54 protein-coding genes (1 of these 54 running past the window's edge) are annotated in these 57,671 nt (G+C 43.3%); 40 read left to right on the top strand and 14 right to left on the bottom strand.

Features of this window, described 5'->3' with window-relative positions:
• The 6 genes in view from folK to FFM74_RS09860 are tightly spaced (at most 12 nt apart) and all read left to right on the top strand, a layout consistent with a single transcriptional unit that may run on beyond the window.
• Positions 1-303 carry the 3' portion of a 2-amino-4-hydroxy-6-hydroxymethyldihydropteridine diphosphokinase gene (folK, locus tag FFM74_RS09885; RefSeq protein ID WP_137626471.1) on the top strand. Its footprint begins 198 nt before the window's first position, so the window shows 303 of its 501 coding nt (coding positions 199-501); its start codon lies off the left edge, out of view; the stop codon is at positions 301-303.
• 1 nt (position 304) lies between these two features.
• Entirely contained in the window at positions 305-874 is a 570-nt protein-coding gene (gene folE, locus FFM74_RS09880) for a GTP cyclohydrolase I FolE (protein ID WP_137626477.1), read from the top strand.
• A gap of 12 nt (positions 875-886) precedes the next feature.
• Entirely contained in the window at positions 887-2,230 is a 1,344-nt protein-coding gene (locus FFM74_RS09875; protein ID WP_137626470.1) for a bifunctional folylpolyglutamate synthase/dihydrofolate synthase, read from the top strand.
• Positions 2,220-2,822 carry a non-canonical purine NTP pyrophosphatase gene (locus tag FFM74_RS09870; protein WP_137626469.1) on the top strand — a complete coding sequence of 201 codons (603 nt, stop codon included), beginning with the start codon at positions 2,220-2,222 and terminating at the stop codon, positions 2,820-2,822. The genes FFM74_RS09875 and FFM74_RS09870 overlap by 11 nt, the downstream gene beginning before the upstream one ends.
• A 9-nt stretch (positions 2,823-2,831) precedes the next feature.
• Entirely contained in the window at positions 2,832-3,980 is a 1,149-nt protein-coding gene (gene folP, locus FFM74_RS09865; protein WP_137626468.1) for a dihydropteroate synthase, read from the top strand.
• A complete protein-coding gene (locus tag FFM74_RS09860; RefSeq protein ID WP_137626467.1) occupies positions 3,977-4,504 on the top strand; it encodes a DNA-3-methyladenine glycosylase I in 528 nt (175 codons plus the stop codon). Before folP ends, FFM74_RS09860 begins: the two co-directional genes overlap by 4 nt.
• A 191-nt stretch (positions 4,505-4,695) precedes the next feature.
• Here FFM74_RS09860 and FFM74_RS09855 read toward each other — a convergent pair whose 3' ends face one another.
• Both FFM74_RS09855 and FFM74_RS09850 read right to left on the bottom strand, forming a co-directional pair.
• Positions 4,696-5,730 carry a WxLIP family cell surface protein gene (locus FFM74_RS09855; protein WP_137626466.1) on the bottom strand — a complete coding sequence of 345 codons (1,035 nt, stop codon included), beginning with the start codon at positions 5,728-5,730 and terminating at the stop codon, positions 4,696-4,698.
• Positions 5,731-5,762: 32 nt separating this feature from the next.
• Entirely contained in the window at positions 5,763-6,488 is a 726-nt protein-coding gene (locus tag FFM74_RS09850; RefSeq protein WP_137626465.1) for a WxL domain-containing protein, read from the bottom strand.
• 698 nt (positions 6,489-7,186) lie between these two features.
• Between FFM74_RS09850 and FFM74_RS09845 the strand changes: the two genes are divergently transcribed.
• Complete coding sequence (locus FFM74_RS09845; protein ID WP_171000712.1) at positions 7,187-7,936, top strand: CPBP family intramembrane glutamic endopeptidase; 750 nt, start codon at positions 7,187-7,189, stop codon at positions 7,934-7,936.
• Positions 7,937-8,007: 71 nt separating this feature from the next.
• Here FFM74_RS09845 and FFM74_RS09840 read toward each other — a convergent pair whose 3' ends face one another.
• Positions 8,008-8,895 (bottom strand): cation diffusion facilitator family transporter, encoded by an 888-nt coding sequence (locus tag FFM74_RS09840; protein WP_137626463.1) that lies wholly within the window; start codon positions 8,893-8,895, stop codon positions 8,008-8,010.
• A 139-nt stretch (positions 8,896-9,034) separates the two neighbouring features.
• On the opposite strand from FFM74_RS09840, the gene FFM74_RS09835 reads away from it, so the two are divergent.
• The 10 genes from FFM74_RS09835 to FFM74_RS09790 all read left to right on the top strand — a co-directional run bounded on the left by FFM74_RS09835 (position 9,035) and on the right by FFM74_RS09790 (position 15,384).
• A complete protein-coding gene (locus FFM74_RS09835) occupies positions 9,035-9,379 on the top strand; it encodes an ArsR/SmtB family transcription factor (protein WP_137626462.1) in 345 nt (114 codons plus the stop codon).
• A 137-nt stretch (positions 9,380-9,516) separates the two neighbouring features.
• Positions 9,517-10,149: a PAQR family membrane homeostasis protein TrhA gene (gene trhA, locus FFM74_RS09830; RefSeq protein WP_137626461.1), complete on the top strand. Its 633-nt coding sequence runs from the start codon at positions 9,517-9,519 to the stop codon at positions 10,147-10,149.
• Positions 10,150-10,302: 153 nt separating this feature from the next.
• On the top strand, positions 10,303-10,611 hold the full coding sequence (locus FFM74_RS09825; protein WP_137626460.1) for a DMT family transporter: 309 nt from the start codon (positions 10,303-10,305) through the stop codon (positions 10,609-10,611).
• Between the two features lie 16 nt (positions 10,612-10,627).
• Positions 10,628-11,008 (top strand): DMT family transporter, encoded by a 381-nt coding sequence (locus FFM74_RS09820; RefSeq protein WP_137626459.1) that lies wholly within the window; start codon positions 10,628-10,630, stop codon positions 11,006-11,008.
• A 534-nt stretch (positions 11,009-11,542) separates the two neighbouring features.
• Entirely contained in the window at positions 11,543-11,977 is a 435-nt protein-coding gene (locus tag FFM74_RS09815; protein ID WP_223877213.1) for a hypothetical protein, read from the top strand.
• A gap of 62 nt (positions 11,978-12,039) precedes the next feature.
• Complete coding sequence (locus FFM74_RS09810) at positions 12,040-12,834, top strand: hypothetical protein (RefSeq protein WP_137626457.1); 795 nt, start codon at positions 12,040-12,042, stop codon at positions 12,832-12,834.
• Complete coding sequence (locus FFM74_RS09805; RefSeq protein WP_137626456.1) at positions 12,821-13,501, top strand: hypothetical protein; 681 nt, start codon at positions 12,821-12,823, stop codon at positions 13,499-13,501. Before FFM74_RS09810 ends, FFM74_RS09805 begins: the two co-directional genes overlap by 14 nt.
• 1 nt (position 13,502) lies before the next feature.
• Positions 13,503-14,222 (top strand): hypothetical protein, encoded by a 720-nt coding sequence (locus FFM74_RS09800; RefSeq protein ID WP_137626455.1) that lies wholly within the window; start codon positions 13,503-13,505, stop codon positions 14,220-14,222.
• Positions 14,223-14,231: 9 nt separating this feature from the next.
• Positions 14,232-14,867: an ATP-binding cassette domain-containing protein gene (locus FFM74_RS09795; protein WP_137626454.1), complete on the top strand. Its 636-nt coding sequence runs from the start codon at positions 14,232-14,234 to the stop codon at positions 14,865-14,867.
• Positions 14,854-15,384, top strand: a complete 531-nt coding sequence (locus FFM74_RS09790) for a hypothetical protein (RefSeq protein ID WP_137626453.1) — start codon at positions 14,854-14,856, stop codon at positions 15,382-15,384. Before FFM74_RS09795 ends, FFM74_RS09790 begins: the two co-directional genes overlap by 14 nt.
• Positions 15,385-15,487: 103 nt before the next feature.
• Here FFM74_RS09790 and FFM74_RS09785 read toward each other — a convergent pair whose 3' ends face one another.
• Positions 15,488-16,615 carry a vitamin B12 independent methionine synthase gene (locus FFM74_RS09785; RefSeq protein WP_137626452.1) on the bottom strand — a complete coding sequence of 376 codons (1,128 nt, stop codon included), beginning with the start codon at positions 16,613-16,615 and terminating at the stop codon, positions 15,488-15,490.
• 455 nt (positions 16,616-17,070) lie between these two features.
• Here FFM74_RS09785 and FFM74_RS09780 point away from each other — a divergent pair, with 455 nt between their 5' ends.
• Positions 17,071-18,135, top strand: a complete 1,065-nt coding sequence (locus FFM74_RS09780; protein WP_137626451.1) for an AI-2E family transporter — start codon at positions 17,071-17,073, stop codon at positions 18,133-18,135.
• Between the two features lie 54 nt (positions 18,136-18,189).
• On the opposite strand, the gene FFM74_RS09775 is transcribed toward FFM74_RS09780, so the two are convergent.
• The 3 genes from FFM74_RS09775 to FFM74_RS13675 all read right to left on the bottom strand — a co-directional run bounded on the left by FFM74_RS09775 (position 18,190) and on the right by FFM74_RS13675 (position 22,379).
• Complete coding sequence (locus tag FFM74_RS09775; RefSeq protein ID WP_137626450.1) at positions 18,190-20,223, bottom strand: KUP/HAK/KT family potassium transporter; 2,034 nt, start codon at positions 20,221-20,223, stop codon at positions 18,190-18,192.
• A 249-nt stretch (positions 20,224-20,472) separates the two neighbouring features.
• Positions 20,473-21,906 (bottom strand): branched-chain amino acid transporter BcaP, encoded by a 1,434-nt coding sequence (locus FFM74_RS09770; RefSeq protein WP_137626449.1) that lies wholly within the window; start codon positions 21,904-21,906, stop codon positions 20,473-20,475.
• Positions 21,907-22,226: 320 nt separating this feature from the next.
• Entirely contained in the window at positions 22,227-22,379 is a 153-nt protein-coding gene (locus tag FFM74_RS13675; protein WP_171000711.1) for a hypothetical protein, read from the bottom strand.
• A gap of 128 nt (positions 22,380-22,507) precedes the next feature.
• On the opposite strand from FFM74_RS13675, the gene cls reads away from it, so the two are divergent.
• Positions 22,508-23,953 carry a cardiolipin synthase gene (gene cls, locus FFM74_RS09765; protein ID WP_171000710.1) on the top strand — a complete coding sequence of 482 codons (1,446 nt, stop codon included), beginning with the start codon at positions 22,508-22,510 and terminating at the stop codon, positions 23,951-23,953.
• A 39-nt stretch (positions 23,954-23,992) separates the two neighbouring features.
• Here the strand turns inward: cls and FFM74_RS09760 are convergent, their stop codons facing one another.
• Positions 23,993-24,775, bottom strand: a complete 783-nt coding sequence (locus FFM74_RS09760) for a tyrosine-protein phosphatase (protein ID WP_137626447.1) — start codon at positions 24,773-24,775, stop codon at positions 23,993-23,995.
• 352 nt (positions 24,776-25,127) lie between these two features.
• On the opposite strand from FFM74_RS09760, the gene FFM74_RS09755 reads away from it, so the two are divergent.
• Genes FFM74_RS09755 through FFM74_RS09735 form a run of 5 tightly spaced genes read left to right on the top strand, consistent with a single transcriptional unit; the run spans position 25,128 to position 30,516 of the window.
• Complete coding sequence (locus FFM74_RS09755) at positions 25,128-27,077, top strand: BglG family transcription antiterminator (RefSeq protein ID WP_171000709.1); 1,950 nt, start codon at positions 25,128-25,130, stop codon at positions 27,075-27,077.
• A gap of 33 nt (positions 27,078-27,110) precedes the next feature.
• Positions 27,111-27,470 (top strand): PTS sugar transporter subunit IIA, encoded by a 360-nt coding sequence (locus FFM74_RS09750; RefSeq protein WP_137626445.1) that lies wholly within the window; start codon positions 27,111-27,113, stop codon positions 27,468-27,470.
• Positions 27,454-27,804 (top strand): PTS sugar transporter subunit IIB, encoded by a 351-nt coding sequence (locus FFM74_RS09745; RefSeq protein WP_137626444.1) that lies wholly within the window; start codon positions 27,454-27,456, stop codon positions 27,802-27,804. Before FFM74_RS09750 ends, FFM74_RS09745 begins: the two co-directional genes overlap by 17 nt.
• Before the next feature lie 19 nt (positions 27,805-27,823).
• Positions 27,824-29,137, top strand: a complete 1,314-nt coding sequence (locus FFM74_RS09740; RefSeq protein ID WP_137626443.1) for a PTS sugar transporter subunit IIC — start codon at positions 27,824-27,826, stop codon at positions 29,135-29,137.
• 26 nt (positions 29,138-29,163) lie between these two features.
• Entirely contained in the window at positions 29,164-30,516 is a 1,353-nt protein-coding gene (locus tag FFM74_RS09735; protein ID WP_137626442.1) for a family 4 glycosyl hydrolase, read from the top strand.
• A gap of 96 nt (positions 30,517-30,612) precedes the next feature.
• Here FFM74_RS09735 and FFM74_RS09730 read toward each other — a convergent pair whose 3' ends face one another.
• A complete protein-coding gene (locus FFM74_RS09730; RefSeq protein WP_137626441.1) occupies positions 30,613-31,584 on the bottom strand; it encodes a GMP reductase in 972 nt (323 codons plus the stop codon).
• A 19-nt stretch (positions 31,585-31,603) separates the two neighbouring features.
• Positions 31,604-32,893 carry an adenylosuccinate synthase gene (locus tag FFM74_RS09725; protein WP_137626440.1) on the bottom strand — a complete coding sequence of 430 codons (1,290 nt, stop codon included), beginning with the start codon at positions 32,891-32,893 and terminating at the stop codon, positions 31,604-31,606.
• Positions 32,894-33,209: 316 nt separating this feature from the next.
• Between FFM74_RS09725 and purB the strand changes: the two genes are divergently transcribed.
• Together purB and FFM74_RS09715 are read left to right on the top strand one after the other, a co-directional pair.
• Positions 33,210-34,508, top strand: a complete 1,299-nt coding sequence (purB, locus tag FFM74_RS09720; protein WP_137626439.1) for an adenylosuccinate lyase — start codon at positions 33,210-33,212, stop codon at positions 34,506-34,508.
• 243 nt (positions 34,509-34,751) lie between these two features.
• The gene (locus tag FFM74_RS09715) at positions 34,752-36,152 is read left to right on the top strand and encodes a hypothetical protein (RefSeq protein WP_137626438.1); all 1,401 of its coding nucleotides are present in this window, start codon (positions 34,752-34,754) and stop codon (positions 36,150-36,152) included.
• A gap of 602 nt (positions 36,153-36,754) precedes the next feature.
• Here the strand turns inward: FFM74_RS09715 and FFM74_RS09710 are convergent.
• Entirely contained in the window at positions 36,755-37,603 is an 849-nt protein-coding gene (locus FFM74_RS09710; RefSeq protein ID WP_137626437.1) for a MurR/RpiR family transcriptional regulator, read from the bottom strand.
• Positions 37,604-37,749: 146 nt separating this feature from the next.
• Between FFM74_RS09710 and FFM74_RS09705 the strand changes: the two genes are divergently transcribed.
• From FFM74_RS09705 to FFM74_RS09665, 9 genes are all read left to right on the top strand, one after another.
• A complete protein-coding gene (locus FFM74_RS09705; RefSeq protein WP_137626436.1) occupies positions 37,750-39,057 on the top strand; it encodes a PTS sugar transporter subunit IIC in 1,308 nt (435 codons plus the stop codon).
• A 12-nt stretch (positions 39,058-39,069) separates the two neighbouring features.
• Positions 39,070-40,248 carry a trans-sulfuration enzyme family protein gene (locus tag FFM74_RS09700; protein WP_137626435.1) on the top strand — a complete coding sequence of 393 codons (1,179 nt, stop codon included), beginning with the start codon at positions 39,070-39,072 and terminating at the stop codon, positions 40,246-40,248.
• A 121-nt stretch (positions 40,249-40,369) separates the two neighbouring features.
• The gene (locus FFM74_RS09695) at positions 40,370-41,101 is read left to right on the top strand and encodes a MurR/RpiR family transcriptional regulator (protein ID WP_171000708.1); all 732 of its coding nucleotides are present in this window, start codon (positions 40,370-40,372) and stop codon (positions 41,099-41,101) included.
• Between the two features lie 121 nt (positions 41,102-41,222).
• On the top strand, positions 41,223-43,133 hold the full coding sequence (gene mngA / locus FFM74_RS09690; protein ID WP_137626433.1) for a PTS 2-O-a-mannosyl-D-glycerate transporter subunit IIABC: 1,911 nt from the start codon (positions 41,223-41,225) through the stop codon (positions 43,131-43,133).
• A gap of 17 nt (positions 43,134-43,150) precedes the next feature.
• Complete coding sequence (locus FFM74_RS09685) at positions 43,151-45,757, top strand: glycoside hydrolase family 38 N-terminal domain-containing protein (protein ID WP_223877212.1); 2,607 nt, start codon at positions 43,151-43,153, stop codon at positions 45,755-45,757.
• Positions 45,758-45,976: 219 nt separating this feature from the next.
• Positions 45,977-46,339 (top strand): hypothetical protein, encoded by a 363-nt coding sequence (locus FFM74_RS09680; RefSeq protein WP_137626432.1) that lies wholly within the window; start codon positions 45,977-45,979, stop codon positions 46,337-46,339.
• A gap of 13 nt (positions 46,340-46,352) precedes the next feature.
• Positions 46,353-47,465 (top strand): glycerate kinase, encoded by a 1,113-nt coding sequence (locus FFM74_RS09675; protein WP_137626431.1) that lies wholly within the window; start codon positions 46,353-46,355, stop codon positions 47,463-47,465.
• A 105-nt stretch (positions 47,466-47,570) separates the two neighbouring features.
• Positions 47,571-48,017: a MarR family winged helix-turn-helix transcriptional regulator gene (locus FFM74_RS09670; RefSeq protein WP_137626430.1), complete on the top strand. Its 447-nt coding sequence runs from the start codon at positions 47,571-47,573 to the stop codon at positions 48,015-48,017.
• Positions 48,018-48,082: 65 nt separating this feature from the next.
• Complete coding sequence (locus FFM74_RS09665; RefSeq protein WP_137626429.1) at positions 48,083-49,489, top strand: DHA2 family efflux MFS transporter permease subunit; 1,407 nt, start codon at positions 48,083-48,085, stop codon at positions 49,487-49,489.
• A 99-nt stretch (positions 49,490-49,588) separates the two neighbouring features.
• On the opposite strand, the gene FFM74_RS09660 is transcribed toward FFM74_RS09665, so the two are convergent.
• Positions 49,589-50,524, bottom strand: coding sequence for an alpha/beta hydrolase (locus tag FFM74_RS09660; RefSeq protein ID WP_137626428.1), 936 nt, complete (start codon positions 50,522-50,524; stop codon positions 49,589-49,591).
• A 1,850-nt stretch (positions 50,525-52,374) separates the two neighbouring features.
• Between FFM74_RS09660 and FFM74_RS09655 the strand changes: the two genes are divergently transcribed.
• The 3 genes from FFM74_RS09655 to FFM74_RS09645 all read left to right on the top strand — a co-directional run bounded on the left by FFM74_RS09655 (position 52,375) and on the right by FFM74_RS09645 (position 54,552).
• Positions 52,375-53,214, top strand: coding sequence for a DegV family protein (locus FFM74_RS09655; protein WP_137626427.1), 840 nt, complete (start codon positions 52,375-52,377; stop codon positions 53,212-53,214).
• 180 nt (positions 53,215-53,394) lie between these two features.
• Positions 53,395-54,123: an LrgB family protein gene (locus FFM74_RS09650; protein WP_137626426.1), complete on the top strand. Its 729-nt coding sequence runs from the start codon at positions 53,395-53,397 to the stop codon at positions 54,121-54,123.
• A 9-nt stretch (positions 54,124-54,132) separates the two neighbouring features.
• Positions 54,133-54,552 carry a CidA/LrgA family protein gene (locus FFM74_RS09645; RefSeq protein ID WP_137626425.1) on the top strand — a complete coding sequence of 140 codons (420 nt, stop codon included), beginning with the start codon at positions 54,133-54,135 and terminating at the stop codon, positions 54,550-54,552.
• A 577-nt stretch (positions 54,553-55,129) separates the two neighbouring features.
• On the opposite strand, the gene FFM74_RS09640 is transcribed toward FFM74_RS09645, so the two are convergent.
• The gene (locus FFM74_RS09640) at positions 55,130-55,681 is read right to left on the bottom strand and encodes a GNAT family N-acetyltransferase (RefSeq protein WP_137626424.1); all 552 of its coding nucleotides are present in this window, start codon (positions 55,679-55,681) and stop codon (positions 55,130-55,132) included.
• A 171-nt stretch (positions 55,682-55,852) separates the two neighbouring features.
• On the opposite strand from FFM74_RS09640, the gene FFM74_RS09635 reads away from it, so the two are divergent.
• Entirely contained in the window at positions 55,853-56,698 is an 846-nt protein-coding gene (locus tag FFM74_RS09635) for a metallophosphoesterase family protein (RefSeq protein ID WP_137626423.1), read from the top strand.
• 64 nt (positions 56,699-56,762) lie between these two features.
• Entirely contained in the window at positions 56,763-56,996 is a 234-nt protein-coding gene (locus tag FFM74_RS09630; protein ID WP_137626422.1) for a PLD nuclease N-terminal domain-containing protein, read from the top strand.
• Positions 56,997-57,029: 33 nt separating this feature from the next.
• Here the strand turns inward: FFM74_RS09630 and FFM74_RS09625 are convergent, their stop codons facing one another.
• Positions 57,030-57,512, bottom strand: coding sequence for a Fur family transcriptional regulator (locus FFM74_RS09625; protein ID WP_137626421.1), 483 nt, complete (start codon positions 57,510-57,512; stop codon positions 57,030-57,032).
• Between the last annotated feature and the right edge of the window lie 159 nt (positions 57,513-57,671).

Below are 57,671 nucleotides of genomic sequence, written 5' to 3'. Positions count from 1 at the left end.
ACGTTGACACCACATGAGCTGTTAATGGAACTCCATGCGATTGAACATCTCGGACACCGCGAGCGCAAAGTTCATTGGGGACCACGAACGATTGATTTAGACATTATTTTCTGGGGTGCCCGTCAAATTCAGACGGCTGAGTTGACGGTTCCCCATTTACATGCAGCGGAACGTAACTTTGTGTTACGACCAACCGCAGAAATTGCCAAAAATGATCCCCAAGTTGGCCCTCAAGTACAGGCAATGACTGCCGCCAATACGGATCAAAGTTGGATTAAAAAAGTAGGAAATGTGAGTGAGTAAGATGATTGATGAAAGTAAACAAGCAACGATTCGGCACGCCGTTCGTGAGATTTTGACTGCGGTTGGGGAAGACCCTGATCGTCCTGGTTTGGTTGAAACCCCAGATCGCGTCGCCCGGATGTACGCGGAAGTCTTTGCCACCAAGACGGCGGCACCTTTTGACAACTATAAGTTATTTAAGGTGACTGAGCCAACTGAAATGGTGCTATTAAAAGATATTCCTTTCTATTCAATGTGTGAACACCATTTATTGCCATTTTTTGGGACGGTGCAAGTCGCCTATGTCCCACAAAATCAGCAAGTCATTGGCCTGAGCAAGATTCCAAGATTGATTGATTATTGTAGTCAACAACCTAATGTTCAGGAACGGCTAACGGTGTCAATTGCTAAAGAACTTCAGCGGATTTTAGACCCAGCGGGCATCGCCGTCTCGATTTCAGCGCGGCACATGTGTATGGAAATGCGTGGTGTCAGCAAACCTGGCGTCCAAACCGAAAGTAGTTATTACAGTGGTCAGTTCAAAACGGACTTAGAGCTAAAACGTGAATTTTTACAACGAATTGCAAATTAAGCAGGTGACGGCGTGGATTCAGCAACGATACAGCAACAATATGAAACGTTAGTGGGTCAGCTCAATCAAGCGATGCTCGTGACTAAACACGATCGGGTGCCGCTGTTACGGCGTATTATGGCGCATCTTGGGCAACCGGATCGCTATTTTCATGTGAGCCATTTAGCCGGGACTAACGGCAAAGGGTCAACTGGGGCAATGCTTGCCAGTATTTTGCAGGCCCAAGGTTACCGGGTCGGGCGTTTCAGTAGTCCGGCAATTAACGATGACCGCGAACAGCTACAAGTTGATGGCCAATGGATCAGTCCGGCCGATTTTATTGATACTTATCACGAAATTGTGCCAGTTTTGACTAATATGGGCTTGACCCCCGCAGCGATTTCTATTTTTGAGTGGTATTTTTTGATTGGCATGGTCTGGTTTCGAAATCAGGCTATCGACTGGGCCATTGTTGAGGCCGGCCTTGGTGGTCAATACGATGCAACTAATGCACTCGCTGGGCCGCAACTTACAATTGTTACCAAAATTGCCTTGGACCATCAAAAAATTCTCGGGAAGTCGATTACGGCGATTGCCCATAACAAATCCAAGATTATCAAACCGAAAACCCAAGTGGTGACGTTAGCCGATCAAAATCCGGCTGCACTAACCGTGTTAAAAGCTGAAGCTGACCGTCAAGGGGTGCCGCTGACCCAAGCGAAGCAGCTACAACTGACGGTTGTGCAATCAACCATTGATGGGTCAATCGTCGATGCGACGAGTGACTTGTTTACTTGGTCTAAATTACAGTTAGGCTTAGTTGGTGGCTATCAAGTTCAGAATTTAGGCTTGGTTTTGACGGCCGTGGCTGTTTTGCAACAACAGCGGGTGAAGCTTAGTGACGAAGCGATTCGAGCTGGGTTGCGGCAAGTGACCTTGCCAGGGCGGTTAACGGTATTACAGCGACAACCGTTAATCTTGGCTGATGGGGCGCATAACCCAGATGGCATGCAGGCGCTGGTCAAAAGCGTCCAGGCCTTGCTGCCACAGCGACAGTTGATCTGGGTCGTGGGTGTTTTACGCGATAAGGATTATCAAACAATGTTAACAACCTTATTGCCCGCAGCGACCGTCTTGATTACGAATACGCCAGCAAACCCTGAACGGGCGTTACCGGCAGCCCAACTGGCACAGACGGCAACCGCGTTAGACTCGCCGAACAAACCAGTGGTTTTAGTGGCGGCGGATATTCAAGCCGCGTTAAACTTAGCCCAACAAGAGGCCACTGAGAATAGCGCCATCATTGTCACCGGGTCATTTTATGTGATGCGGGAGTTGCAACAACAAGGTTGGCAGGTGTTACCAGATGACCGTTGAGTGGTTAATAGCTTCTAACAATCGTGGCAAAAGTCGTGACTTAGCGTTGTGTTTAGCGTATTACGGGCTAACTGCTGAAAACTATTTGGTCCAGGCAGAGCGGTTAGATTTTCCAGCTGAAACGACGACGAGTTACCTCGAAAATGCGCTGACGAAGGCTAAATTTGCGGCCAAAAGATTACAACGTCCCGTGATTGCGGATGATAGTGGCATTGAGGTTCCGGCGCTACCAGACGTCCTTGGTGTCACGACCGCGCGTGATTTAGGGGTGCAAACTAGTGGCGGTGATCGGAATGCTGAGATTTTGGCGGCAATGAAAAATGTGCCGGCCACAAAACGGCAAGCAGTTATGCGATCAACGTTAGCGGTCGCTTGGCCAGATGGTCGCAGCCTGACAGCCCAAGCGACGGTGGTTGGCTATATTGCTGAGCATCAAATGGGGGACTATTCGGGTGGCTTTGATCGCTTGTTTTGGCTACCACAGTATGGCCGCACTTTAGCCGAGATACCAGCGCCATGGCGACTGCCGCTAACCCATCGTGGTCAGGCAGCGCGAAAATTAGGTCAACAACTGAAGCAGATGAAAGGGTAGGGATCACAAATGTTAGTTCAAGACATCACAGGTTCTTTTGCGCGTGCCACCGACTTTGCAAGCCAAGCGTTGCGGGCACAAGCGGCGCGGCAGCAACAAGTCATTTTACAATTTAGCGATTATAATCGCGAACAGCAGCTTAAATTGACACAACTTTGTCATCAATTGGATGGGGTTGTGCAAGCGACACCCGACCAATTGACTGTGTTATTGAGTCAAGCTGCTGGTCGGTTATTGACGAAACAATGGTCACAAGTCTTTCATAATCATGCCACGGTACAGCTACAATTAACCCAAATTATGAAGCAATATGAAATTTATTGGCAGGCTGGGACACATCGGTTTAATTTAACGAAGCGGCCAATGATTTATGGCATTATGAATATCACGCCGGATTCATTTTATGATGGTGGTCGCTATGAAACGATGGACGACGTTTTGACTCACGTGGCTGAAATGTTGCAAGCTGGGGCGGATGTGATTGAAGTCAATGGTCAAACGACGCGGCCGGGTTTTAAAGAAGTCACCCCAGAAGTTGAATTAGACCGGACACTTCCTTATATTCGGGCCATCAAGAAACGTTTTCCAGAAGCGGTTTTGGCGATTGACACTTACAAATATCCCGTGATGAAAGCAGTCGTGACGGAAGGTGTCAGCATTATTAATGATGTTAATGCTTTCACTGATGACCCACGTAAGCTAGCACTAATGGCTGACAGTCGCGTTGGGTTATTGACGATGCACAGCAGTCGTGAGCAAGAATATGCTGATTTAACTGGAAGCATGCGCCATTTCTTTGAACATAATCTCGCAGAATTAACGAGTGCGGGTATTGATTTGGAACGGATCGCCTTGGATCAAGGGATTGGCTATTCAAAGGTCGCACATGGTGAACAGGATTATGTCATGATGCGCAATATTGATGAATTCAATTACTTACAACGGCCAATGATGGTTGCAATCTCACGCAAGGGTTATCTAGGCTTGCTACTGGGCTTGAAAAAGGAAGACCGACTCGCAATGACGTTGGTGACTGAAACAGCCATGATGCTTAAAGGCGGCCGGATTTTGCGGGTGCACGATGTGGCTGAAACGCAGCAGTTAGTGACATTACTGGATCGGATTGAAACAGGTTACTGGTTGGCGGCCCCACAATGATTGCCGCGGATGATTTTAATGACTTTACGGCCGATGGTGTTAAGGATTACGATGCGTATTTTGGCACGCCGACTCATGATGATCACATCTTGTTTGAGCTTTTAATTGTCGGTATTTTACAAACTGGTTTAGGCTGGCGGGTGGCGGCGAGCGAGCTACCAGTTTTACGTCGCGAAATGGCTGGTTTGCGCATTGAACAGGTGGCCGGCTTGGACGAACCGGACTGGGAACGGCTGATGCAAACGCCCGGCGTCATGCATAATGGCCGTAAACTTCATGCGATCATTCAAGATGCTCAGGCGATTGTCCATCTCCAGGCTGAATACGGCAGTTTTAGTGCCTATCTCTGGCAGTTTGTCGATGCGACACCTTTGATGATGCCAGCACCAGATGATGAATTGCCAACGCAATCACCGTTAGGGACGCGCGTGGCGAAGGATTTACATCGCCATGGGTTTACCTTTGTTGGTCCGGTTGTCACACACATGTTTTTGTTGGCGGCTGGGATAATTAAACTGAATTGAGTGAGATTGAAGTTCAATAGTGAGCCACTCAAAATAACGCCAATACACTTGTACTGGCGCTTTTTTGGTAGGCTCAATTTTACAGCGGCATTTTACGTCTCGGACGAGTTAGGTTGAGTTGTACAAAAAAGCGATCCGTATCTTGCAGTTGGCTGCAAAATATAGATCGCTATCATGACTAGTTTTAATCGTTAGTGGTGTTTTCTTCCGAGCACATAAGCACCAACGATAATGAGCAAGATGAGTAGGCCACCGCCGGCAAACCAAAGCCATGGTTGTTGTTTGCCGGTCGCTGGTTTCGTACTGTTGTTATGTTCCTGAGCGTGAGCCTTTGATAAACTGACCGGCTGAGTGAAGTTCCAATGACGGTCGCCACTGGCTAGCTTTAATTTGAGCGTGTAGCGGCCGGCCGGTAAGGGCTTATCGCCGAGTCCCATTTCTAAGTCAAACCAACTGTTGGGCGCCATCGAACGATTTTTTTGCGTTTGAGCCGCCACTTCACGGCCGTTAGCTTGTTCAAAGAGTTGCGCATGAACTTGTAAGTCACCAAATGCAATCGGCGCTAAATTGCGTAACTTGGCGACGACCATCGGCGCGGTATCAGTTTTGGAATAGACGACTTTGGTATTGGCTAAGGCCACTTTTGCGGGAATGGTCTGATTGGGCTGACACCAGAGCGCGACCGCCGTTGTCACTGCGTAACGATTAGCAAGTTGAAAGTTTTGAGCATTCCGCTTAGTACTGGCTTCACTGGTCTGTGGGTTTGTGACGAACAGCCCACCTAAAACTTCACCGCTAAACCCATTTTTCGGAATTTTGGTCTCGAAGGTGACGGTTTTGCCTTGATGAGGCGCTAAGGTGAGTGAAATCGCCTTAGAGGTCATCTTAGTAAAAGTTGTTTGTGCCGAAGGATCAGTGCGATTAGAAGGAATATAGACGATGGTGCCGGTGTCAGCGGTAGTGGCCTTGACTGGACTCACGTCAATTTTACGGCTGCTTGATCCAGGATTGGTGACTGACAGTTTCAAAACTTGGGTGCTGCCGGGAGTAACTTTGAGATTGAAATAGCCATCTTTGCTGTTTAGTTGATTATTAGGCAATAACGGAGTTACCACGAAATTTTCATCCGGTTGGGTTGCCGCCTGAGCGGGTGATGGCCTGCCGAATAATCCGGTGGCGAGTAAGCTAAGACTTAGTAAGCCCCAAATGATAGGTTTAATTTTCATGGTAATGGCCTCCAATCACCTAATTGTTGTCATTAATGTGCTGGCGTGACTGCAACGGGGGCATTTTGTAATGCCCAGTATAAAGTCGCAGTATAAGTGCCGGCTGAAATGAGTGGTTGCTTGCTGATGGTTAGCTTACTGCTAGTAGCAGTTGTTGCGGTGTTCGCGCCTTCACCACTATTAGGATCAGCGAGCCAAGCAGTTTCGGGATTACTAATCCAACCGTTCGTGACCGTGCCTTGTGATAAGGTCAAATTAAGCGGTGATGCCGTCGTGGCATTGTCCACTGAACCGATGGCTTGATTTAAGTCTAATTTCGCACTTGTGACGGTACTCGTGCCAGACGTAAATGGTCCCATTCCAACGGTCAAAGTCCAGCCGGCATGATCGCCACGATAATCACTAATATTTAGGGCACCTGTATTATTACCATCATAAGTACTGCCAGTTGTGGCGGCACTAACGGTAGCTGCTAAGGTGGTGTCCGCGGTAGCGATGTCTTTGACGTTAACACTGCCTAAAGTAATGTTTGGGACCTGATTTAAGGTTAAACTACCTGGGGCAACCGTAAACTGGGCGTTTGACGCCGCTTCTGCTGAACCAGTGGCATCCGCTACATAGCCAGTGGAGACGGTCGTTAAGTTACTAGTCGCAGTTCCTGGACCGGTTGTCGCTGCCATTGCCGCCAGTGGCGTTAGTGCAAGTAAGCTGATGGTGAGACTGCTACTGAGACGAGACATGATTTTTAATGAACGCATGATATTTTCCTCCATTCTTTTTTGAAATCAGGCTTAGATGGCTGTCTAAACTTTTACAAGCTAGCCGATACACTGTCAGTATCCAAACAATACCATGATTGTACTTGAAAACGCTGTCAGACGTTTCGTTCGGAAAACTAGCATACCAGCAATTAAAAACGTATTTTTCGATAGTTTCGTGTCCTTTTTCCAAAATAGGGCTACAGTCACCTTAAAAAGCATGTTAAGATTAGAATGTAAAAAAATGTAGGTATGCTTAACTTTTGTGTTTAGGCTATCCTATTAATTTGACGAAATTATTAATGGGGAAATAATTGTTGGAATGGGGTCGGAATTTTGAATCATAACAGAAGATTTTGCAAAGATACTTGGTTTTGGTTGGGGCTGTTGTTAGTAATTCTCGGCGCTCAAAAGGTTGCTAGGTTGACAACTAATACCGCAATAATTACGGTACTAGCGGTGCTACAAGTTATTGTTGGCAGTGCGTTGTTAATTCGTAACTTCAGAAATGTCGCTTAGCCAGGTAATTAAGTTAGAATTGGTGAGTTAATTGAAAGTTTGAGATAGTACCAGCACGGGAGAGCAGCGTGCTGGTACTATTTTTTCCCAATGGCAGCTGTTGCTCAGAAAATTTGGTTAATTTAGGGCTAATACTCGTATAATCTAATTAGTACGACTAAATCGTAGGGGGGACAAAAGTGATCAGTCGAAATAAAAATTTTTGTGCGGTGGGAATTAATTTTATCTTAGTGCCGCTGGTCTTAACCTTTTTTCCGTATTTGATTAGTTCTTTTACGCCAGCGCGTTTCGGCCAATTGGCAGATGATACTGCCATTGTGATTATTGCGTTATTACTTAATCATTATTTTTGGCATGTTCGGATTGCGTGGTTTAACCGCCAACATCCATGGCGACAATTATTACAATGCGTACCCGCAATCCTGTTTCTGTTATTTTCACGGGTAGGTTCTTGGCTAAATGTGTCGTGGCGACTGCTAAATGGTCGGATTCTGTTAACGGTTATTTTTATTGCACTGGCAGAAGAACTAGTCTTTCGGGGGTTACTACTACCATTGAGCTTGTCATTAACACCCCGACATGGCTTTTTGGCAGTGGTGATTAGCAGCGTCGGCTTTAGTGTTGCGCATATCGTCAATTTGGCACACATGTCACTTGGCGTCGTCTTGTTGCAACTGATTTTAGTCTTTGCAACGGGAATTTTATGGGGCACCGTTTATCTGACGACCCACAACTTATCGCTAACGATCCTATTGCATATTTGTGATGACTTACCGCTGTTTATGATGAAGTCGACGGGGGCACTTTCAGTTGGAAGTGCGAGTCAGATGGCACTTGCGGCAGCGATTTATGTGGGCATCGCGCTCGTTTTTTGCGGCATTGCGTTGTTACAAATTCATTGGTCAAATTTAGCCGAAGCCCGGCATTAATGATACAAAAAGGAGCGGTGACATTAGTCAGGGCTCCTTTAGTATCTCTAAATGCTTATCGTTCAATCAAATTAAATAGATGTATCGGTTGTTTCGTAATCCACTTTGCCGAGTTCAACTTGAATCGTAATGTGGGTAAGTGGAAATTGGTCGCTCAACTGTTTGTTCATCGTTTCGAGAAATTCATTGTTGTGGTCAAGGGTACTGCGGCATAGATGCACCGTCATGGCTGTTTCCGTCGTACTCATCCCCCAAATGTGTAAGTCATGTACTTGGTTGATGGTTGGCTGTGACATCAAGAAGTCATAAATTTTTGCTTGATCGATGTTGTTAGGGACAGCTTCCAGCGAATAATTCATGGCATCGCGTAATAAGCCCCAAGTCCCAATCAAAATGACGATGGCAATGAGTAACGAAATAACGGGATCCAACCAGAACCAACCAGTCTTCAAAATAACGAAGCCTGCAATCACAACGCCAATTGAAACGCCGGCATCGGCCGCCATGTGTAAGAACGCCCCTTTGATATTAAGATCATGTTTTTGACCTTTCATGAAGAGGAAGGCGGTAAAACCGTTGACTAAGACCCCAACAGCAGCCACGATAATGACATCCCATTCGGCGACCGGACCAGGATTAGCCAGGCGTTGGATAGCCTCAACCGAAATTGCGCCAATTGCGACAAGTAAAAAGACGGCGTTAAAGAGTGCTGCCAAAATTGACGAGCTTTTATAACCATAAGTATATTTCGCGTTAGCACTTTTAGTTCCGAGCCAAATTGCGAGCCAAGAAATTAAGAGCCCTAACACGTCGCTTAGGTTGTGCCCCGCATCGGCAACCAACGCTAATGAACCGCTAGCAAACCCGTAACTAGCTTCTAAAACGATAAATATTGAATTTAATAAGACGCCCACTTTGAAAGCGGTCGTTTCTTGTTGTACGGCATGTGTCTGTGCCATCTGACAACCCCACCTTTGTCCTTGAATTAAGTCTTAAAATTGCTATAATTATGAATGATTAAGCGAATACATGAATGACTGTTCATGTGTATTGTAACACCTTTACGGTAAGGCAACAATCAGAAAAATGGGGTTGCGAATGAATTCAGAATTAAAACATGACACAATTGTGAAAAACTTGACGACACTAATTCCACAAGACGACGAGTTAGGTCGGATTACGGCGATTTTTAAGGCGCTCGGTGACCCGACTAGAGCGCGAATTATTTATGCGCTGGGCGTCTCGAAACTCAGTGTGAGTGAGCTGGAGCGAGGGCTTGGGCTAACGCAGTCTAATATTTCGCATCAATTATCGGTTTTGCGCCAATTACAGTTGGTGATTGGGACGCGCAGTGGGCGAAATGTTCATTATCAGTTGGCGGATAAGCATATTATTAGTATCTTTCAACAAGTAGCGGCCCATGCTGAGGAAGCCGGAAAATAAGGCAGTCTTCGTTAATTTGAAGGCTGTTTTTGTTTGGAAAAATTAACTTAGTTATATCTAGTTTTATAGACTAGGTATCTTGATATAAAGACTATATGATGGTATGCTGTAACCAATAATCATTCGAGGTGACCAGCATGCAATCGCGACGGTATCAAATTACTAACGAAGTTTTGAATTCGGTGACGCACGGCATCGGGTTAATATTGAGTATCATTGGGTTTGTCTTCTTAATGTTGAAGGCATTTGAAGATGGTCGTCAGTTGGAATGGACCGCATTCATCATTTATGGCTGTTCCTTGCTGATTCTCTACACCTGTTCAATGCTATTTCATGGCCTATACTTTACCAAAGCTCGCGAAGTTTTTCGGATTTTTGATCATAGTGGGGTTTACATTTTGATTGCCGGGACCTATACCCCATATAGCTTATTAGCGATTAAGGGCTGGCTCGGCTGGACGATTCTGTTGACGATTTGGGCCTTAGCGATTACGGGAATTACGGCCAATGCGGTTTGGCCAGGCAAGCTACGAAAAATTGAAACGGTTATTTACGTGCTAATGGGCTGGATGTGTTTAGCCGGTGGTCGTCAACTCTGGTTGAACCTCGGTGTGACTGGTTTTTGGCTGCTAGTGGCCGGTGGCGTAGCCTTTACCTTGGGGGCCTTATTGTATAGTCTTCCTCATGTGAAGTACATCCATGTCATTTGGCACATCTTTGTGATGATTGGGACGACCTTAATGTACTTTTCAATTTATTTTTATATTTGACTTTAATGGCGCTATCTTAACCAAGGTAGCGTTTTTATTTTGTCTTCATTTTGTCACGAAAATGTAATCAGCCAGGCGTCTCTTTTTCATTGCCTTTTTAAATAAACTTCCGTAAAATGGTAGGACAGCACAAAATTTAGCGAGGTGATAAAGATGGCATACGGTTTATTATTTGGTGGCATTTTGATGGAAGTAATCGGGAGCTTTTTTCTAAAGAAAGCTAACGGGTTTCGGAACTTGATACCGACGATAATGGTGTTAGTCGGCTATTTCAGTTCGTTGGTGTTAGTCACTTTGGCGATGCAACGCCTACCATTAGGGGTAACGTATGCCATGTGGGCCGGACTCGGGACAGTGGCAACGGTGATCTTGGCCGTTGTTGTGTACCGTGAACGTCTAAGCTTAGCCCGGATAAGCGGGTTAATGGCGATCGTTATCGGTGCAATTTTATTGAACGTTTAAAAAGGGGGGCTTTACAATGCGCGCATGGATTCAATTAGTTTTAGCTATCGGGGTGGAAGTTGTTGGAACCAGCTTATTAAAGTTATCAGCTGGTTTTCGGCATCCGTTAATTGGGATTTTAGGCATGTTGTTGTACGGTTTAGCAATTTTTAGCTTTTCGCTGGTCCTCAGTCGGATTCCTTTAAGTGTCGGTTATGCCGTTTGGGCTGGCGTTGGGACGGCTTTTACTGGCTTGATTGGTATCTGGGCATTTGGTGAAGTCTTGACCGGTGCTAAAACGATTGGCTTTTTAGCCATTATCATTGGTGTGATTCTCTTAAATATTCCGGTCAAAGCAAGTGATGGTGCCGAAACGCCGACTGTGAGGCAACGCTGGCGTTCTCGCATGACCCGATAAGCGCTGGGATCACGTTGTTTACTTGATTCTATATTTAGCACAATGGCCTAAAATTAACTTTGTAAGCTGAGTCTCTTCAAATCTTACAAGGCTCAATTTTAGGCTATTTTACTGCACCTCAAAAACTGTATTCACTCATAAAGTTAAAAAAGATTTTCAGTTTAATTTATAAAGTGGTTGATAAACATTGAAATTTTTTTGTGATATATCGCAATGAAAATATTAACTTGTAATTATATGATCGACAAAAAAAAAACTTGGAGGCCTTTACTGAGTAAATATTGAAAAAATACCATTAGATAACGGATATATTATCTATAGGTTTTTAAAATAAGCAATAATTATCAAATGCTTTGAACGTTCTTTAATGTGAACGGAACTTTTGGCTTTTAGTGAATAATAGTAAATGAAAAGTCATACTGATAAAAATAAAGGATTAGTTTACAGAAATAATAGAAATAATTATATGAATAGAATTGCTAAATAATTGCTCTTGCGTGATGTGTACATTCCTGTATAGTGCTAGTTGTGGAGATGAGAAAAAAGAAGATAAACATGTTAGCAAAAAAGATTGCAATTAGCGCTGCTCTTATTCTATCAATAGCGGGATCAGGTTTAGGCTCAATATCTGCACATGCTTCAAATGTGCAAGATACTTATTGGCACAATGAATATCGACTCTGGGATCAAAATGATAATACACCATCGCGCCAAAAATATGATACAACTTCATATTATAACCGGACTGATAATATTTCTGGATATAATAATTATATTCGAATCTGGGCTGCATTGGCTGATGGGACTGCGGTGAATCAAGATCATGCATATAACACATATGAGGGTCAGGTTCTTTATCTTTGGAATTTAGCTGTTGAAAGATATGGTTCAGGTGTTTCGGTTCGAATTAATAGTACCTCTACTAAATGGTTATCAGCATCGGGTGTTTGGAGCCCTGATAGTGTCTAAGTAAAAACAATCCTCATCTCCACCATACATAATTAAAAATTTGTGAATTGGAGGAATAGTAATTGGCACTTATTTGGAATAGATTTGACAAGAAAAGTATTTACGCCTCACTTTTAATTGCACTAATTTTACCAATTACCCAGATTAATCAAAAATTAACCATTTCTGCAAGGGTGGATAATCGTTTTTGGGACTCACCCTTTACGCTTTGGATGGGCGTTGATAACTTTAGCTTTGCGACGGTTGCGTACTATTTAATAGTGCCATTGATTGCTGCATTACCGGTGGCAATGATTTTAAGACGGGATTTGGACAACGGTTTTTTAATGCAGTTGCGGATTAAGCGAAGATTAAAACCGATTCTTCGTAATTATTTAACCTGGTCCTTTATACTAGGTGGTTTAGTTGTGGCGGTGCCACTCGTGATTAACCTTGTGTCACTGGCCTTAGTTTATCCGAGTGTTTTTCCGGATAATTTGTTGAATCTGAATATTTTAGTCATTAACCAAAATACGCTATTCGTTTCACTGTATTATCATCACCCGTGGATTCATTCTTTATTAAGCATCTTGTTTGTCTTTTTCTGGGGCGGGTTATTCGCAATGTTTACGACTGCGATGTCTTTATTGTTGAAAAATCGTTTTTTGGCACTAAGCACTGGACTGTTGACTCAATTGGCCCTGATGCTTGTTCAGGAGTTTGGCATTTCCACGGGGAGCATTGCACCAGTAGACTTTATGAAACAGTCTGCTTCCTCGGGAATTAATTTAGTGGTTGTGCTTGAGGTAATGGTGTCGGCAATCGTGATTGTCATCATTTTGTGGCGGATGGGAGTTGCTAAAATTGTCAGTAGCTAGGCTAGTTAAGCAACAACTAAGATATGCACCGCGCTACTATCTGCCGGTCATGCTAGTATATGCGTTCACGATGTTGATGATTCTAGTTAAGGTGATTGCCATTGGGCAAAGTGACAAGACTTTTCTGGACGTCTATTTCAGATGGTTTGATGCCTATTTATTGGGCGTGATATTTTTACCAATGAGCGCAATGATAACATTGATGACAGTTGTCTTTCGCCCATATGATTATTTGCGATCCGGTTCAAGGAAACTACTCTATTGGCAACTCTTAATTCAAGCATTAGTGGTTCAAATAATTATCTGGATACCGTGGGCTGTGAGTACTTTAGTTAGCAGTTATGCTTTTGGTGTTATCTCCAATTATCAGGCTGGTATCATGATTGTTCTCAGTACTGTTGAAGTGTTTTGCAATCAGCTCTTTTTAGTACTTATGGGATTGATTGGCTATCTCACTTTACGGCGAAAAGTCGCGGGATTGATCGTAATTGTCAGCCTAAATTTGTTTCTTTTTTCGTTGCATTTGAATAAGATCGTGACGCCCCTCTGGAAGTTCACCCGTTCTCAGTCACCGTTAGATAAATTAGTTAATATTGTGGTGTTAGTTTTGGTGTTGTGGGTGATTTCAGAGGCTTTGTTGGCAATTATTAAGAATAGGGATTACTAGGATGAGACGTTTATTTTATACGCAAGCTTGTTATTACTATGAAATTATCAAAAAAAGGTTTTGGGGACTAACGGGGACTTATTTGATCATCGCTATCGGTTATTTTGGTCGATTACCGCGAAGAAAAAGTCTGTTAGCTGCCATTCTGACGGGACCGGATTTTGAGGCCGCTAAGCAAGGTTATGCCTATTTACCACCGTTTTGGTTGATGATAATGATTTTGCCAGCATTTATTATTGGCGATAGTTTCGGGGCGATTCAAGCTGAATTATTTTCTAAAGCGAAAGGGTTAGGCTTTTCAAAGCGCGAATTTGGGCTTAATAACCTGGTGTTGATTACAGCGACAAATTTGTGTTATCTCGCAACTATTTTGATTGCTTTGCTGATGGTTGACCTCACGACTACCGAGGCCCAAGGTTTCATCCAGAGCGGGTGGTTAACCAGTTATCAGGATTTGGGGTTAAGGCTGTTTCTCATTTTGATGTTGCTGTCATTAATTCAACAGATTTGTGGTTGGCTCAACCGTGTTTTACTGTTGTTAGTACCGATAGTAGCGCTCGTTTATACCGATTTTACGGTAGCAATGTGGAATCCGTTAAATTTAGTGCTGTGGCCCAGAATGAGACTGATTGGCAACGAGATAGTCACACTGACAATTGTTGGCTGCTTGGTGCTAGCGATTGGCTATGGCTACGTTTATGGCAAATATGAACTGAAATGAGATGAAAAAATGGTTTTAATTGAACTTGAGAATGTTAGTAAGACGATTTCCGGCAAAACGCTTTTGAATGAGGTTTCCTTCTCGGTTGAAAAAGGGACAATCACGACACTGGAAGGTATTAATGGCTCTGGAAAGACCCTTATTTTAAGAGCAGTATTAGGGCTAATGAAGGTATCTGGTAAGGTTATCGTCGCGCAAACCAACGTCTTAGTGAGTGGGCGATATCCGGTTCGAGCAGGGGTGCTAATCGAGAGCCCGAGTTTGCTCACGGAATTTTCGGCGCTAAAAAACTTACAATTAATTGCCGACTTATTGGGAGATGTGGATGATGAGGCTATCAAGGAATTACTAGTGCAGTTTGATTTGCCGACTGATAAAAAGACGAAGGTCAAGAAGTTTTCCTTAGGAATGAAGCAGAAGCTAGGAATTGCGCAAGCGATGCTCGGCGGTTGCGACTTGATTGTTTTGGATGAACCAACAAATGCCTTAGATGAAGAAAGCATTGCCAAACTGATTGTCACAATTGAACGACTTCGGGAAAATGGCTCAACCTTTCTAATTACGTCACACGATCGCGATTTCATCGAAGCCATCACCACTCGCAGAATTGGTGTTAGAGATGGAGCAGTCTATGACCTGGACTAAAAAACATAGCGGTCTCTTGGCGGTTGTGCTACTGTTTGTGTTTGCGGGATTGGCAATAAGACAGTATCAAACGGTTAATGTGGTCGGTAACCGGCCCATCCGTGAGCAATTTTTTGCCAAAAATCAATTAGTGAAAAACGAGTCGGTCAATTTTAGCATCACCAATGTCAAGACGAAGACCGTTGGTAATGTGCGACATGTTACGGTCACAATGAACTTACAACAACTTAAGCCTAGTCACTATGGCAATATGAAAGGAAATCGCAATATTACGCATGGAATGTGGCTTAATGTGCCGTATGGATTTAGCAATATGAGTACCCCGATGCAGCATCCTGATGGGCACGTTTTCTCTAAGCTTGAAGTCAACAGTCCGCAGAAAAAAACGGCGGTTTTCAACTTTACGACGCGAGCTGATGACTATAAATTACGGAATGAACCAGCGAGACTGAGTATCCTGATACCAGATAATGATAGATTTACTGGGTTCACAAAATATTCAATGCTACTTGGCTAGACGGTTTAGTCTAAACGACATAGCTACAAATAGGACAAAATACCAGTGACTACCGGCTGATTAGGCTGACGGTCACTGGTATTTTTGGTTGCTGTTTTTTTATCTAGGCTTCCGGCCAGACACTTTTGGCCGTTTCAATCACGAGTTGTAGCTTGGCCCATTGATCGGCCTCACTGAGTTGGTTGCCTTCTTCAGTTGAAGCGAAGCCGCATTGGGTGGAGAGCGCTAAGTTTTCTAACGGAACCTTAGTGGCAGCGTCTTGAATGCGCGCAGTTAAATCGGCCGTCGCTTCAAGTTCAGGAAACTTTGAAGTCACTAAACCTAAAACGAGGCGCTTATGAGTGTCACCGTTCCAGATTTGGTCAAGGGCATCAAAGCTCCCGGCCCGCTGGTTATCATATTCTAAGAACAGACCATCGTAATTAAGCTGACCAAGATAGGGTGCGACAACATCGTAACTGCCCGAGAAGAGGTAGGTTGATTTGAAATTGCCGCGGCAAATATGGGTCGTGACGGTCAGATCCGTTGGCAAGTCGGCTAAAGCAGCGTTAATGACCGTGACGGCATCAGTGGTTAATTTCAGATAGGCGGCATGGTCATCGGCGTTGACGGTCGTGTCGTTCAATTTGCTAATTAGGAATGCCCATGTGGTATCATCCAGTTGAATATAACGACAACCTAAGTCGTAAAAATGTTGGATGGTTTCGTGGTAAGCACGAGCTAGGTCGGTCAAATAGGCATCCCAGCTATCGTAGAATTGGGACCAATTGTCGCTCCGATTATCCCGGAACAACATGGTTGGTGAAGGAATCGTCTGTTTGGCGAATACGCCGTCTGGCACGATTGACTGTAAATAACTGAAGGCCTTGAAGAACGGATGATCCGGGTTGAAGGCAATTTTTCCGGTTAATTTGGCATTGTCCGTCCGGGTGTGGTCGCCTTTAAATTTATAACTTTGATGATAATCATATTTGCCAACGCCAGTTAATCCCCAGAGAAAGTCTAAGTGCCACCAACTACGCGAAAATTCGCCATCAGTCACGGCATGGAGGCCGAGCTTAATTTGTTCATCGACGATTCGTTTGATTTCGTGATGCTGAATTGCCAATTCCTCAGCAGCGGTAATTTCACCGGCGGCTAATTGGGCATGTGCCTTTTTCAAAGTGGCGGGTCGTAATAGACTGCCAACGACATCGTAGCGGAAGGGAGCGGTTAAAGTTGTTTCTGTCATAAGTTGAGCACCTCATTAAGTTAGTTTTTAAGTTAAAAAACGAAAAAAAGTGTCGTCCTGATTGATAATTGCTATCAATCAGGACGACACTTGGTCGGGTTACCACCTGAGTTTAAAATCTTGTTGCCAAGATTTCCTCTACCGGACGGTGAATGACTTCACGATCCGTCACTGCGGTAACGGGCAGTTAACTCGGTTAAGGTTTGTCAATGACTCACCTTAGCGAACTTTTTACTCAGACCATCTTCAATAAGCTTTCTGGTATCGTCACACCGACCCGATACTCGCTGAACAGGCCACTTATCTACTCATCTTTTAATCGTTCTTTAATGTTAAACCCATGTTACCGGTTCTCTTTTTGAAAGTCAAATTTATTTTTAAGTTGGTGGCTGGAACCGGTGTCTGAGTGCCGTCAATGCTATAATGACAACTAGCAATTAATTGGGGGCTCGGTTATGGATCGTATAATTCGTTTCTTAAAACGTGATGATGTGGATATGTATCTCACGCTGGCATTTTTAATAATCGTGGTTTATCTCATGCGGGGATTCGCAACCGTCGTATTATTGACAACGATTTTTGCCTTTTTAGGCGTAAAAGTTAGTCACTGGTTGAATTTAAAAACGCATCTCCCTTATTGGATTGCCGTGATTATCGTGTATCTGTTAGTTATCGGTATCTTCGTGGGGGCGTTATCTTATGCGGCGCCAACCCTCGTGACACAGCTAAAAGTGATCCCAGATATGTTAGCCAAGGCGATTACCAATCATCCCGTTTTAAATAAAAATATCGATAAATGGGTGGATCAAGCGATTCATAGTAGTGAGTTGATCCAAAATGGGAAGAGCTTGCTAGTGACTGGCTTGAAAGAAGCTGGACATATTGGCACTGGTTTTACGCATGTCATTTTAGCTATCTTCCTGAGCTTTATTTTTACGTTAACGCGTGGTCGCATGATGAGTTTTGGTCGTCAATTTTTGACTTCTAAGTTTAGCAAATTCTTCCATAACGTTTACTATTTGAGCCGCAAGTTCGTGTTAATTCTTGGGAAGATTATCGAAACACAATTAATTATTTGTACCATTAACACGATTCTAATGACCATTGGATTTATGATTATTGGCATGCCAAGTATCATGGTGTTGTCGATCATCGTCTTCATTTTAGGCTTAGTCCCCGTTGCCGGGGTGCTGCTATCCATGATTCCGTTAACGTTATTGGCCTTTGCTTCCGGTGGCTTAGTGCGCGTTGCGTGGATTATTTTACTCGTCATTTTAATTCATGCCTTTGAATCATACTTCTTACATCCACGTTTGATGGCAGACCGAACAGACTTGCCGGTTTTTGCCACCTTTATTACGTTAATTATTATGGAAAGCTTGCTCGGTGCTTGGGGCTTGATCGTCGGGATTCCAATTGTGGCGTTCTTCTTGGATATTTTAGGTGTTCAGGATTCAGAGCGTAAGCGCGTGACTTCGAAGAAAACAGATTCAACTAACTCACAATCAACAAAAGGTTGAAAATTCAAATACCCACGAGGATTAGCCGATTCTGGCAGTCATCGTGGGTATTTTTTAATGGTGCTGTGGCGGTTGCATTTGATGGCGGATGGCATGATTGGTCAAGGTCACATCGGTCGCTGGCGTTGTAAATAAGGGGGTCGTTTCTTCCAAAACATCGCTAAATTCCAGTCCGTACCAAATGGCCGGTGATGGGGTGATGTTTTGTAACAAGACCCGACCGCCGATTAAGAGGCGATCCAGCTGGCGCATGGCCGGATAACTAGCTAAGTCCATAATCTGCTGGTTCTGGACCACGAACTTGAAGTCGCCGACTTGCCGATTTTTCTCAGTGCCAAAATGCGGATGTTGTGGGTCGATAATCTGATTGGCAATCAGATGAGTCACGATTTCACGCAAGTAGATGGTCACGTGTTGCGACTTTTTGAAGCCCAGATTGAGTTGGACTTCCACGATATTGCGGGTCCCAAGCATGTCGACACTATAGTTACAATCGTAAGGCTGGTTTGTCTCATTAATGGTGATGAACCAGTAAACGCGGGCCCGTTTTGGGCGTTTGTCTAATATCGAATATAAAATTGTTCGTTTTAAACGATACTGGTCATCCACTTTGGCTAAATAAACTAAGTTAGTCGCAAAGAGTGGTAAGCGATCATCATGGCTGAGCTGGGTTAATTGTTGCCGATAGTCTAAGAGACTGACCAATTCGGCATCTTGATTGTAATGTAGTCGGCGCCGATTACCGAAGTACCAAGTCACCATGACTAAGAAAATTAGGAGTGTCAGTCCTAAGGTCAAATAGCCACCATGGACAAATTTAGTTAGACTAGCCGCCAAGAAGATCGTTTCAAGCGAGCCAAAGCCAAGTCCTAAGGTGATGGCTAAACCACGATGACCTTTAGTCAGTACCCATTGCGTGAGTAAAATGGTGGTCATCAGCATGGTAATCGTAATGGCAAGCCCGTAAGCCGCTTCCATATGGGCCGAAGTTTGAAATAGCCAGACAATGACTAGGGTTGTGCCACAGAGAAGCCAATTAATGGCGCCAATATAAATTTGGCTGCGAACTTGGCTGGGATGCTTAATAATCATCCGTGGCAAGAATTTTAAGCCAATCGCTTCATCCACTAACGTATAAGAACCGGTAATAAGCGCTTGCGACGCAATAATGGCGGCAATTGTCGCCAGAACGATGGCGGCCATACGCAGTTCTGCGGGAATCATTTCATAAAATGGGTTCAGGTTGACGGCATTGCGATAAGCACTTGCTTGGTAATGTCGCATGATCCAAGCGCCTTGACCAAGATAGTTAAGAATTAAGGTTAAGTAGACGAAAGGCCAAGTCGCGTCAATATTGGCTTTGCCGACATGGCCCATGTCGGAATACAGTGCTTCAGCGCCGGTAGTGGCCAAAAAGACACTCCCCAGAATAAAGATTCCCATCTTATTCGTTGGACTGAACAGCACCTGAATCGCATAAACTGGCGAAAAGGCCTTCAAAATGGCCGGTGCTTGCAAAATATTAACGGCTCCCGTGAGACCAATTCCGGCAAACCACAAGAACATCATTGGGCCAAACGATTTGCCAATTGTGGCGGTCCCAAAGCCTTGAATCATGAACAATACTAGTAGAATGCCGGTCACAGTTAAGGGGACCAACCAGGGATAATGACTAAAACTAGTCATGGCAGGCAAGCCACGCAAGCCTTCAACCGCCGACGTCACCGTCACAGCAGGGGTTAGGGTACCGTCTGCTAAAAGTGCCGCGCCACCAATCAAGGCGACCATAATGAGCCATTTGGCACGATGACGAACCAGCGCATACAACGCGAAAATGCCGCCTTCATGGTGGTTATCGGCGTGTAGGGCAATCAGCACATATTTAATTGTTGTAATCAGCATCAGCGTCCAAAAAATTAACGAGATACAACCGATGACATAATCGGGTGTGGCATGTTTGAGTGTTCCAGCGTCATTAATAATGGCGTTCATAACATAAAGTGGTGAGGTCCCAATATCACCGTAGACGACCCCCAACGTAATCAGCATCCCAAATAATGTTCGTGATTGAACCTGTTGCTTTTCCATCGTGACAACCCTCCCATGACCCAATCTAATTGGTGCCTCATACTATACTAGTTTTCATTGTAAGCGGCTAAATTTATCAACTGAAACAAATTAAATTATGGATTTTGGTCGGTAATTTGTGTTAATTGACTGAAATTTCTCAGCAAAAAAAGAGCGGTGACTTAACTCGTCAGGGCTCCTTGGGTGTTTCCGAATAGTTATCGGACGAAATGTGTCACTCGCTTTTAGCCAGATGCCGGTGTTGAGGACTTATTTTTCAGCCTTCGCCTTGGTGAGTTGCGTTGAAGCTAGTTTCGAGTGTTTGACAGAGTAGGTGAAGTAAACGACCATGCCAATTGCTAACCAGATGACGAAACGTAACCAAGTAACTGGTTTTAAGTTAATGAGTAAGAAGATACAACTGATAATCGACATAATTGGGACAAATGGGACCCACGGTGTGCGGAATGGCCGCCGTAAATCTGGTTGCGTCTTGCGAAGCCGCAGCACTGAGAACGAGACGAGTAGAAAGGCGGTTAAGGTGCCGATATTGACCAATTCTGCTAGGTCCGCTAGTGGAATAAAGCCACCAATGACTGCGGCAATTACCCCGAATAAGACGGTAGAGGCGACTGGCGCGCCACTCTTTTTACTGATGCGGCTAAACAATGGTGAAATTAAGCCATCACGCGACATCGAGAAGGAGATTCGAGTTTGCCCGTATAAGCAGACTAGCATAACGGTCGTCATACCAAGAATCGCGCCCAAATCAACGACGCCGGCCATCCAGTTTTGACCAGATAAGACTAGCACGGCGGAAATGGGATGGTCGATGTATTTGGCAAACATCCGGAAAGGCACAACGCCGGTCATAATAGCGGAAACGGCGACGTAAAGAATTGTACAGATCCCGAGTGAAAGCAACATTGAGCGCGGTAGCGTCTTAGAGGGTTCCAACGTTTCCTCAACACTAGAAGAAATTGCATCGAAGCCAATGAAGGCAAAGAAAACACTGGAAGCGGCGCCGAAGACACCTTTGAAGCCATAAGGTAATAGCGGCGTCCAGTTAGCTGGTTTGACGAAGCGAATCGCTGTAAAAATGAATAATAAAACGACAGCAATTTTGATAATGACCATGATGTTGTTGACGCGCTTCGTTTCTTTGACGCCAAATGAGAGCAAGACAGTGATTAATAAAATAATGGTGAAGGCCGGTAAATTAAAGAAGGTGGTCACGCCTGGCGTTGAACCGGGAGCCGCTGTCAAAATCGTGGGTAGTTTTAGCCCGAAGCCGGATAGGAAGGATTGAAAATAACCAGACCAGCCTGCGGAGACGGTTGAAACCGCGAAGAGATATTCCAACATTAAATCCCAGCCAATGATGAAGGCCACGATTTCCCCAAGTGTGGTGTAGGAATAAGTGTAGGCTGACCCACTTTCAGGTACCATGGCGGCGAATTCGGCGTAGCAAAGTGAGGCAAATAAACAGGCAATTGCGGCGAGGACAAATGAAATCATCAACCCGGGCCCCGCCGTCAGGGCACCAGTCCCGGTTAAAACGAAAATCCCGGTCCCAATAATGGCCCCAATCCCGAGCATGGTTAAATCAAAAGTTTTCAGTTCCTTTTTCAAAGGACTGTGATAGTTGGCTAACATGTCATTAATATCTTTTTTTCGAAGCAAATGCGTGTGTGTTAAATCCATTAAAATCGCCCCATTTCGATTTAATGGCTCTTATTCTAAACGGATTCGGCCAGAATGATGTAGCTAATTTGGCTGAATTAAGCGCTATTTTTAGTTACAACAGCTAATATCATTATTTTTAAGTCTAAATAGTCTTAAACTAATATTTTGTGAGTAATTTCTAACCATTTCTGACTAAAGTCTCAGGCTTAGAAAAGTAAGTGCTAGCCCGGTTCTGACGCGGATGATTAGGTGTGGCCTTTCGTTAGCTTAACTTTGGCGTGACCTGCTAAAATTTTGAAACTGAGGGCAAAATAAAAAGCAATGCTAATTAAGCACTGCTAAGATTGATGCCGACGATAATAACGATAGGCAACAATCAATAAAACAATAATCAGTAAGATGCCAATGGCACCCTTAGGCCCAGCAACCCGTTCGGTTAAATGAAACATGCGAATGGGTCCGAGGCCATGAATTCCTAACATTGCTAACATGGTGATTCCTCCTGTCGTGATTATGTCTTTTTTATCGAAAAAAAGCAATAATTATAATCGTAATGGTTATTAACAAATCGCTATCTGCGGTAAAATAAAATTATCATTAAAATAGGTGGGTGCCTCAATTGCAATATATTTTGCCAATCATTAACGTCATTATCGTGTTAAACGCGGTGGCGGCGGTTATTACGGTCTTTCGTGATCGGCGTGATATTGCGGCAACTTGGGCGTGGTTGTTAGTTTTGATCATGATTCCGGTTGTCGGTTTTATTGCGTATGCGTTTATTGGCCGTAAATTACCGAAGAATCGTTTGTTCCGTTTGAAAAAAGAAACCCAAATTCGCTTGGAGCAAATGATTCAGCGTCAACGCGATGAATTAGGTTCTGACTTAATGCCAGCCGATGCGGTTACCAGCTCGGTGCGTGGGATGGTCAGTCTATTCTTGAATTCGGACGGGGCCTTACTTAGTCGTAAAAACCGCGTTAAAATTTACACGGATGGTCATAAGAAGTTTCACGACATGTTTCAAGATATTGAAGCGGCCAAACATCATATTCATATCGAGTATTATACGTTTTATAACGATAAGATCGGTAATGACTTATTACATTTATTGGAACGTAAAGCGGCTCAGGGGGTCGATGTCCGGGTGCTCTATGATCCATGGGGGTCAATGGGAACCTTTCGGAGCTTTTTCAAACATTTAGAAGAGCTGGGTGGCCATGCACGGCCGTTCTTAGGCGCGCGTTCAGCGGTTTTAGACTTCCGGTTGAATTTCCGAGACCATAGAAAAATTGTGGTGACGGATGGTCGTGTCGGTTACGTTGGGGGCTTTAATGTCGGTGATCAGTATTTAGGCCGCGATAAAAAATTCGGTTATTGGCGTGATACCCATTTGCGGATCGTTGGTTCTGGGGTCTTTGAATTACAAGAACGGTTTATTCGCGACTGGAACGCCACTGATACCGAACATCGGATTATTCCGAATACCGAAATGTTCCCAGTTATCAAAGTGAAGGGGCATACGTCATTACAAATTGTTTCCAGTGGCCCCGATAATGATGGCCAACAGATCAAGATGGGTTATATTAAAATGATTATGACGGCACAAGATCATTTGTGGATTCAATCACCGTACCTCATTCCCGATGATTCAGTTTTAGATGCGATTCGCATCGCAGCAATGTCTGGTGTGGATGTTCGGATTATGGTGCCAGATAAACCTGATCATGCCTTCGTCTATCGCGCAACGCAATATTATGCGCGTGAATTGGCTGAAGCCGGCGTTAAAATTTATTATTATAATAATGGCTTTATTCATGCTAAAACGATGGTGATTGATGGCCAAGTTGCGTCCGTTGGTTCCGCGAATATGGATTTCCGAAGCTTTAAATTGAACTTCGAAGTGAATGCTTTCTTGTATGATACCGTGTTGGCTGAAGAACTTGAAGCGGCCTTTTTAGAGGATCAAGCTTTGAGTAGTTTGATCACGGTACAAGATTTCAAAGATCAATCTAACTGGTTGAAGTTCAAGCAGACTTTTTCACGGTTATTATCACCAATTCTATAGTCAAAAATCGAGCCGGGGGGTTATCCCAGGCTCGATTTTTTAGTCTAAATAGAGTTGTTTGAGCAGATTAATGTCAGCCACGCTTAGGCCGATGACTTCGCGTAGATAACCAATGCCGCCACCATACAGGTCGTCAAAAACACGAAAGACCATTTTTAAATTGTCGGCTTCGACATCTAGGGCGGAATTAAAGTGGCTTGCCAGATCGCCGTTATTCGCTTCGGTGATAATACTGTTGTTATCGAGTTGATCTGCGGCCATGAAGACGGCATTCGTCAACAAGTAGTCTTTGATGATGGTTTCACGGGGAATATCCAGGGCGGTCATGATTAAGGTTGCGGCTACGCCGGTTCGATCCTTGCCAGCGGCACAATGAAATAGTACCGACTCATCAGGCTGGTCATTCGCAAGTAAGGTCGCAAACAGGTTTTGCCAAACTTTGACTGGATGACTGTCGGTAATCATTTGCGCATAGGTCTGCGCATCGAAACTATCATCGACCATAATTCGTTTAATCAACCGTTTGAGGCGACGGTCAAAGCGGCGATTGTCGGTGAATGGGTAGACGGATGTATTCATGTATTGGGTTTGTTTTGGATAATGATCGGGCGATAGTTTAGCTTCGCTTGCTTGCCGGAGGTCGATATCATAACGTAAGCCATAGTCTCTGAGATAGGCGAGGTCTTGTCGGCTAAGCAGCGACATACCACCACAGCGGAGCAATTTTTGCCATTTAATGGTTTGACCGCCGGTAGTTTCGTAGCCGCCGAGTTCACGGAAGTTAATGCCGTGTTCCAGACGTAAGACACGATTATGTTCCATTTAAATTACCTCGATTAATCATTTTCTTAATTATAACCGCTTTCATGTAGATTAGTCGGATTTTAGGTACTGTTTAAGATTGAAAGAGCATTAATTAAGTTTGAAGGTATGTTTTTAAAACGGTGTTCAGGAAACTTCTACTTATTGCTCATTAATAGTGAACGCATAGGCACGGCACGGTAGTATATTTAGTCGCTTTCTAATTAATTTAGTGTCTTGGATACACAGGTGTTCAAGAAACTTCTGTATCTAATGGAATGAGTTAGTCATTCTCAATATGGGTATCCTCGGTTAGTATAAGAGTGTAGCCAAATGGTGATTGCGCAATTATCAGAATATGGGGGTGGCATTTTTGAGGAAAGTTTCTAAAGTGACCCGTCAACTTAAGCTATTAACGTTTTTAAGTGTTCAAACAACACCAGTTACATTGGAAACGCTAGCCGATCATGGGTCGGTTTCAACGAAGACAATCAGTAGTGATATTGATGACTTGAATGTGTTGTTGAAGTTAAAGAATGTCGAAATTGTGAAAGGTAGGGGAAAGGGGACTTATTTAAAAAATCCGCATGGCCAAAATGTAAGCGCTATATCTAGCGAAGTATTGGCCAAACAAGATGGGATTCAGGACTTATCGCGTGAGTATCAGATTTTTCAACAGTTATTTATTCTGAGACGAACGGTTTCGTATGCAACACTTAGTGAGACTTATTTTGTGAGCAAGACCTCGATAACGACGTTATTTAAGCAATTTTCAGAAACGATGAAGCCGTTTAAGATTTGCTTTACTTATAGCAATCAAGGGACAAAAGTTGTCGGTGCTGAAAGTCAGATTGAAGAGTATGTGGTGAACTACGTGGCTCAGCAGTGTTTACTTTCTGCCGATCAGCGCTTGAAAACACTGAATATTGAAATTTTGCCGTATTTCTTTGAAGTACCAGTTGTTAATAGTGTTTATCAGCATTTCAAAGCTTTTGATCAATTATTACGTGATCCGTTAAAGCGTGAATATCGATTGAATCTTTATCTAGGATTATTAGTGCAATCAGCCATGATTGCACAAAAGATCCATGTTGAAGCCCACGAAGATGTGTTAATGAATAAGCTGGATGACTTACAGGTTTACAGTTTAGCCTCTAGTTTGGTTGAACCGATTGAACGTGACCTAAACCTTACTTTTAGCACTAACGATTTAGATTATTTGAATAGCCAATTGATTGCACATGGTGTTTCAGCAGCAATTGACAATGGAATGGTTCAGGAACAGTATAAACGATTTGTCTCAGAGTCGATTACGCAAATGAGTAAAATTATGCATGTGGATCTGACGGATGATAATCAACTCTACAACGGCCTATTATCACATTTCCCACCGATGCTAACACGATTAAATTTAGGCATTAGTATTAAAAATCCGTTTCTAAAGCAAATTAAAGAGCAGTATTCAATTTTATACAATGCGACCTGGTATGTGTTTACAGCATTTTTTACGGATAATCAATTGTTAATTAACGAAAGTGAAATCTCATTTCTAATGACACATTTTCAAGCAGCTATTGAACGACTGGACCAATTAACTAAAGTGCTCTATGTCAGTCCAGAGCGGTCAACAATTAGTGACATTTCGTACGCAAAGATTAGGAAAATCATCCCTCGGAATATTATTTTGGAGCGGATTAATGAAGAGCAGTTTCTCAATCTAACTGGTCGGATTCGTGTCAATATGATTATCAGTGCAATTGCGTTACCAGCGACCCATAATCGTGTGCTTAAAATCTCAGCCTTGGTGACCAACGAGGATTTAAAGATGATTGCAATGGCCTTTCTTGAGATTGGAGAAGCCAAACAGAGTCAGTTAAGACTAGGACGGAGTCCGCATATTTCCGCTTTAGTTCAACAGAGTCAAATTTTTTTGAATACAACATGTACGACCCAAACGGAAGTGATTCATCAAATCGTTACGCCATTATTAACAAAGCAAATGATTACTGAAAATTGTGAGCAATCAATCTTGCAGCGTGAGCTAATGGGTTCTACGGCAGTTGATAATATGGTCGCTATTCCGCATGCAGAGGCGAGTGAGGTTATTGAATCAAGCTTATCAATTATGACGCTGGTTAAACCGATTGATTGGGGCGGACGCGAGGTTCGGACCATATTTCTCTTCTGTTTTTCCAAAAAAGATATGTCAGCAATTAAGGGTGTCTTAGATGATCTATATTTGATCATCAAACATCCTGAATGCATTGAACAATTGTTGAATTTAAAAGAGCCAATGGTGTTATTAAAAATGCTACGAGGGTAAGTTTTAATGCGGTAGTGACGAGGAGGAAAAATTATGGAAACTGAAGCTTTACAGATGATTTCAAGTGGTGGCGAGGCTTTTTCATTATTATTGGAAAGCTTGGCTGAATATCGACAGGGTAATCCAGATGTTGCGGCAAATCGGATTGATGAAGCACACGAGAAATCTTTAGAAGCGCACAAAATTCAAACCCAGATTATGACGTTAGAGGCGCAAGATCAAAAATATCGGGGCTCAACTTTAATTGTCCATGCACAGGATATTCTCATGAATGCGGCATTGCTTGAAGCCATCACTAAAGAGTTATTTGAGATTGAAGATAAATATAATCAACAAATTTTAGACTTAACCGCGCAAATAAAGGAGCTGAAGCAAAATGATCAAAGGTTATAATGCGACGCATTTAAATTTACTGCTGGTCTGCAATATGGGAATTTCGACGGGATTAATTGTTCAAAAAATGGCAGATATTCGTGATCAAAGTAAAACTTTGAGTGATATGGAAGTCAAAATTGAGGCTCATCCTTCAGGTGAAATTCAAGAATTTATTAATGATTTTGATGTTGTACTCGTTGGCCCGCAAATTAAATATCAACTTTCTGAATTAAAAAAAGTTGCTGCCGAATTTGAAAAGCCAATTGCGGTGATTGACGCGAAAGATTACGGTACGGGGAACGCTGCATCGATACTAAAGGACGCAATGCTGGTTGCAATTAAGAATCAGTGAGGCACGGAGGATGCTTTAAATGAAAAATCTAATGGTGTTTCTTGAAAAATATGTTGAGCCGTTAGCGAAGAAATTTGAACAGCAGCGACATATTGCTTCAATCAAAAATGGGATGATTTCCCTGATTACAGTTTTATTAGTCGGTTCATTTTCAACAATTTTCGTCTCAATTGGTAAACTTATTCCAATTACTGGCGTTCAGAAGTTCTTTACACAAAATGAAGCATTATTTAATATTCCATTCAATTATACATTCGGGTTACTGTCGGTTTTTTGTGCATTGGCAATTAGTTATCGGCATTCACAACGGTTAGAAGTGCCTGTTTTTCATGGTATGGCTGCCGGGTTACTTTCAACGTTAGTTTTAGATACTAAAATTGGTGCTAACGGTAAATTTATTACAGAATTTTTAGATTCACGAGGATTATTCTTAGCAATCTTTGCATCATTAGTTGCGGTTGAAATTTATGCTTATTGTTTGAGACATAATGTGACGCTACATTTCAAAGGCTTACCAAGTATGATAGCTGATACTTTTGCAGCCGTGATTCCAATTTTGATTAGCATGATTTTAATGATCGTCATTACAACGATCGTGGGTCAATTTACTGGGGGCAAGATACTGCCAGAAGCCTTTACGACGTCATTAGCACCATTCTTCAATTCTATTGATACCCCATGGGTCGTATTTATTATTGCCTTGTTCAATAGTTTGCTCTGGTTCTTAGGCTTAAATGGGTATGCGATTATGATCGGGTTTGTTCTGCCAGTTATGACGTCAAATTTAGCTGAAAATATGGCAGCTTATCAGGCTGGTAAGCCAATTCCACATATTTTCGTGACAACTTTCTGGGACTTCTTCTGTGCTAATACTGGTGATGGTCTGACTTTAGCCATTGTGATATTAGCGCTGATGAGTACTTCTAAGGAACTAAAGGCAATTGGCAAAGCTTGCTTGGTACCGTCATTATTTGGAATCTCTGAACCAGCAATTTTTGGGTTGCCAATTGCGTATAATCCATACTTATTCATTCCGTTTGTTTTTGGAACACCAATATTGGCAACACTTCAATGGTTTGTCTTCCATCTTGGCTGGGTTCGGCCACCGATTGCCCATGTTGGCGGCGTGCCGGCATATGTTGGATCATATTTAAGCACTATGGATCCAAGAGCGGTTATCCTGGCCATTGTGGTGACAATTTTGGCCGTACTAATGCACTATCCATTCTTTAAGATGTTTGAAAAGAGTGTTAAGGAGCAGGAAGCAAAAGAAGTCTCTGCTGAAGAAGTGCAACGTCAAAAAGAACAGGATGCACTGGAAGTTGATTTTTAAAGTAACTAAAATGGAGGCAAATTAAAATGGGAAATAAATTTGTATTAGTCGGTGGCGGTTCAACACAATCACCAAGTATATTGGAAGTTTTACGACGCCGGTATCAAGATCTAGATATGACCGAACTAGTCTTATATGACAATGATCCGATTCGTGTCAACATGTTGGGGAAATACACGAAAATGTATTACGAGGAATCTGGCTCACCAGTTCGAGTCAGCTATACGACAGATATTGATGCAGCACTAACAGGTGCCGACTTCCTGTTTATGCAAATTCGTCCTGGGCTAAATAAGCAACGGGCGATTGATGAAAAAATTTGTATGCGACACGGTATCGTTGGGCAAGAAACATGTGGACTAGGTGGTTTCTCATTTGCAATGCGTGTGATTCCAGCAATTATGTCGATTCTTGAAAAAGTACGACAACTTTGCCCCGATGCTTGGATCTTAAACTATACGAATCCAGAGGCAGTTTTGTCAGAAGCTATTTCTCAGCAATTTCCAGATCTAAAAGCCCTATGTATTTGTGATATGCCAATCTCGATTGAAGAAGCAATTGCGGGGTACTTCCATAAACCATTACGGGATTTGACCTTTAAATATTTTGGCATGAACCATTTTGGTTGGTGGACTAATATTATCGATGAGCATGGGGTGGATTTGTTACCGCAGCTACGTCAGGATGTTCAGAGCGGTCGCACAACAACCTTGTTACAAACTAATGAGGAAACGATTGGTGATCAATATTGGAGCGATACGTATAAGCGGATGATTCGGTTATTTAAGCTTTTCCCTGAATACTTGCCAAATTGTTATTTACAGTATTATCTAACACCCGATGAAATGTTTGAAGATGTTGATATTGACTATACTCGCGGTGATTACGTCATGGCTGGCCGAGAAAAACGGATTTATGATGAATGTAAACGGGTCATCGAAAATGGCAGTGCGAAAGACTCTAGCTTGCACGCCGGGGATCATGGCAATTATATTGTGGATATTGCCAACGCAATTATTCATGATACGCGTGAACGCTTTACCGTCAATTTGAAGAATAATGGCGCAATTAGCAATTTTGACTCAGAGGCGGTCGTTGAATTGCCTGTCTATATTGGGAGTGCCGGCGCGGAATCAATTAATGTTGGCCAGATTCCAACTTTCCAAAAGGGCTTAATGGCACAACAAAAGGCTTACGAAAAGTTGACCGTAGAAGCGGCACTGACTGGTTCGTGGCAAAAAGCATTGGAAGCTGCGGTGATGAATAAGACGGTTCCAAGTTATCGCGTTGCCCAAGAGACACTGCAAGATTTATATCAAGCCAATAAAAGTCTGTGGCCTAAAATGACTGGTTTACCAGATTTTGCTGTAGAAGTTTAAAGCCCCATTTAAATGACCTCACTAGTCAAATGTTGAGGTCATTTTTGCGTGACAAAATAAAACGACTCGAGTCAGTTTCAACTCGGGTCATTTAGGTTAATCACCGTTATAAATAGAATTTTTTACAACAACATAGTCACATTTAGTAATGGCCTTGAGGTCGCGACCACCAGCATAAGAAATCGATGACTGGAGATCTTCTTGCATTTCATTCAACGTATCGGCTAAATGTCCACGATATGGGACGAGCATTTGTTTGCCTTCCACATTTTTATGTTCGCCTTTTTGAGTTTCACTGGCCGAACCGTAATATTGTTTATAAGTTTTACCGTCAATTTTAAGAATGTTGCCGGGAGATTCTTGATGGCCGGCGAGCATTGAGCCAATCATCACCATGGTTGCGCCAAATCGAATTGACTTGGCAATGTCACCGTTAGTTCGAACGCCACCGTCGGCAATAATTGGTTTACGAGCGGCTTTGGCACACCAGCGCACGGCCGCAAGCTGCCAACCGCCGGTCCCAAAACCAGTTTTGACTTTGGTAATGCAAGCCTTACCCGGACCGACCCCAACTTTAGTCGCGTCCGCACCAGCATTTTCCAAATCGCGAACGGCCGCTGGTGTTGCAACGTTTCCGGCAATAACGAAACTAGCAGGTAAGACCTGTTTGATATGCTTGATCATTTCAATGACACTGTCAGCGTGACCATGCGCAATATCAATGGTGATATATTCGGGTACGATCTTAGCCGCCGCGAGTTCGTCGATGAAATCATGTTCGCTTGGCTTTATACCAACGGAGATTGAGGCAAAGAGCTGATCGGCGTGCATTGTTTCAATGAACGCTCGGCGGGTTTCGGGCGCAAAGCGGTGCATGATATAGAAGTAATCATGACTGGCAAGCCATTGCGCTAACGTGTCATTGATGACGGTTGCCATATTTGCGGGAACTACTGGAATTTTGAAACGTCGGCCACCGAGTTCAACCGTCGTATCGGCTTCCGAGCGACTATTGATGACACATTTGTTCGGAATTAATTGAATATCTTCGTAATCAAAAATCTCCATGAGTCAGCACTCCTTTAACTTAGGCCCAGATGTTATGGTTGATGACGTTAGTTTGGTCACGATCAGGACCGACGGAGAAGGTCGCGAGTTTAACGCCGACTAAGTCTTCAATTCGTTTCAAATAGTTCTGGGCGTTGACCGGGAGTTCGTCCCAAGTCTTCACACCGGTAATATCTTCGTCCCAACCGGGTAATTCGTCATAGATTGGTTTGCAAGCTTCGAGTTCCTTCAAGCTGGCTGGATAATGATAAATGGTTTCGCCATTCAAATCATAAGCCGTACAAATCTTGATCGTCTTTAAGCCAGTCAAAACGTCTAAACAGTTTAAACTTAAATGAGTTAAGCCGGAAACGCGCTTGGCATGGCGTAAGACAACACTGTCAAACCAACCGATACGACGCGGACGCTTGGTGACAGTTCCATATTCATGAGCCGTTTCACGAATGAAGTTACCGACTTCATCAAAGAGTTCTGTTGGGAATGGGCCATCACCAACGCGTGACGTATAAGCTTTTAAGACGCCGACACAGTTATCAATCTTAGAAGGACCCACGCCACTCCCAATAGTAACGCCCCCAGCAACAGGGTTTGAAGAGGTAACGTAAGGGTAAGTCCCTTGGTCAATATCAAGCATGACCCCTTGGGCGCCTTCAAATAGCACACGTTTGCCATCATCTAAAGCATCGTTAATGACTACCGAAGTATCGGTGACAAATGGTTTCAGTTGTTGGCCATAGTTATAGTAGTCTTCGAAAATGTCATCAAATTTGAGTGGTTCCAAATCATATAACTTTGTGATGATTTGGTTTTTCTCAGCTAAGTTGCGTTTTAATAGTTCGGCAAAAGTGTCTTTATCGAGCAAATCAGCAACCCGAATCCCGATTCGTTCGGCTTTGTCCATGTAAGCGGGGCCGATACCTTTATTGGTTGTCCCGATTTTGCCGCCGGCCTTAGATTTTTCTTGCGCGCCATCTAAGACGATATGGTAAGGCAGAATCACGTGCGCCCGATTGGAGATTCGTAAGTTATCTGGTTGAACGCCGTTATCACGAAGATATTGTAATTCTTCTACTAAAGACTTCGGATTCAAGACAACCCCATTACCGATGATGCTAAGCTTGTCGTGGAAGAAAATGCCAGATGGCACCAACCGCAATTTGAAAGTTTTACCATTAAATACGATGGTGTGGCCAGCATTATCGCCGCCTTGGTAACGTGATACCACATCTGCTTCCTGACTTAAAAAGTCCGTGATCTTTCCTTTACCTTCATCGCCCCATTGGCTACCTACTACTACGACTGATGCCATGTTTTCCACCTCATTAAATTATTTTAATTATGAATGATTAATAGCACTGAGTAGCAAAACGTTCACCACTCCAACAGGAATGAGTATAGCAATTTTAGCGAGTGAACGCAAGTTTAAAACCGAATGTTCTTGATTTGCGGTTGCATAATAGTTCATGATTACTCAATTAACATACTTATATCGAGGCATTAAAATGAAAATCGGTGAAAAATGAGTGAACTTTTTCATTGTTCGTTCCTATGATTTGAAAGTCGGATATGATATAATAATGTTCGTGTTTTGTTAGTAAATCAGTAAATAGAAATGAGGATTAGCAATGATTGATCGTTATACGCGGCCGGAGATGGCCAAAGTGTGGTCCCTGGAAAACCAGTATCAAGCTTGGTTGGAAGTTGAAATTGCTGCCGATGAGGCTTGGGCTGAATTAGGCAAGATTCCAGCAAGTGATGTCGCTAAGATTCGTGAAAATGCTAAGTTTGATGTTGACCGGATTGCGGAGATCGAAGCCGTAACCCATCATGATGTGGTCGCTTTTACCCGCGATGTTTCCGAATCACTCGGTGACGAACGTAAATGGGTCCATTATGGGTTAACCAGTACTGATGTGGTCGATACTGCGCAAGGCTACCGTTTGAAGCAAGCCAATGCGATTATTCGCCAAGATTTACAAGATTTACGAGCAACGTTAGCGCAACAAGCTAAAAAATATAAATATACCGTTGAAATGGGTCGGACCCATGGCGTGCATGCCGAACCAACGACCTTTGGGTTGAAGTTGGCGCGTTGGTATTCTGAGATTAATCGGGATATCGAACGTTTTGAACATGCTGCGGCCGGCGTTGAAGCGGGCAAGATTAGTGGGGCCGTTGGGACTTTCGCCAACATTCCACCATTTGTTGAACAATTTGTTTGTGACAAGTTAGGCATCCGGGCTCAAGAAATTTCTACCCAAGTCTTACCCCGTGATTTGCATGCTGAATACATTGCGACCTTAGCCTTGATTGCGACGAGCATTGAAGTTTTTGCCACTGAAATTCGTGGCTTACAAAAGTCTGAAACGCATGAAGTGGAAGAATTCTTCAATAAGGGTCAAAAAGGCTCTTCAGCCATGCCACATAAACGGAATCCAATTGGGTCTGAAAATGTGACTGGACTGGCTCGTGTGATTCGTGGTCATATGATGACGGCATACGAAGACGTGCCATTATGGCATGAACGTGATATTTCACATTCTTCGGCTGAACGGATTATTTTACCAGATACGACAATTTTAACGGACTACATTTTGACTCGGATTAATAAGATTATTGGGACGTTGACCGTTTTCCCAGAACGAATGAAGGAGAATATGGGCGATACTTATGGCCTGATTTATAGTCAACGCGTCTTGTTAAAGCTAATTGATACCGGGATGTCACGTGAAAATGCTTATGATTTGGTGCAACCGTTAACGGCCAAATCATGGGACGAGCAATTACAATTCAAACCACTGATTGAAGGTAATGCCGAAATTCGGCAACATTTGGATCAGGCGGCAATTGATGATGCGTTTGATTACCATTATCATTTACGACATGTTGATGATATCTTTAAGCGTTTAGGGTTGGATGACTAATTCAACTGGAGCACTGCTTGGCTGTGAGCTGAGTGGTGCTTTTTTCGTGCCAAGATACGGGCAGTTACTGACATCATTTTTCAACGGTTACCGGGACCGTTAACAAAATGACGATTGATTGACCGAGAAACGACTAAAGTATGAAAGGTTTATGCTGTTTTTTTAAAAGCCTACCATTCACTGAGTTAGACGTGTATAACGTTTTTAGACGAACCAAAAGTATCGCGACTCAGGGAGGATCTTATGAATAAAACAAAGCGTCAGCTCACCATTGCTTTAACTAGTACTGCCTTAGTTGGTGGTCTGGTCATCGTGCCACAAGTCTTACAACCAACGACTCAGGTTCAGGCGGCGGTCCAATCCAAGCCAGGGGGTACCGCACCAGGCGGCACGCAAGCCCCGGGATCAACAAGTAGCAGCAGTGCCAAATTAGCCGGTAAAACGACGGTCACGAGCACTAAGTCGTTGAGCGGTCAGACCATTAAGGCAACGACTGCCAATCAATCCGCCATTTATGTGAAGAATGGTGGTAAGTTAACTTTAAAAAATAGTCATTTAACCAAAACGGGTAATACTAGTAGTGCTGATAACAGTAATTTCTTTGGCCAAAATGCTGGCTTGCTGGCAACCAAAGGCAGTAGTGTCACAGCTAATAAACTGACAGAAACGACCAATTCAACCGGGTCAAACGGGATATTTGCGACCGGGACGAATGCTAAAGTGACCGTGAAAAATTCAACGATCAAGACGAGCAAGTCTTCGTCGCGTGGTTTGGACGCGACTTATAAAGGGGAAATTACGGCGACAAATACTAATATCACCACTAAGGGCAGTCACTCGGCAGCATTGGCGACTGACCGCGGCGGTGGTACGGTTAGCTTAACTAAAGGGCAGCTGAAAACGGCCGGCGATGGGTCGCCAGTGATCTATTCGACCGGGAATATTACGGCCAATCAAGTTACTGGGACGGCCACCGGCGCTGAAGCCGCTGATATTGAAGGCTCAAATACGATTACGGTTAAAAATTCCAAGCTGACTGGTGAAAGAAATAATGGTGTCATGCTGTATCAAAGCATGTCCGGTGATTCAGAAGTCGGCACGTCCGTTTTCACCATGACTAACGGGAGTTTAACTTCCAAGGTCAAAAGTGGGTCTAAAGGGACGACTAACCATACTGGTGCCATGTTCTATGTGACGAATACGACTGCCAAGATCAATTTGACTAATGTCAAACTATCAAACGTTTCAGGCACACTGATTCGGCTCGCGAGTGATCGTTGGGGAACTAGTGGCAGCAATGGCGGGAACCTCACCTTTACGACTAAAAAGCAAGCTTTAAAGGGTAACGTTGAAGTTGCCAACGGGAGCACGTTAGCGCTGAATCTGACGCAAGGCAGCAAGCTGACTGGTGCGATCAATAGTGCTGATACGACCGGCAAAACGACAGTGACCTTAAAGGGCAATAACAAGTGGATCGTGACGAAAGCGTCCCATGTGACGGCTTTAGTCAGCACTAAAAAGGGTCTCAAGAATATCCACTCAAATGGGCATAATGTTTACTACGCCAAGAGTAACAGCGCCAATAAGTGGTTGAATAGTAAAACTTATAAGTTAACCGGTGGCGGTAAGTTGATTGCCGAATAGGGCACTTGTCGCTTTCGGTTGCTTCTAAGGGACATCCTATAGTTCGATTATCCAGACAATTAAATAGTAGACCAAACAGCGCCGGCAGAATTTTGTGTCGGCGCTGTTTGGTCTGGGTTTTAGAAAGATAAGCGATTCTAATTCAACTGATTGTTTGGATGACCGTCAGCGTATTTTGACAAAACGGTTATCTTTTTACTAGAGTGAAAAAAGTAAAGCCCACTGTGTCAATAATCAGCCCATACAGATTTGTTAACAGCTGCCGCTTCCGGTTGCTACTGATAGCATGCGGTCGTGGGACCGGTCCAAGCCAGAAACGTCTTGAACCTCGCCCAGAACCCTTGCAAAAATCGTAAGTGTCCCGGACTGTCCGTGGTGTAAAATCGGCAAAAACGGCCGATTAACGCCACCATCACGACCGATGCTATCAGTAGCAGCCTCCAGCTAATTAGGTTTAGCGAAGTCGGAATTATTACGCTATGTCTGGCTCACCATAGCACAAGAATTCTTTGGGGTGCCCATTGAGATTCTAATTTAGGAACATCCGTTAATGATGTGTTAGTACTAACGTATTTTTGCGACTGCAACTTTTAGTTTTTTAATCAAAATTCAAATTTTGAGATTGGCGTTGGTTGTTGTCCCACGTAGTTTTTCTCGAAGTTACGATTGAAAATACAGGAATAAAGCACATTTAACATGTATTCAACTGCCAGTTGTGAAGAAAAATTGGAAACTTGGTATTGGGCATGTTCTCGTTGGGGAAGCAAGATAGTTTCGGTCGCGTACTTAGCTAATGGACTTGTTTCATTCCCTGTAATTGCTAAAATAGCTGTGCCGTTTTGATGAAAAGTTTTCGCATCATTCACCACTTCGGCGGTTTGACCGCTGTAAGAGACTAGCAAAGCAGCCTCAGTTGGTTTTGAATTAAGGGCTAGATGATATTGCTCAGCTTGTAAATCTACCATTTGAAGACTAAAACCAATGCGCAAAAGTTTGAGCTGCAAGTCACGTAAGCGAATGAAATTATCGCTGACACCGATGGCATAAACTTTGGAAGCTTTCAACAAGATTGAAGTGACCTGATTCAGGACTTTACTAGATAGTGAACTCTGGGCAAAATTGACCGCTTCAGTTGTTAATTGTGCGATCTTTTTAGCAATAATTAAATCGGAATCATTTTGTTCGAATGGGGTATTTACGTCAATGTGATCAATTTGTTGATAGTAACGTTCTAAGTCGCGAGCAAAGATAACTTTGAACGTTTTAAAACCAGTTAGACCACACTTTTTGCATAGTCGGACAATGGTTGAAGTTGATGAACTAGTTTGTTTCGCTAATTCATAAATACTCATATTGGCTGCATCTTCAGGATGAGCTAATAAATATTGAATAATCAGCTGTTCGTTAAATGTGAAATTTGCGGGAGCCTTTAATCGGTCGATTAAATTCATTCGTTCACCACTTTCTAAAACATAGTGTCAGCAAAAATACTAATTGTGATAATAAGTATGAAACATTGTTACTAAAGCTTTTGCGGGCGTTTACATCGTTGTAGCCTATCGCTTATGATAATAAAAAAGCAATGGAGGTTATCAAAATGGAGCAAGTAACGAGTTGGGTTGAGCGTTTTTTAGTGCCAAGAGTCGCCAAAATTACTAATTTACGATATTTTCAAGCCTTGCGAAATGGATTTTTTGCAATTATGCCATTAACCATTATCGGGTCAATCTTTATGCTAATAACTGATTTTCCGGTTGCTGGTTATCCGGCAATGATGGCTTCAATTTTTGGTAAAAATTGGACTAGTTTTATTTCACCAGCTTATCGGGCGACGTTTAACATGATGGGGTTAATGTTTGCCGGAACAATGTCTTATAAACTAGCTGAAAGTTACAAAATGGATAAATTGATGTCCATGATTTTAGGCATTGTTGCCTACGTTATTGTTATTCCCAAGACGGTTACGGCCAAATCTGGGGAAATTATTCCGGATGTACTGTCATTCACTTGGACTGGTACTCAAGGTGTGATTACCGCTATTATTATGTCAATTATTTCTGTAGAAGTCACCCGTTTCTGTATTAAAAAACACATTATGATCAAAATGCCAGATAGTGTTCCAACAATGGTCAGTGCGGCATTTAGTGCATTGATTCCAGGAATCCTGTTAGCATGTGTTGCCTTGTTAATTAATGGTCTGGGGATTATTGCTGCTGGATCGTTCCCACAAATGATCTACACCATTATTCAAGCACCATTGCAGGGCATCATTGGATCACCATTTGCGATTATTCTAGTGGCAGGACTCAATGGGTTATTATGGTGGTTTGGGATTCATCCAACAGTTATTAATTCAATGATCTATCCAATTTTATATGCGAATGCCGATAAAAACCAATCTTTAGCAGACTTAGGCAAGTTATCGACGCAAACTGGTAACTTTGGTACGGTTCAAATGTTAGATCAATTTGCAACAATTGGTGGTGCCGGTTGTACGATTGGGTTGGCAATTTCGATGTTTATCATCGGTCGTTCGTCACGGATGAAGTCAATGACTAAAGTCTCATTTGTCCCGGCATTTTTCAACATTAACGAGCCGCTAGTTTTTGGCCTGCCTGTTATTTTTAATCCATTAATTCTAATTCCGATTGTGATTGCCCCAATTCTGTCCGTAGCGATTGCGTACCTATCAATGTCAATTGGTTTTATGCCAATGTTTACTAATGTACAGGCACCGTGGGCGACGCCGTTTATCTTTTCAGGTTTCTTAGTTGGTGGATGGCAGGGTGCTGTAACACAATTTATTTCGGTATTGGTTGCAGTAATTGTATTCTATCCGTTTGTAAAAGCGTTGGATGCTCAGTATCAAAAAGAAGCGTTGCACGAATCAGAAGTAGATTTTTAGGAGGCTAAGTAAATGAAAGAATCAAATCTTATGAATATTTGCACAGAAGTGGATAAAATGCAAAATGAAACTTATGTGCCGATGTCGGCGCCAATTGTGCAAACCTCATCTTTTTACTTTGCTAACTATGAAGACTTTATCGGTGTCAGTGAAGATGAAAAGAATCATTACGTTTACACTCGCGGAAGTAATCCAACAACTAAGAGTTTAGAGTTGAAGTTGGCTCAATTAGAAGGCGGCGAGCAATGCAAAGTTTTTGCCTCAGGAATGGCAGCCATTTCGGCAACATTGTTTACGCTAGTAAGTGCGGGTGACCATATTCTAATGCTCAATACGGTTTATGGTGAAGCAGTTGCTTTTGCAAAGTATATGAGTAAGTTTGGTGTCTCAGTGGATCGTGTCGATGTCGAAACTATGTCAGATATTGAAAATAACATAAAAGAGACGACCAAGATAATTTATTTTGAAAGTCCATCATCACAAAAATTTGAGTTGTTAAATCTGTCGGCAATTGCCGATCTAGCCAAAGTCCGTCATATCTACACTGTGATTGATGCCACTTGGGCTTCACCGATCTTTCAGCACCCATTGGCAGCGGGAATTGATATCGTCATTCACTCACTGTCTAAATATATTGGTGGACATTCTGATATTGTTGGTGGAGCTGTAATTGGCAAGCGCTCAGTTGTTGACTCGATTTTTGAACATGGTCATCAATCACTAGGTGCAGTTAGTAGCCCCTTTAATTCATGGTTAGCATTACGAGGATTGCGAACGCTACCGGTAAGAATGCAACATTTGTCGAAAGCCATTACAATGCTATTGGATGGCTTAGCTGGGGATCAAAGAATTAAACGTATTTATCACCCGTATATTGCCAACGAGACCCAGCGGCAACTAGCCGATAAGTATTTAAGTGGCTATGGGCCATTGTTCGCAATTGATTTAACAGATGAAAGTTTTGAAAAACTGAAAATCTTTGTTGATGCCTTGGAAGTCATGTCAATTGGGGTTAGTTGGGGTGGCTTTGAAAGTCTAGTCTTGCCAGCATTTAAGGGAAATAATGCGGCCAACTTGGCGGAACGTGGGTTACCAGTCTCACATATTCGAATGTATCTGGGTCTAGAAGACCCATCAACTGTTTTATCAGATATTAAGCAAGCTCTAGATAAAGCTTATGGTGCCGTATAAATAAAGTTGTTTTTAAAGCGAAGGCCTTAATTTAACGATTAATTAGGGCCTTTTGATGGCGACTAAGGTGGCTATGGTACAATGCAACTTAGTAAGTTCATTTGGCTTGGGGGGAACAAGCATGTTTTTTCAAGAACGGTTGATTAATGTTCAATATAAGTTATCGGATACTGAAGATTCCTTAGCCGATTATATTCGGCGTCATCCTGATACAGTGGCTCAGCTTTCGGTGACTAAGTTGGCACAACTTTGCTATACCGTGCCGAACACCATTACTCGGTTATGTAAAAAGTTAGGTTACAGTGGTTATGCAGAGTTAAAAGTAGAGTTGCAGCATGCTAGCCAAGTAGAAGCTAAAAATGAAAATGAGATCGACGAAAAACGACTGATAAGCAAAACGTTTCAGTTAATTAATCCTGAACGGGAGGCGCAAGTCGCAGCACAATTAAATAAGGCGAGCAAAGTCGTTTTGTTTGCGGTTGGGGAAACCGCATATCCGGTTGAAGATTTTACAAGTACGATGAATGCTTTTAATCATAAAACCATCTTTTTTACGTACGAAAATCAGATGATTTATGAATTGGCTCATACCAAGAATTTATTGGTAATTTTGGTTAGTTTATCAGGAGAAAATAGTCAGGTTTTAAAAATGGCCAAAATTGCGCAGGATAATCAACAATTTGTGGTTAGCTTGACGCATTTGAGCACGAATTCACTCGCGGCATTTGCGACAATTCCGTTATATTGCTACACGCCGAAACGATTACAAGCTGGGGTTAATTTAACGGACAAAGTGCCATTATATATTGTGCTAAATTCATTACAAAATCGCTATTTAGAAACATTTGTGTAATTTTACACAGATACTTGCTTTGTGACTAGAAGCAAGTATATTTTTTTGCGATAATGAATCCGCTTTCTTTTGCCGTTTTATAGTATAGGCAACAAAGGATTTCACTAGGAGGTAGCGCGTCATGGATTTAACGAAAGCGACATCATTAGATCTGATTTCACTGGATCAAGAGCTAACAACCAAGGCTGATGTGTTCAAGTTTTTAACACACAAATTATTTGTTGCAGGGAAAATCAAATCTGAGACTGATTTCTTGGATGCGATTTATCAACGGGAAGCAGAATCGGTGACTGGTTTTGAAAATGGGTTAGCAATTCCCCATGGCAAATCAGATACGGTTTTAGCCGCGAGTTTTGCGGTAGTTAGAACGCAGGCACCAGTGGCAGACTATGAGAGTTTGACCCCGGATAATCAAGTTCGCTTAATTTTCTTATTAGCGATTCCGGCTAGTGATCAGGGTGCCGAACATTTGGATATGTTGGCGCAGCTTTCAACCCAGTTAGCGGATGCTGATTATCGCCAACGGCTATTACAAGCTAAGTCAGCACAGAAAATGTTGGCAATTCTAGGTGAAAATAATGTGCAAGTCGAAAGTCAGACAAATAATCAGCAAGGTAAACTGATTTTAGCAATTACAGCTTGTGCCGCCGGAATTGCGCACACTTATATGGCCGCCGCGGCACTGAAAAAGTCCGCAGCTAAACAGGGGTTACGGATTCAAGTTGAAGAACAGGGTGCCAAAGGACTTGAAGATCGAATTTCGATGCAACAAGTAAATGAAGCTAGTGCAATTATTTATGCCCATGATGTCGCCTTAAAAGAAACTGATCGTTTTAAAGGATTACCGGTTGTTGATGTTCCGGTCGCAGAACCGTTGAAGCATGCCGATCAGGTGATCCAAAAGGCCCTCGATAAAGCTGTGACTTATGTTCCAGGGTCATTAACACAGGCGGCTACCACTGCGGATGAGGCTGATCATAAATCAGTTGGTACGGAAATTAAAGATTCGGTCTTAACTGGGATTTCGTACATTATTCCAATCATTATTGCTGGTGGGATGATTGGCGCCATTGCGGTAATGATTACCCAAATTTTTGGCCTACAAACTTTAGCTGGTCACGAAAATAGTTGGCTGTTCCTATTAAAAGCACTTGGCAGCAATATGCTAGGAACCTTGATGGTACCAGTACTTTCAGCGTATATGGCATATTCAATTGCAGATAAGCCAGCACTTGGTCCCGGATTTGCCGGTGGTTTAGCGGCAACGATGATTAACAGTGGTTTCTTAGGCGGGATGTTAGCCGGGCTATTAGCCGGTTATTTGATCAAATGGATGAAGAACCATATCAAGAGTGAGGGTGTCTTTTCAGGCTTTATCACGTTCTGGGTTTATCCGGTAATTGGGTCATTAATTGTTGGTGTTTTAATGCTCTTTGTGGTTGGAAAGCCAGTGGCATTACTGAATACCGGCTTAGTCAACTTATTAAACGGGATGGCTGGTACCAGCGCGATTTTGCTAGGAGCTATTTTAGGCTTGATGGTTTCCTTTGACTTGGGTGGTCCGGTCAATAAGGCCGCATACGCATTTTGTTTAGGTGCGATGGCGAATGGTAACTTTATGCCATATTGTATTTTTGCCTCAGTTAAAATGGTTTCTGCCTTTTCAGTTTCCGCCGCTTGTTTGTTACGGAAAGATTTATTCACTCCCGAAGAACGCGAAATTGGCAATCAAACTTGGATTTTAGGGCTAGCTGGCATTACCGAAGGGGCGATTCCATTTGCGATGGCTGATCCGATTCGAGTCATTGGGTCCTTCATTGGTGGTTCCATTGTGACTGGCGGCATTGTTGCCTTCTTTAAGATTGGGCTGAACGTTCCAGGTGCTGGGATTTTCTCAATGTTTTTACTCCAAAATGGGGTCGGTGCAGTTGGTAATGCTTTGATTTGGCTGGGTGCCGCTTTATTAGGTGCGTTAATTTCGACAATTTTATTAATCGTTACTCGGAAACAAAAGTTAGCAAAACAGGCGTAAGTGGAGAGGATTGTTAGATGATGAAAGTCACACAAATATTTGTTGTACCGCATATGCATTGGGATCGTGAATGGTATTTTTCAACTGAAGAGTCGCAGGTATTATTGTTAAATAATATGCCAGAGATTATGACCATGCTAGAAAACCATCCAGAATATCCTAGTTATGTTTTGGATGGTCAATCAGTCATTATTGAGGACTATCTCTCAGCGCATCCAGAAGGTGCCGAAAGATTTAAAGAGTTAGTTAAACAAGGCCGTTTAATTGTTGGACCTTGGTATACCCAAACTGATGAAATGGCGGTTGGGGCCGAAGCAATTACCCGTAATTTGTTATATGGGATGGCCGATAGTCGGCGCTATGGTCAGCCGATGAAGATTGGTTATGTCCCAGATTCGTTTGGTCAGAGCGCACAAATGCCAATGATTTTAACGCAATTCGGAATTAAACGATCCATGTTTTGGCGTGGCTTATCAGAGCGTAAAGGCACCAATGCCAATCAATTCAAGTGGCAATCGGCGGACGGATCAACAGTCGCGGTTAATCAGTTACCAGCAGGATACGCGACTGGCAAGTATTTGCCGACGGACCCAGTGGCATTGAAAGCACGATTGACGCCATTATTAGCCAAATTTGATCAGTATTCGACGACTGGCCAAGCAGTTTTACCAAATGGTCATGACCAAATGCCAATTCAACAAAATATTGAAGCGGTAATTGCACAGCTAAATCAGCTCTACCCTGATCGTCATTTTCAATTGGGACGTTACGAGGACGTTTTCCCTGCAATTGAACAAGATCAAGACGCGGATGTGATCAGCGGCGAATTTTTAGATGGCAAAAACGAGCGTGTTCACCGTAGTATTCAGAGTACCCGAATGGATTTAAAAGTCATGAATACACGGATTGAAAACAAGTTGACCAATACACTGGAACCACTGGCAACAATTGCAGCTAAATTAGGCTTTCAATATGAACATGGTTTAATCGAATTGATCTGGAAAGAAATTATGAAGAATCATGCTCATGATAGTATGGGTGCTTGCTGTTCAGATATTGTTAATGAAGAAATTTTGGCACGCTATCGCCGTGCGGAAGAACGAACAGATCGGTTGATTCAATATTACCAACGTAAGCTGACTGAGGCGGTGACAATAGCGGGTGCGACGGAAAAGCTGGCAGCTTTTAACCTCTTGCCTAAAAAGTGCGACCGGGTGGTGACAGCCAAGATTGTCACTAAACTGTCGCAATTCCAATTGATTGCTGAAGATGGGACGCCGGTTGCCTTTGAAATTTTGCATCGACGGACGATTGATCCTGGCTTAATTGATCGGCAAATTGTGGCACATGGCGACTATACGCCATTTTATGAATACGAATTGCAATTTAAGCGCCAATTACCAGCAATGGGGTATGAAGTCTTGGGCGTGATTCCTGTGCAGAAGACTTTGCCAGCGGTGGTTCAGGCTGAGACGCAAACGATGATTGAAAATAATTATTATCAATTAACAGTAAATGATAACGGGACGCTAACCGTTGTTGACAAGCGCACTCAAACGACTTATCAACGAGTCCTAGACTTGGAAATTCAAGCTGATGATGGTGATGAATATGACTTCTCACCCCTGGCGGATAACCGCAAATTATATGCCAGCCAGCTTAATAAAAAACTGTCGGTAGAGTCATTAATTGCAACTGATTCCAGTCAATTGATTCTAAGCTATCAGCTATTAGTGCCACAAAATTTAGTGGCTTGGCAAGCAGCCGATCTTGCATTAACGACGAGTTTAAAAGTATCCGTTCACCTCACTTTGAAATCAGATTTACCAGTGATTGCCTTAAAAGTGACCGTTGACAATCAAGCAGATGATTTACGCGTGCGACTCCTAGTACCAACGCAGTTAAGCTCAAAAGTGGTTGCGAGTGACAATCAATTTGGGGTCATTCAACGGCCAGTAGTCGATCACACTGCTTTAGCAGTCTGGCAAAAAGAAAAATGGGATGAACGCCCCGATGCTATTTTCCCATTTCTATCGCACGTTTCAGTTAGTGATTCTGATCATCAAGTCGGCATCATTACCAATAGTTCTCGTGAATATGAAGCACTAGATGAGACTAATGTTACACTAGCCATTACACTGTTTCGTGGTGTCGGTGTTTTAGGCAAAGCTAACTTAGTACGCCGTCCTGGGCGACCATCCGGAATTAATGCGCCAACGCCGGATTCACAATGTCATGGCAAGTTTAGTCTGACGTATGGGCTGTTTTTTGGAAATAATCAAACGATGGGAATTGCTCGTCTAGCTAAAGCGTTTCTTACCCCGGTTACGACGTATAATCAAATTCCTAATGTCGCAATGCATATGAATTTACCTACTCAGCAGTTGCCAGCGAGCTACAGCTTATTTGAATTAATGACGGATAACTTGACACTGAGTACCGTTAAAATGGCCGAGAATCGTGCAGCGGTGCTTGTACGGGTCTATAATCAAACTCAAGCCACCGATTCAATAAAAATGGCCGGAGCAACAGTTAAACAGGTGCTTGGTCTAGATGAGCGACCAAGCGATTTAGGTTTGGCTGTGAAACCAAATTCAGTCAGAACCATTGAACTTAATAATTAATAACAGTGATGAACCTGAAATTTTCTAGAAAGAGGTTCGTTCCATTAACAATTGGGCGCAGACAGATTAGTTAGCGGCAGGAGCCTTCAGTTGCTACTGATGGTATGCGGTCGAAGGTCTTAATTAAACGGTAATGCCGTGAATTAAGGCCTTTTTGTGTGATTAATTTCTGAATATCGGGCGTATCATATACTAGTGGTTATAGGGGGAGTTAACCACATGCGAAAAATAATGCGTCAATTAGCGTGGCTGTTGGCACTGGGGTTGTTAATGGGGAGTTTGACCGCTTGCGAGCAACGTAATCCAGCGCGCTTAAAAAGCACACCATGGCGGCTATCACTTGTGACGCCGAAACAGACATTGATTGGGGTTGCCAAGTTTACAGATCATCAGGTCATCGTTACCGACCAGCAACGCCGGTCACAACATTGGCGTTACTACTTTAATGACGATGATGATCTTGTGATTCAGGACGGCTACTATGCCGGCACGTACGTGATGCAAACTGTCGCCAAGGATTTTCAATTAGTCCCAATAATTGATGCAACCCAAACGTTAAAAATTCAGCAACTTAAAAAATAAGAAGGTTATGAGGATGCAAGCACTAATTGCAATTGATTCTTTTAAAAATTCAATGACCAGTATTCAAGCTAATCAGCTGGTTGCGACGGCATTTGCCGCACATGGCATTCAGTCACAGCAAATTGCGATTGCGGATGGTGGTGAAGGCACGGTCGCCGCCTTTCTAGCCAATCAACCGGGTGGTGAACTGATTACTGTGCCGACGGTTGATTTGGCACAACGACCTATTCAAGGAACCTATGGCTACTTTGAAGCTAAGAAATTGGCGATTATTGAGGTTGCCGCGGCATCAGGAATTCAATTTCTCGATGATGGCTTGGTGCCAGCCAATACAAATACTTATGGCACCGGATTACTGATCAAGGCGGCCATCGAACGAGGTGCCCAACAACTTGTGATTGGTTTGGGTGGCAGTGGCACGGTTGACGGTGGGACCGGAATTTTACGCGCGCTTGGTTATCGCTTCTACGATGACCAGCAGCGGGAGTTGATGATGGTTGGGGCCGATTTGGGTCAAGTTGCGACGATTAAGACTGACGCAGTGTTGCCAGAATTGGCTGAGGTGACTTTTATTAATGCCTCGGATGTGACGAATCCGCTAACAGGACCAACTGGGGCGGCCACAATTTTTGGGCCCCAGAAGGGCTTGGCAACGACTGAAATTGCTAATTATGATCAAGCGATGCAGCATTACATGCAAGTTGCAACCGGTCAAGTGAGTGACCATCTCGGGGATGGCGCGGCTGGTGGGATCGGGTTTGCCTTGCGCTATTTCTTGGGCGCACAAGTGAAATCTGGCTTTAAACTTATTGCCGAAATTAGTCAGTTGGCTAAGCTGGTTCAGCATGCTGATTTTGTTATTTCTGGCGAAGGCCAAGTTGATGATCAGAGTTTTATGGGAAAAGTGCCAATTCAGATTAGTGAACTGGCACGACAGGCCGGTAAAACTTGCTATTTGTTGATTGGAAATCAAAAAGGGCGTAACCAAGCTTTTTCAGAACATGGCGTCACGGCAGTGCTCCCGATAGTTGACCATGTGTCCACGTTAGCGGAAGCCATGGCAAAAGGTCCCACGAATTTGGCAAAAATGGCGGATCGGCTCGCACGGATTTTAACGTCTCGCTAAATCAGAATACCTGGATTGCGACTGAATAAGTTGCCGACCAGGTATTTTTTTGTTGACAAGTTTAAAATACTGTAGCATACTACACTATTGAAAGGAGTTGTTCAAATGGCAACTGATTTTTTCTTAGACAGTTTAGGTCAACAATTGAAAGTCCTGAACATTTTAGTTGAAAAGGCGATGAATAATGGCCTTAAACAACTCGGTCTGTCGTTGACTGGCACGCAGGTGGCGGTCTTATCGTTGGTTCAGCAGCGGGCGCCAATCACCCAAAAACAAGTTGAAGTTGCGTTAAAGTTAAGCCATCCGACCACTCGTGGCATTGTCAAACGGTTAGTAGCGACTGGATTGGTTCAGACGACCTCACAAGCAGCCGATCAACGTCAAATTGTGCTCAGGTTAACGGCGACCGGGCAAGACTTGATGAAAACTAATTTTGAACAACTCAAAGCACAAGTTGCTGGGGTTGAGTCCCAGATGGTTAATGGGCTGAGCACGGCGGAGCAGGCCACGTTACAGCAATTACTGATGCGAATGATTCAAAACATGAGTTAGCCTCAAAACGAGGCTTTATTTTTTAAAACAAAGTGTAGCTAACTACACTAAAAAGGCGGGATTTTATGATTACAATTGAGTCAAATAAAGCAAAACGCAATCGCATGTTAGCGGTTTTACTCATCGGCGCGTTTACAATGTTACTGACTGAAACTTTTTTCAACAATGCGTTACCAACCATTATTAAAACTTTTGCGGTCAGCCAATCAACGGCCCAATGGGTTAGTACTGGTTACCAGTTGGTCGCGGGATTAATGATTCCGATTTCTGCCTGGGTCTTCCATCGGTTTAACACCCAGCGCACATTTCTAACCTTGGCCGTCGTCTTTTTGGTCGGTTGTTTATTTGGCTTTTTCGCCACAAACTTTTGGTGGCTACTAGCAGGACGATTGGTTCAAGCAGTCGCAGCCGGATCAATGATTCCACTGATTCAAAATGTTGTTTTAGTGCTCTACCCAGAAAAATCTCGTGGCACCGTGATGGGTGTGATTGGGTTAGTCGTTGCTTTTGGTCCGGCACTTGGACCAACAGTGGGTGGCTGGGTGATTGATACTTGGGGGTTAGCTTGGCTCTCAGGCGTCTTGATTCCATTGGTTGTTATTTTAATTGTTGCCGCAGTCATGTGGGTACGGCCAGTCATGACGCCAGAAAATGTGCAGGTTGATTGGCTATCAATCACGGAATCTTCGGTTGGTTTTGCCGCTTTACTATATAGTTTTTCGATGATGGGAAATGTTGGTGGCATTAGTACTGGGAGCATCTTGTGGTTGTTGGTGGGGCTAATTGTCCTTGTATTATTTGTTCGTCGACAATTAACGATAGCCCAACCATTGATTAATTTAAGTGTTTTCAAAAACTGGACCTTTAGTTTAACGACCATTCTAAGTGCGCTGAGCAACATTGCGTTGTTGGGGGTGGAATTGGTTTTGCCACTGTATTTGCAACGGGTACAAGGGTTGTCGGCGCTAACTTCGGGCTTACTGTTATTACCGGGGGCTTTGTTAGAAGGGTTGATTAGCCCGATTGCTGGTAAACTATATGACCGTTTTGGGATCAAACCAATCGCATTAGTCGGTTTCGCCATCATTGCTGTTGGGACTTTTCCGATGCTATTCTTTACGCCGCACACTAATTTAGGTTTAGTGGCTGGGGCCTACGCGTTCCGAATTGTGGGGGTCGCCACGGTGATGATGCCAACCTTTACCGAGGGACTTAATGCCTTACCAAGCGGGCTTTCCGTTCATGGCAATGCGGCTTCATCGACAGTCCGGCAAATTGCGGGATCATTAGGAACGGCACTTCTGATGATGATGGTCGCCTTTGGCACGCAAAGTGGTGCGAGTCAGCACTTATCGACCGTCAATCAATTAAATCACGGCTACTGGTTCTCTTTCCTAATGGCCTTTCTGATGGCACTCCTAGGGTTCGTTTTATCATTTTGGCTGAAAAATAAAAAAGTCACAGCCAACTGATGACTACTTCCAAATTTGCGTAAGGTTGTTTCAAGTTTTAATAACGACTAAAACACCCATCTTTTCATGGCAGTTGTGCCGGAAAAGATGGGTGTTTTTTTAATCAGTTAAGTAACGTTTTAGAAATGCGGCGACATGTTTTTCATATTCGGCCGGGCCAATCCAGAAGCTTTCGGCATGAGTCGCGTTGGGAACTTGCCACATCGACTTGGGACCAGCAGCGGCCTGATAATTCTTTTTCAGCATCCAACTTGGGACGTAGACATCTTTTTCACCGTGAATGAAGAAAATTGGTAACTTGTTATGGCGAAGTTGTTCAACTGAACTCACATCGCTCAAAAAGTACCCCATGCGGTGTCGGTTGATAAAGCTGACGATTGGGACAAATGGATACTTAGGTAAGTGAAATTGGCGTTTGAGTAAGTAGGCGAGTTCTTCTTCAACGCTTGTATAGCCACAGTCGGCAATAATTGCTTTGACTTGAGGGGGCAACGCTTCACCACTCATCATTTCAACCGTCGCACCGCCCATGCTGACGCCAAAGAGCACAATTTCTGCCTGAGGTCCGGTTGCTTCGATGACTTGATTGACCCAACCTAAATAGTCACGACGATCTTGCCAGCCAAAGCTAATATATTTGCCGGTACTTTGACCGTGACCGCGGTCATCTGGTAAGAGCACGTTATAGCCCATGTTATGAAACATATAAGCATAGTTGGCCATCGTTTCGCCGTCACCTTTATAGCCGTGCGAGACGATCACTGTTCGGCGACTCGTATTTGAAGCCGGCACGTATTTGGCAACTAAGTGACTGTCAGTATCACTGTCGAGTTGCCAGGTTTGAATGGGCTGCTGATGAAGCCACTTCACATATGACCAATAAGCATCAGCGTATTTTTGTTTGTCCGCAGAAGTTTCTGGGACATAATCAACCCGTTTGAAAGCAAAGCTATAAAGCTTTTCGCTCGCGATTAATGTTGCTGAAAATAAGGCGATGGGGGTCCCTAAAGCGGCGACCCAACTCCGTTTTTTCATCTAATCAACTCCTTAAGTTCTTACTTGGCTATGATACTACCTGTTGATTTATGATTGCAACTTTTCTGAAAATAATCAGCGTATTGCAGATAGAAAATAAAAAACCATCGCTTTACGCGACGGCAAAAGGAGTAGTTCGTTTCGTTAGGTTTGAGTGCCCAGCGAGACTTTTTTCATTAACTTTGGAGGAGTAAATGAAAAAGATATGGCGATCGAGTGACAAGTTCAATCACCATATTATTAGTATACCCGTTTGACAGTTAAAAGGTAAGCATCGTGACTATTTTGTTTGTTGAGTGTGCGTTGTTGGTGATGAGATGCGGTTGACTGAGTTTGAGACGCTAGGACAACCATTCGGGAAGTCGGCGAATAATTGATTACTTAGTTTTATAGTCGAAACGTGTTCAACAAAGCTGGGGCCTCCGCTTGCTACGCTAAGACAACTATTCGGAAACCCACCGAATAATTGTCCTAGCTAGGCAATGCTCGTCCCCAACCCGCTTTGTCGAACACTCTGCAATAAAAAACCACCGTATCGGGGAATACGGTGGAAAAAGGAGTAGGGAGACATGTGATGGGGAGTCACATGTCACTATGAATTTCATTACTTTGGAGGAGTAAATGAAAAATTTTAGGTTGTTTTATAGCTCGTTGAGGTGTTCCTCAATTGCTATGATGCTATCATAACCAGACCGTGTGAAGAATATGTGACCGAATCCGTTCAATGTCGTGAAGAATTCACTAAGCCTTTGTTAAGGGACTAATCATTGTTGCGATAGCCGCTTAATACGGGGATTAGATGGGCTAATTTTCGTTGTCATACTGATGTCAGACACAGCTTCTCATAACGATAAAATGATCAAATTGCTGATGCCTAATTAGGGTCGCGCAAATTAATTAGAAGCAGGGCAATAAAAAACCATCGTATCGGGGAAATACGGTGGCAAAAAGGGAAGTAAATTAAGTTAGGTTGTTTTGCCTGAATTCATTACTTGGAGTGGTAATTGAATTAAGTTAGTGATCACTAAGGAATGGGGAGTTCCTTAATGACTATGAACACAGTATAGCGGGGAGTCGTGAAGAAAGTGTGATACCGGAAAGCTGAAACTATGATCCTTGCTTGAAAGAAAATCGGTTTTGTGAACGGGTTTGGTGGCTTTGGGATTAGTTTTATAGTCGAAACGTGAAAAAATCAACTGCTGATTCCGCTTGGGACGCTATCCAACCACTCGGAAAAACACCGAGTAATTGACGCTTTTACTAATATAGTCGAAACGTGTTCGGCAAAGCTGGGGACTCCGCTTGGGACGCTAGAACAACCATTCGGAAATTCACCGAATAATTGATTACTTAGATTTATAGTCGAAACGTGAAAAAATCAACTGCTGATTCCGCTTGGGACGCCATCCAACCACTCGGGGAAGCACCGAGTAATTGGATGGCTAGGCAATGCTCATCAGCAACCCGTTGATTCTTTCACTCTACAATAAAAAAACCACCGTATCGGGGAATACGGTGGAAAAAGGGAAGAAATTAGGTTGTCTACACATCAATTCATTACTTTCGGGGGAGGTAATTGAATTTTAAGTTAGTGGTTATTAAGAAACGGGGAATTCCTTAATGACTATGAACATAGTATAACGGCGGTTAGTGAAGAATTTGTGATGTGACCGTACTAATCCCATGACTTTGACTTGAACAATTAACTGTTTTTACAAAGTTTATAACCAAGTGACCGGAATTATTTCGTTATGATAACTCCTAAACGTTGTATTGGCGGCCTTTTGACTGGATTGTCCCTTGCGACATGCTATAATTGCTGGCAAAACAACAGGAAAGTGTGACTTAAAATGAGCATCAAAATCGTAACAGATTCTTCGGTTCAATTAACCTCAGCTGAAATTGAACAATATGATATCCAAATTTTGCCGCTACTAGTCGGTTTTGGTGGCGAATTGGTCCCAGATACGACGGTTTCACGAGCAGACTTCGATCGCCAAATGGCAGCAAGTGACTTGTTGCCAACAACGAGTCAGCCGCCAATCGGGGCGTTTGTCACGCTTTACGACGAGCTAACCGCTGATGGGAGTCAAGTGCTGTCGTTACATATTACGGAAACTTTGAGCGGGACGGTTAACGCGGCGCGGCAAGCGGCACAATTAGCCAGTGGCGACGTGACAGTGGTTGATTCACAATCGGCTGATCGCGGAATGGCATTTCAAGTCTTAACCGCGGCACGGATGGCACATGCCGGTGCTGATTTAGCGACGATTCTAGCAAAAATTGACGTGATTCGGCGACAGACCCATGTCTATTTATTTGTTGATACGCTCGACAATCTAGTTAAAGGTGGACGGGTTCCTAAGATTGCCGGTGTCGTGACCAATCTTATTAAGTTAAAATTTGTGTTTGAACTCGTTGATGGCAAGTTGAAATTATATACTCGCGGGCGCGGTAAAAAGGCCTTGATTAAAGCCCAGACCCAAATATTAAATGAACTCGCAGACGTGACCCGCGTTGAATCCGCGGGAATTTCCTATGTTGGTGATGATGAGGTTGCGGCGGCACCACATGCGTTGATGATGAAAGTTGCGCCCCAAGCGGAGCTGTTGGTCGAACGGACGAGTCCAATCATTGCAACACACACGGGTGTCGGAGCGTACGCTTTGATGCTTTATGTCGTAGATTGAAAACTTATTGAACAAAAATATATCATTTTGTCCGTTAGTTTGCTATAATTAAAATAACATATTTTTAGAGCCGTGTTGGCGCACTGTTCTGAGCCTAACCACCATTTTAATGATGACTAGACCCGGATGGGTGCGCTATTTTTTTGACACTTTTTCCCTCAAAAGAAAGTAGGAAATTTTTTGGCATATCTTCTCAATAATCCATTTTTTGGTATCGGCCTGACCGTGCTAGTTTATGGGATTGGCGAGTATTTGTATCATAAGACGAATCGTTTTGTATTATTCCAACCATTATTTTTTGGAATGTTGCTCGGGATTGGTTTGCTGGTATTGATTGCGTCGGCCCTCAAAGCACCGTTGCACAAAGTTTATCAAGCGTATCAGATTGGTGGCGACTGGTTATTTTGGTTTGTCGCCCCCGCGACTGTTTCCTTTGCGGTACCACTGTATAAGCGAAATGATATTTTTAAGAAACACTGGGATGTGATTTTAGTTGCCCTTTTTCTCGGGTTACTGTTATCGTTGTTTGGCATTTATGGCGTGTCACGCTTGATGGGACTGACGGATGCGGCATTAGGCGCCATGTTGGTTCAAGCAGCGACGACGGCCATTGCTTTACCAGTCGCCGAGTCAGTTGGTGGCGATCAAGCGATTGCAGCCTTTGCGGTCATTTTAAACTCAGTCTTAATTTATGCCCTTGGCGACCACTTTATTCGGTGGTTTAAATTGCACAAGAATCCATTGGGTGCCGGATTAGGCTTCGGGATTGCTGGCAATGCCGTGGGTGCGACAAAAGCGATTGAAGTCAGTGAAGCGGCCGGGGCAACTGGCGCGATTGCGTTTGTGATTGCTGGAATCTTAGTGAACTTCATGGTCCCAAGTTTTGCCCATTTGGTTGGTTTAGGATAGGAGTTGTCTATGAAAAAAGCAAAATTTATTAAGCAAATTATGATTTATGGTGTGATTCTGCTCGTTAGTAGTTTGATTTCTGAACTGGTTAATCAGATTTGGCCAGGCTTTCCGATGCCACCAGCCTTAATTGGGATGATTCTGTTATACGTCTTATTAACGTTGAAAATTGTGAAATTGGAACAAGTGGAAGGCGTGAGCAACTTCTTTGTCCAGATTATTAGCTTGATTTTTATTCCGTCTGGGGTGGCTTTAGTCACGAAGTTAGATGTGCTGAAAGCAGAAGGCGTGCAGATCATTATCGTGGTCGTGATGTCGACCTTGATGTTGTTACTTTTCACGGCTGGGATTTCATGGATATTGATTAAAGTTAAGGAAGCTGTGATTGCGCGTCAGCAACGACGGACAGTTGAAGTTGAAGAAGATTAGTAAGCTGTTATTAGGTCCGGGTGGTGTTGGATTTACCGTTTTTGGTAGATCAAGCACCAGTCGGATTTAATTTGTTTTTGGGGGATATTTTTATAGTCGAAACGTGCTTGCTCGGGCAGCTTCCTCCGCTTGCTACACCATCCAACCACTCGGAAAGACCGCCGAGTAATTGTTTTTGGGGGGTATTTTGATAGTCGAAACGTGTTCAGCCAACCTGAGAGTTCCGCTTGCTACGCACAGTCAAGCACTCGGGAAAGCACCGAGTCATTGACTGTGCTAGGCAATGCTCACTCTCACCCGGTTGACCTCACACTCTGCACAAAAAAAGCCACCACATCATGGATGCAGTGGTCAAGGAGTAGGAAACATCAAAGTGGGGGCTTTGATGAACCCCATTCATAAGACTTGGGGGAGTCTATGAATGAAAGTGATTAGTAATCGGTATTATGGCAGCAACACCGGTTACAATCTAAAAACTAAAGAATATTAATGATCGATAGTCAGTTAATCGCTTTCTATCAATCTGCGACTATTATAATTGCAAACGCTACCGGCTGCAACTAATTGCGCTGGTAGATTAGTCTAATTTAATCCGTGGCTGAAAATCTGAGGCGAATAATCCCATGCTGTAGAGGTCATAGCGGGCCCCGTCCCGCTTGACGGCAAGCTTATTCGTCCCTTCAAATTCAAAGCCACTATTTTGGTAAACGGCAATCGCAGCATGGTTAGTTGCGATGACGTCCAAACAAACTTTATACAAGTTTAATTCGTTGAAACCATAATTGAGCATTAGATTTAAGGCTTCAGTGCCATAGCCGTGACCGCGATCAGCCGGATCACCAATGGCAATCGCCAGCTGAGAAATTTGATTTGACCAGTCGATATTATAAAGCGTGACAAAACCAATCAGGCGGTCATCTTCTTGAGTACGGACATGGAAATAATACTCAGTGTTTTGGTCCAGATTACGATAAGTTTGTTCCAAAGCCTCGCCGGACAGTGGTCGTGCGGGAGCCGTATCTAAGTTGCGCAAAAAATTGCCTTCGGTATACCAATCACTGATCTCATCAAAGTCTTCTGGTCGTGGCACTGACAGTGTGAGTCGTGGCCCAGCTAAAATGTTTTTCAAAATAAGTTCCTCTCTTGTTAAACTAATATCTTTATCATAGCTCACTAGAACCAAAAGCACTACTAACGAAATGTTTACATTTATTTTACACATTAACTTGTCTAAAATTTACGTCCAATCAGTATGCTAGGGTTAACCATTTGGTGAATATTAGTGTAAAGAAGTGATAGAATGCAACGGTTGCATATAATTCAGATTTCGGATACGCATTTGACGCCCCACGGTCAACTGCCAGCTCATCATCAGACCATTGATCCCTGGATGAAACTGACGGCCATCATTCAGGATATTCGGACTTTACCTTACCAGCCAGATTTAATCGTATTTACGGGTGATTTAATCCATAGTGGTAGTGCGGATGATTACCAACGTTTGCACGGCGTCGTGCATATGATGAAGGATGAATTTAATTGTCATGTGCGAGTGATTTTGGGCAATCACGATACGCGTGCGGCATTTTATGAAGGCTATTTGCCAGCTGATCCAGGACCGTATTATGCGAGTCGGATGCGGCTTGGAAATAATGATTTTTATTTCTTGGATTCGAAAATTGAGGGCTTTGAAGCCGGGTGGTTGCCAACGGCCCAGCTGCAATGGTTAGGCAAGCATCTGCGCCAGGCCCCGACTAAACGTGCTTTTCTGTTTTTGCATCACCCCTTAGATGGGGCACCAATGGAAAACATGCACTATGCAATTTTACAAAATACGCCAGAATTATTATCGGTTCTGCGTGGTCATAATATCGGGGGCATTTTTTCAGGTCACGTTCATTTTCCAACCAGTTACTTGAATGGTGATGGCATTTTGAATGTGGTTGCCGGTTCGGCATCATTTGACATTGATTGTACCGATCCACAATTACATGAAATTCGAGAAAGTAGTAGTTATCAAATTATTACGGTCGATCGTGGTCAAGTTGGGGTGACCGTGCGCCAGCTATTGCAGCAAGCTGCCGTGTTAGATAGCTTACCGATTCCATCCACACGCTTTTTAACTAAGCGACCAGCAAATTTATAACACTGTTAGCGTTTACATGACGAACCGCGTATAATGAGGACAAACGACTAAGGGGGCTTTTGAAATGTTAAAACATTGTCACTTGCACCATGAACGGCATCCGAAATTATCACGACGGGTTCGCCAACAGATTGCGCCGGTTGCAGCATTCGAGTTCGTTGCATCTAGTATTGCGATTACGGATATTATCCGGGCGAAATCACTTCGACGCGGTCATAAAATTGGTTGGCTTTTATTAGCTTTTGTACAACCAATTGGGCCATGGCTATACTTTATGTTTGGTCAGTCCCGTGAATAATAAAAAAGTCGGCCAGCGATGGTCGACTTTTTGTTATTCAGCATGACTTAAATTTAATCGTTGTAACTCGCTCTTATGGGTGATGCCAAGCTTTGCTTGACACTCAGGGCATAAGCCATAGACTTCCATGTTGTGACCAGTTACTAAATAGCCAGAAAGTTTGGCTGCCGTTTCATCAATCCCACTTAAGTCTGGTTCAAAAACATCGGTAATTTTACCGCAGTTTTCACAAACGACATGGTAGTGGGGCCGTCCAAAGAAATCATAGTGGGTCCCAGCATCGCCGTTCTGCAATTCAATGACAATCCCTAAATCAACGAACAGCTTCAAGGTGTTATAAACCGTCGCCAAACTTAAGTTAGGCAGTTGAGAGGCCAAAGACTGATAGATGGTTTCCACCGAAGGATGATTATGATGAGTAACGAGGTAAGTCAGAATAATCTGACGTTGTGGCGTTACCCGGATTTTGTGATCCTTTAATTGTTGTAAGGCTTGCGTTAACATATCTTCTGCCACGACGCGGTTCCTCCTTTACTAAGATTCACCCCTATTAAACCACACTTATTAGAAGGATTCCAATTTAGAAACGTTATTAATACCCGGATTTAAAATTGAAGTGCAACACCAAGTAAAGTAAACAAATAGGCCATGGAGACCTATACTTTAATCAACGAC

Origin of the sequence: Lactiplantibacillus pingfangensis (genome assembly GCF_005404945.1) — a bacterium.
GTDB lineage: Bacteria > Bacillota > Bacilli > Lactobacillales > Lactobacillaceae > Lactiplantibacillus > Lactiplantibacillus pingfangensis.
The sequence above is the reverse complement of the archived record's forward strand: the minus strand, read 5'-3'. Positions and strand labels throughout refer to the sequence as shown.

Coding starts and splice junctions, on each gene's coding strand:
- FFM74_RS09855 (WP_137626466.1), bottom strand. CDS start 5,730: ATGAAAATTAAACCTATCATTTGGGGCTTACTAAGTCTTAGCTTACTC.
- FFM74_RS09750 (WP_137626445.1), top strand. CDS start 27,111: ATGGAAACTGAAGCTTTACAGATGATTTCAAGTGGTGGCGAGGCTTTT.
- FFM74_RS09795 (WP_137626454.1), top strand. CDS start 14,232: ATGGTTTTAATTGAACTTGAGAATGTTAGTAAGACGATTTCCGGCAAA.
- FFM74_RS09770 (WP_137626449.1), bottom strand. CDS start 21,906: ATGGATTTAACACACACGCATTTGCTTCGAAAAAAAGATATTAATGAC.
- FFM74_RS09630 (WP_137626422.1), top strand. CDS start 56,763: ATGTTAAAACATTGTCACTTGCACCATGAACGGCATCCGAAATTATCA.
- FFM74_RS09670 (WP_137626430.1), top strand. CDS start 47,571: ATGGCAACTGATTTTTTCTTAGACAGTTTAGGTCAACAATTGAAAGTC.
- FFM74_RS09760 (WP_137626447.1), bottom strand. CDS start 24,775: ATGGAACATAATCGTGTCTTACGTCTGGAACACGGCATTAACTTCCGT.
- FFM74_RS09780 (WP_137626451.1), top strand. CDS start 17,071: ATGGATCGTATAATTCGTTTCTTAAAACGTGATGATGTGGATATGTAT.
- FFM74_RS09665 (WP_137626429.1), top strand. CDS start 48,083: ATGATTACAATTGAGTCAAATAAAGCAAAACGCAATCGCATGTTAGCG.
- FFM74_RS09675 (WP_137626431.1), top strand. CDS start 46,353: ATGCAAGCACTAATTGCAATTGATTCTTTTAAAAATTCAATGACCAGT.
- trhA (WP_137626461.1), top strand. CDS start 9,517: ATGCAATCGCGACGGTATCAAATTACTAACGAAGTTTTGAATTCGGTG.
- FFM74_RS09710 (WP_137626437.1), bottom strand. CDS start 37,603: ATGAATTTAATCGACCGATTAAAGGCTCCCGCAAATTTCACATTTAAC.
- folE (WP_137626477.1), top strand. CDS start 305: ATGATTGATGAAAGTAAACAAGCAACGATTCGGCACGCCGTTCGTGAG.
- FFM74_RS09655 (WP_137626427.1), top strand. CDS start 52,375: ATGAGCATCAAAATCGTAACAGATTCTTCGGTTCAATTAACCTCAGCT.
- FFM74_RS09870 (WP_137626469.1), top strand. CDS start 2,220: ATGACCGTTGAGTGGTTAATAGCTTCTAACAATCGTGGCAAAAGTCGT.
- FFM74_RS09660 (WP_137626428.1), bottom strand. CDS start 50,524: ATGAAAAAACGGAGTTGGGTCGCCGCTTTAGGGACCCCCATCGCCTTA.
- folP (WP_137626468.1), top strand. CDS start 2,832: ATGTTAGTTCAAGACATCACAGGTTCTTTTGCGCGTGCCACCGACTTT.
- FFM74_RS09840 (WP_137626463.1), bottom strand. CDS start 8,895: ATGGCACAGACACATGCCGTACAACAAGAAACGACCGCTTTCAAAGTG.
- FFM74_RS09800 (WP_137626455.1), top strand. CDS start 13,503: ATGAGACGTTTATTTTATACGCAAGCTTGTTATTACTATGAAATTATC.
- FFM74_RS09705 (WP_137626436.1), top strand. CDS start 37,750: ATGGAGCAAGTAACGAGTTGGGTTGAGCGTTTTTTAGTGCCAAGAGTC.
- mngA (WP_137626433.1), top strand. CDS start 41,223: ATGGATTTAACGAAAGCGACATCATTAGATCTGATTTCACTGGATCAA.
- FFM74_RS09725 (WP_137626440.1), bottom strand. CDS start 32,893: ATGGCATCAGTCGTAGTAGTAGGTAGCCAATGGGGCGATGAAGGTAAA.
- FFM74_RS09850 (WP_137626465.1), bottom strand. CDS start 6,488: ATGCGTTCATTAAAAATCATGTCTCGTCTCAGTAGCAGTCTCACCATC.
- FFM74_RS09775 (WP_137626450.1), bottom strand. CDS start 20,223: ATGGAAAAGCAACAGGTTCAATCACGAACATTATTTGGGATGCTGATT.
- FFM74_RS09785 (WP_137626452.1), bottom strand. CDS start 16,615: ATGACAGAAACAACTTTAACCGCTCCCTTCCGCTACGATGTCGTTGGC.
- purB (WP_137626439.1), top strand. CDS start 33,210: ATGATTGATCGTTATACGCGGCCGGAGATGGCCAAAGTGTGGTCCCTG.
- FFM74_RS09825 (WP_137626460.1), top strand. CDS start 10,303: ATGGCATACGGTTTATTATTTGGTGGCATTTTGATGGAAGTAATCGGG.
- FFM74_RS09700 (WP_137626435.1), top strand. CDS start 39,070: ATGAAAGAATCAAATCTTATGAATATTTGCACAGAAGTGGATAAAATG.
- FFM74_RS09635 (WP_137626423.1), top strand. CDS start 55,853: ATGCAACGGTTGCATATAATTCAGATTTCGGATACGCATTTGACGCCC.
- FFM74_RS09860 (WP_137626467.1), top strand. CDS start 3,977: ATGATTGCCGCGGATGATTTTAATGACTTTACGGCCGATGGTGTTAAG.
- FFM74_RS09645 (WP_137626425.1), top strand. CDS start 54,133: ATGAAAAAAGCAAAATTTATTAAGCAAATTATGATTTATGGTGTGATT.
- FFM74_RS09715 (WP_137626438.1), top strand. CDS start 34,752: ATGAATAAAACAAAGCGTCAGCTCACCATTGCTTTAACTAGTACTGCC.
- FFM74_RS09685 (WP_223877212.1), top strand. CDS start 43,151: ATGATGAAAGTCACACAAATATTTGTTGTACCGCATATGCATTGGGAT.
- FFM74_RS09815 (WP_223877213.1), top strand. CDS start 11,543: ATGAGAAAAAAGAAGATAAACATGTTAGCAAAAAAGATTGCAATTAGC.
- FFM74_RS09835 (WP_137626462.1), top strand. CDS start 9,035: ATGAATTCAGAATTAAAACATGACACAATTGTGAAAAACTTGACGACA.
- FFM74_RS09730 (WP_137626441.1), bottom strand. CDS start 31,584: ATGGAGATTTTTGATTACGAAGATATTCAATTAATTCCGAACAAATGT.
- FFM74_RS09680 (WP_137626432.1), top strand. CDS start 45,977: ATGCGAAAAATAATGCGTCAATTAGCGTGGCTGTTGGCACTGGGGTTG.
- FFM74_RS09735 (WP_137626442.1), top strand. CDS start 29,164: ATGGGAAATAAATTTGTATTAGTCGGTGGCGGTTCAACACAATCACCA.
- FFM74_RS09790 (WP_137626453.1), top strand. CDS start 14,854: ATGACCTGGACTAAAAAACATAGCGGTCTCTTGGCGGTTGTGCTACTG.
- FFM74_RS09745 (WP_137626444.1), top strand. CDS start 27,454: ATGATCAAAGGTTATAATGCGACGCATTTAAATTTACTGCTGGTCTGC.
- FFM74_RS09820 (WP_137626459.1), top strand. CDS start 10,628: ATGCGCGCATGGATTCAATTAGTTTTAGCTATCGGGGTGGAAGTTGTT.
- FFM74_RS09695 (WP_171000708.1), top strand. CDS start 40,370: ATGTTTTTTCAAGAACGGTTGATTAATGTTCAATATAAGTTATCGGAT.
- FFM74_RS09740 (WP_137626443.1), top strand. CDS start 27,824: ATGAAAAATCTAATGGTGTTTCTTGAAAAATATGTTGAGCCGTTAGCG.
- FFM74_RS13675 (WP_171000711.1), bottom strand. CDS start 22,379: ATGTTAGCAATGTTAGGAATTCATGGCCTCGGACCCATTCGCATGTTT.